This is a genomic window from Ureibacillus sp. FSL K6-3587 (genome assembly GCF_038593165.1).
In the GTDB taxonomy this organism is placed as follows: domain Bacteria; phylum Bacillota; class Bacilli; order Bacillales_A; family Planococcaceae; genus Ureibacillus; species Ureibacillus suwonensis.
On the sequence record NZ_CP151969.1, the window covers coordinates 57,672 to 115,209 of the forward strand.

General features: G+C 41.5%; 62 protein-coding genes (2 of these 62 only partly in view). 3 read left to right on the top strand and 59 right to left on the bottom strand.

All coding sequences use genetic code 11. The features are described 5' to 3' along the window. From flhA to NSS77_RS00455, 36 genes are all read right to left on the bottom strand, one after another. Positions 1-1,940: the 5' portion of a flagellar biosynthesis protein FlhA gene (flhA, locus tag NSS77_RS00280; RefSeq protein ID WP_342469856.1), read on the bottom strand. The gene continues 94 nt to the left of window position 1, outside the view; the window shows 1,940 of its 2,034 coding nt (coding positions 1-1,940); it begins with the start codon at positions 1,938-1,940; the stop codon falls past the left edge of the window. 18 nt (positions 1,941-1,958) lie between these two features. Beyond that, a complete protein-coding gene (gene flhB, locus NSS77_RS00285) occupies positions 1,959-3,047 on the bottom strand; it encodes a flagellar biosynthesis protein FlhB (protein WP_342469858.1) in 1,089 nt (362 codons plus the stop codon). A gap of 1 nt (position 3,048) precedes the next feature. Beyond that, positions 3,049-3,822, bottom strand: a complete 774-nt coding sequence (fliR, locus tag NSS77_RS00290) for a flagellar biosynthetic protein FliR (protein WP_342469859.1) — start codon at positions 3,820-3,822, stop codon at positions 3,049-3,051. A 5-nt stretch (positions 3,823-3,827) separates the two neighbouring features. Further along, positions 3,828-4,097 (bottom strand): flagellar biosynthesis protein FliQ, encoded by a 270-nt coding sequence (gene fliQ / locus NSS77_RS00295; RefSeq protein WP_342469860.1) that lies wholly within the window; start codon positions 4,095-4,097, stop codon positions 3,828-3,830. A gap of 13 nt (positions 4,098-4,110) precedes the next feature. Beyond that, a complete protein-coding gene (gene fliP / locus NSS77_RS00300) occupies positions 4,111-4,776 on the bottom strand; it encodes a flagellar type III secretion system pore protein FliP (RefSeq protein WP_342469861.1) in 666 nt (221 codons plus the stop codon). Continuing rightward, positions 4,776-5,426 carry a flagellar biosynthetic protein FliO gene (locus NSS77_RS00305; RefSeq protein WP_342469862.1) on the bottom strand — a complete coding sequence of 217 codons (651 nt, stop codon included), beginning with the start codon at positions 5,424-5,426 and terminating at the stop codon, positions 4,776-4,778. The genes fliP and NSS77_RS00305 overlap by 1 nt, the downstream gene beginning before the upstream one ends. A gap of 8 nt (positions 5,427-5,434) precedes the next feature. Then, positions 5,435-5,797 carry a response regulator gene (locus NSS77_RS00310; RefSeq protein WP_342469863.1) on the bottom strand — a complete coding sequence of 121 codons (363 nt, stop codon included), beginning with the start codon at positions 5,795-5,797 and terminating at the stop codon, positions 5,435-5,437. Positions 5,798-5,817: 20 nt separating this feature from the next. Continuing rightward, complete coding sequence (gene fliY, locus NSS77_RS00315) at positions 5,818-7,035, bottom strand: flagellar motor switch phosphatase FliY (protein WP_342469864.1); 1,218 nt, start codon at positions 7,033-7,035, stop codon at positions 5,818-5,820. Next, positions 7,028-8,023 carry a flagellar motor switch protein FliM gene (gene fliM, locus NSS77_RS00320; RefSeq protein WP_342469865.1) on the bottom strand — a complete coding sequence of 332 codons (996 nt, stop codon included), beginning with the start codon at positions 8,021-8,023 and terminating at the stop codon, positions 7,028-7,030. Before fliM ends, fliY begins: the two co-directional genes overlap by 8 nt. 28 nt (positions 8,024-8,051) lie before the next feature. After that, the gene (gene fliL, locus NSS77_RS00325) at positions 8,052-8,480 is read right to left on the bottom strand and encodes a flagellar basal body-associated protein FliL (RefSeq protein WP_342469866.1); all 429 of its coding nucleotides are present in this window, start codon (positions 8,478-8,480) and stop codon (positions 8,052-8,054) included. After that, positions 8,470-8,691 (bottom strand): flagellar FlbD family protein, encoded by a 222-nt coding sequence (locus tag NSS77_RS00330; RefSeq protein ID WP_342469867.1) that lies wholly within the window; start codon positions 8,689-8,691, stop codon positions 8,470-8,472. Before NSS77_RS00330 ends, fliL begins: the two co-directional genes overlap by 11 nt. A gap of 79 nt (positions 8,692-8,770) precedes the next feature. Continuing rightward, entirely contained in the window at positions 8,771-9,949 is a 1,179-nt protein-coding gene (locus NSS77_RS00335; protein ID WP_342469868.1) for a flagellar hook-basal body complex protein, read from the bottom strand. A 76-nt stretch (positions 9,950-10,025) separates the two neighbouring features. Then, a complete protein-coding gene (locus NSS77_RS00340) occupies positions 10,026-10,418 on the bottom strand; it encodes a TIGR02530 family flagellar biosynthesis protein (RefSeq protein ID WP_342471320.1) in 393 nt (130 codons plus the stop codon). Then, on the bottom strand, positions 10,411-11,067 hold the full coding sequence (flgD, locus tag NSS77_RS00345; protein ID WP_342469869.1) for a flagellar hook assembly protein FlgD: 657 nt from the start codon (positions 11,065-11,067) through the stop codon (positions 10,411-10,413). The genes NSS77_RS00340 and flgD overlap by 8 nt, the downstream gene beginning before the upstream one ends. A 3-nt stretch (positions 11,068-11,070) precedes the next feature. Next, positions 11,071-12,291, bottom strand: coding sequence for a flagellar hook-length control protein FliK (locus tag NSS77_RS00350; protein WP_342469870.1), 1,221 nt, complete (start codon positions 12,289-12,291; stop codon positions 11,071-11,073). A 28-nt stretch (positions 12,292-12,319) separates the two neighbouring features. Then, entirely contained in the window at positions 12,320-12,907 is a 588-nt protein-coding gene (locus NSS77_RS00355) for a MotE family protein (protein WP_342469871.1), read from the bottom strand. 29 nt (positions 12,908-12,936) lie between these two features. Next, on the bottom strand, positions 12,937-13,383 hold the full coding sequence (gene fliJ, locus NSS77_RS00360) for a flagellar export protein FliJ (RefSeq protein ID WP_342469872.1): 447 nt from the start codon (positions 13,381-13,383) through the stop codon (positions 12,937-12,939). Then, positions 13,383-14,705 carry a flagellar protein export ATPase FliI gene (gene fliI, locus NSS77_RS00365; RefSeq protein WP_342469873.1) on the bottom strand — a complete coding sequence of 441 codons (1,323 nt, stop codon included), beginning with the start codon at positions 14,703-14,705 and terminating at the stop codon, positions 13,383-13,385. Before fliI ends, fliJ begins: the two co-directional genes overlap by 1 nt. Before the next feature lie 4 nt (positions 14,706-14,709). Beyond that, positions 14,710-15,507, bottom strand: a complete 798-nt coding sequence (fliH, locus tag NSS77_RS00370; RefSeq protein WP_342469874.1) for a flagellar assembly protein FliH — start codon at positions 15,505-15,507, stop codon at positions 14,710-14,712. Further along, entirely contained in the window at positions 15,491-16,504 is a 1,014-nt protein-coding gene (fliG, locus tag NSS77_RS00375; RefSeq protein WP_342469875.1) for a flagellar motor switch protein FliG, read from the bottom strand. Before fliG ends, fliH begins: the two co-directional genes overlap by 17 nt. Positions 16,505-16,523: 19 nt before the next feature. Then, complete coding sequence (fliF, locus tag NSS77_RS00380) at positions 16,524-18,116, bottom strand: flagellar basal-body MS-ring/collar protein FliF (protein ID WP_342469876.1); 1,593 nt, start codon at positions 18,114-18,116, stop codon at positions 16,524-16,526. A gap of 60 nt (positions 18,117-18,176) precedes the next feature. Continuing rightward, positions 18,177-18,488 carry a flagellar hook-basal body complex protein FliE gene (gene fliE, locus NSS77_RS00385; protein WP_342469877.1) on the bottom strand — a complete coding sequence of 104 codons (312 nt, stop codon included), beginning with the start codon at positions 18,486-18,488 and terminating at the stop codon, positions 18,177-18,179. Positions 18,489-18,510: 22 nt separating this feature from the next. Next, positions 18,511-18,966 (bottom strand): flagellar basal body rod protein FlgC, encoded by a 456-nt coding sequence (flgC, locus tag NSS77_RS00390; protein WP_342469878.1) that lies wholly within the window; start codon positions 18,964-18,966, stop codon positions 18,511-18,513. Between the two features lie 2 nt (positions 18,967-18,968). Beyond that, positions 18,969-19,361: a flagellar basal body rod protein FlgB gene (flgB, locus tag NSS77_RS00395; RefSeq protein WP_342469879.1), complete on the bottom strand. Its 393-nt coding sequence runs from the start codon at positions 19,359-19,361 to the stop codon at positions 18,969-18,971. Positions 19,362-19,727: 366 nt separating this feature from the next. Beyond that, positions 19,728-20,507 carry a GTP-sensing pleiotropic transcriptional regulator CodY gene (codY, locus tag NSS77_RS00400; protein ID WP_342469880.1) on the bottom strand — a complete coding sequence of 260 codons (780 nt, stop codon included), beginning with the start codon at positions 20,505-20,507 and terminating at the stop codon, positions 19,728-19,730. Between the two features lie 66 nt (positions 20,508-20,573). Then, positions 20,574-21,962 carry an ATP-dependent protease ATPase subunit HslU gene (hslU, locus tag NSS77_RS00405; RefSeq protein ID WP_342469881.1) on the bottom strand — a complete coding sequence of 463 codons (1,389 nt, stop codon included), beginning with the start codon at positions 21,960-21,962 and terminating at the stop codon, positions 20,574-20,576. After that, positions 21,962-22,498, bottom strand: coding sequence for an ATP-dependent protease subunit HslV (gene hslV / locus NSS77_RS00410; protein WP_342471321.1), 537 nt, complete (start codon positions 22,496-22,498; stop codon positions 21,962-21,964). The genes hslU and hslV overlap by 1 nt, the downstream gene beginning before the upstream one ends. 25 nt (positions 22,499-22,523) lie before the next feature. Then, positions 22,524-23,408, bottom strand: coding sequence for a tyrosine recombinase XerC (gene xerC, locus NSS77_RS00415; RefSeq protein ID WP_342471322.1), 885 nt, complete (start codon positions 23,406-23,408; stop codon positions 22,524-22,526). A 264-nt stretch (positions 23,409-23,672) separates the two neighbouring features. After that, positions 23,673-24,986 carry an FADH(2)-oxidizing methylenetetrahydrofolate--tRNA-(uracil(54)-C(5))-methyltransferase TrmFO gene (trmFO, locus tag NSS77_RS00420; protein WP_342469882.1) on the bottom strand — a complete coding sequence of 438 codons (1,314 nt, stop codon included), beginning with the start codon at positions 24,984-24,986 and terminating at the stop codon, positions 23,673-23,675. A 21-nt stretch (positions 24,987-25,007) separates the two neighbouring features. Further along, positions 25,008-27,083 (bottom strand): type I DNA topoisomerase, encoded by a 2,076-nt coding sequence (gene topA, locus NSS77_RS00425; protein WP_342469883.1) that lies wholly within the window; start codon positions 27,081-27,083, stop codon positions 25,008-25,010. A 106-nt stretch (positions 27,084-27,189) separates the two neighbouring features. Beyond that, a complete protein-coding gene (gene dprA, locus NSS77_RS00430) occupies positions 27,190-28,071 on the bottom strand; it encodes a DNA-processing protein DprA (protein WP_342469884.1) in 882 nt (293 codons plus the stop codon). Positions 28,072-28,172: 101 nt separating this feature from the next. Continuing rightward, positions 28,173-29,075 carry a succinate--CoA ligase subunit alpha gene (gene sucD, locus NSS77_RS00435; protein WP_342469885.1) on the bottom strand — a complete coding sequence of 301 codons (903 nt, stop codon included), beginning with the start codon at positions 29,073-29,075 and terminating at the stop codon, positions 28,173-28,175. 16 nt (positions 29,076-29,091) lie between these two features. Continuing rightward, entirely contained in the window at positions 29,092-30,252 is a 1,161-nt protein-coding gene (sucC, locus tag NSS77_RS00440; protein WP_342469886.1) for an ADP-forming succinate--CoA ligase subunit beta, read from the bottom strand. A 175-nt stretch (positions 30,253-30,427) separates the two neighbouring features. Next, entirely contained in the window at positions 30,428-30,700 is a 273-nt protein-coding gene (locus NSS77_RS00445; RefSeq protein WP_342469887.1) for an EscU/YscU/HrcU family type III secretion system export apparatus switch protein, read from the bottom strand. Next, positions 30,697-32,544: a hypothetical protein gene (locus NSS77_RS00450; RefSeq protein WP_342469888.1), complete on the bottom strand. Its 1,848-nt coding sequence runs from the start codon at positions 32,542-32,544 to the stop codon at positions 30,697-30,699. The genes NSS77_RS00445 and NSS77_RS00450 overlap by 4 nt, the downstream gene beginning before the upstream one ends. Beyond that, complete coding sequence (locus tag NSS77_RS00455; RefSeq protein WP_342469889.1) at positions 32,541-33,320, bottom strand: ribonuclease HII; 780 nt, start codon at positions 33,318-33,320, stop codon at positions 32,541-32,543. Before NSS77_RS00455 ends, NSS77_RS00450 begins: the two co-directional genes overlap by 4 nt. A gap of 143 nt (positions 33,321-33,463) precedes the next feature. Between NSS77_RS00455 and NSS77_RS00460 the strand changes: the two genes are divergently transcribed. Continuing rightward, entirely contained in the window at positions 33,464-33,985 is a 522-nt protein-coding gene (locus tag NSS77_RS00460) for a PCYCGC motif-containing (lipo)protein (protein ID WP_342469890.1), read from the top strand. A 51-nt stretch (positions 33,986-34,036) separates the two neighbouring features. On the opposite strand, the gene ylqF is transcribed toward NSS77_RS00460, so the two are convergent. The 9 genes from ylqF to NSS77_RS00505 all read right to left on the bottom strand — a co-directional run bounded on the left by ylqF (position 34,037) and on the right by NSS77_RS00505 (position 40,026). Next, the gene (gene ylqF / locus NSS77_RS00465) at positions 34,037-34,912 is read right to left on the bottom strand and encodes a ribosome biogenesis GTPase YlqF (protein ID WP_342469891.1); all 876 of its coding nucleotides are present in this window, start codon (positions 34,910-34,912) and stop codon (positions 34,037-34,039) included. A 58-nt stretch (positions 34,913-34,970) separates the two neighbouring features. After that, positions 34,971-35,534, bottom strand: coding sequence for a signal peptidase I (lepB, locus tag NSS77_RS00470; protein WP_342469892.1), 564 nt, complete (start codon positions 35,532-35,534; stop codon positions 34,971-34,973). Between the two features lie 108 nt (positions 35,535-35,642). Continuing rightward, positions 35,643-35,987, bottom strand: coding sequence for a 50S ribosomal protein L19 (gene rplS / locus NSS77_RS00475; RefSeq protein ID WP_342469893.1), 345 nt, complete (start codon positions 35,985-35,987; stop codon positions 35,643-35,645). A gap of 190 nt (positions 35,988-36,177) precedes the next feature. Beyond that, a complete protein-coding gene (trmD, locus tag NSS77_RS00480; RefSeq protein ID WP_342469894.1) occupies positions 36,178-36,915 on the bottom strand; it encodes a tRNA (guanosine(37)-N1)-methyltransferase TrmD in 738 nt (245 codons plus the stop codon). Continuing rightward, the gene (gene rimM, locus NSS77_RS00485) at positions 36,912-37,433 is read right to left on the bottom strand and encodes a ribosome maturation factor RimM (protein ID WP_342469895.1); all 522 of its coding nucleotides are present in this window, start codon (positions 37,431-37,433) and stop codon (positions 36,912-36,914) included. The genes trmD and rimM overlap by 4 nt, the downstream gene beginning before the upstream one ends. 251 nt (positions 37,434-37,684) lie before the next feature. Continuing rightward, positions 37,685-37,915 (bottom strand): KH domain-containing protein, encoded by a 231-nt coding sequence (locus NSS77_RS00490; protein WP_342469896.1) that lies wholly within the window; start codon positions 37,913-37,915, stop codon positions 37,685-37,687. A gap of 23 nt (positions 37,916-37,938) precedes the next feature. Next, a complete protein-coding gene (gene rpsP, locus NSS77_RS00495; protein WP_342469897.1) occupies positions 37,939-38,217 on the bottom strand; it encodes a 30S ribosomal protein S16 in 279 nt (92 codons plus the stop codon). A 102-nt stretch (positions 38,218-38,319) separates the two neighbouring features. Next, positions 38,320-39,681, bottom strand: a complete 1,362-nt coding sequence (gene ffh / locus NSS77_RS00500) for a signal recognition particle protein (protein WP_342469898.1) — start codon at positions 39,679-39,681, stop codon at positions 38,320-38,322. 12 nt (positions 39,682-39,693) lie between these two features. Then, the gene (locus tag NSS77_RS00505; protein ID WP_342469899.1) at positions 39,694-40,026 is read right to left on the bottom strand and encodes a putative DNA-binding protein; all 333 of its coding nucleotides are present in this window, start codon (positions 40,024-40,026) and stop codon (positions 39,694-39,696) included. Between the two features lie 301 nt (positions 40,027-40,327). On the opposite strand from NSS77_RS00505, the gene NSS77_RS00510 reads away from it, so the two are divergent. Beyond that, positions 40,328-41,980, top strand: a complete 1,653-nt coding sequence (locus NSS77_RS00510; RefSeq protein ID WP_342468739.1) for an IS1182 family transposase — start codon at positions 40,328-40,330, stop codon at positions 41,978-41,980. A 27-nt stretch (positions 41,981-42,007) separates the two neighbouring features. Here NSS77_RS00510 and ftsY read toward each other — a convergent pair whose 3' ends face one another. The 11 genes from ftsY to NSS77_RS00565 all read right to left on the bottom strand — a co-directional run bounded on the left by ftsY (position 42,008) and on the right by NSS77_RS00565 (position 55,818). Then, the gene (gene ftsY / locus NSS77_RS00515; RefSeq protein ID WP_342469900.1) at positions 42,008-43,207 is read right to left on the bottom strand and encodes a signal recognition particle-docking protein FtsY; all 1,200 of its coding nucleotides are present in this window, start codon (positions 43,205-43,207) and stop codon (positions 42,008-42,010) included. Between the two features lie 2 nt (positions 43,208-43,209). After that, on the bottom strand, positions 43,210-46,782 hold the full coding sequence (gene smc, locus NSS77_RS00520) for a chromosome segregation protein SMC (RefSeq protein ID WP_342469901.1): 3,573 nt from the start codon (positions 46,780-46,782) through the stop codon (positions 43,210-43,212). 1 nt (position 46,783) lies between these two features. Then, positions 46,784-47,545 (bottom strand): ribonuclease III, encoded by a 762-nt coding sequence (gene rnc, locus NSS77_RS00525; protein ID WP_342469902.1) that lies wholly within the window; start codon positions 47,543-47,545, stop codon positions 46,784-46,786. Positions 47,546-47,796: 251 nt separating this feature from the next. Beyond that, entirely contained in the window at positions 47,797-48,033 is a 237-nt protein-coding gene (locus NSS77_RS00530; protein ID WP_342469903.1) for an acyl carrier protein, read from the bottom strand. Positions 48,034-48,148: 115 nt separating this feature from the next. Continuing rightward, positions 48,149-48,895 (bottom strand): 3-oxoacyl-[acyl-carrier-protein] reductase, encoded by a 747-nt coding sequence (fabG, locus tag NSS77_RS00535; protein WP_342469904.1) that lies wholly within the window; start codon positions 48,893-48,895, stop codon positions 48,149-48,151. Positions 48,896-48,899: 4 nt separating this feature from the next. Continuing rightward, positions 48,900-49,838 carry an ACP S-malonyltransferase gene (fabD, locus tag NSS77_RS00540; RefSeq protein ID WP_342469905.1) on the bottom strand — a complete coding sequence of 313 codons (939 nt, stop codon included), beginning with the start codon at positions 49,836-49,838 and terminating at the stop codon, positions 48,900-48,902. A 12-nt stretch (positions 49,839-49,850) separates the two neighbouring features. Next, complete coding sequence (plsX, locus tag NSS77_RS00545; protein ID WP_342469906.1) at positions 49,851-50,849, bottom strand: phosphate acyltransferase PlsX; 999 nt, start codon at positions 50,847-50,849, stop codon at positions 49,851-49,853. After that, positions 50,846-51,424 carry a transcription factor FapR gene (fapR, locus tag NSS77_RS00550; RefSeq protein WP_342469907.1) on the bottom strand — a complete coding sequence of 193 codons (579 nt, stop codon included), beginning with the start codon at positions 51,422-51,424 and terminating at the stop codon, positions 50,846-50,848. Before fapR ends, plsX begins: the two co-directional genes overlap by 4 nt. A 170-nt stretch (positions 51,425-51,594) precedes the next feature. After that, positions 51,595-53,649 carry an ATP-dependent DNA helicase RecG gene (recG, locus tag NSS77_RS00555; protein ID WP_342469908.1) on the bottom strand — a complete coding sequence of 685 codons (2,055 nt, stop codon included), beginning with the start codon at positions 53,647-53,649 and terminating at the stop codon, positions 51,595-51,597. A 141-nt stretch (positions 53,650-53,790) separates the two neighbouring features. Beyond that, complete coding sequence (locus NSS77_RS00560; protein ID WP_342469909.1) at positions 53,791-55,434, bottom strand: DAK2 domain-containing protein; 1,644 nt, start codon at positions 55,432-55,434, stop codon at positions 53,791-53,793. Between the two features lie 18 nt (positions 55,435-55,452). Next, on the bottom strand, positions 55,453-55,818 hold the full coding sequence (locus NSS77_RS00565; RefSeq protein ID WP_342469910.1) for an Asp23/Gls24 family envelope stress response protein: 366 nt from the start codon (positions 55,816-55,818) through the stop codon (positions 55,453-55,455). Between the two features lie 310 nt (positions 55,819-56,128). Here NSS77_RS00565 and rpmB point away from each other — a divergent pair, with 310 nt between their 5' ends. After that, entirely contained in the window at positions 56,129-56,317 is a 189-nt protein-coding gene (gene rpmB / locus NSS77_RS00570; protein WP_096550629.1) for a 50S ribosomal protein L28, read from the top strand. A 146-nt stretch (positions 56,318-56,463) separates the two neighbouring features. Here rpmB and spoVM read toward each other — a convergent pair whose 3' ends face one another. The 3 genes in view from spoVM to rpe are tightly spaced (at most 12 nt apart) and all read right to left on the bottom strand, a layout consistent with a single transcriptional unit that may run on beyond the window. Then, complete coding sequence (gene spoVM, locus NSS77_RS00575) at positions 56,464-56,568, bottom strand: stage V sporulation protein SpoVM (RefSeq protein WP_342469911.1); 105 nt, start codon at positions 56,566-56,568, stop codon at positions 56,464-56,466. 12 nt (positions 56,569-56,580) lie between these two features. Beyond that, a complete protein-coding gene (locus NSS77_RS00580; RefSeq protein WP_342469912.1) occupies positions 56,581-57,237 on the bottom strand; it encodes a thiamine diphosphokinase in 657 nt (218 codons plus the stop codon). A gap of 2 nt (positions 57,238-57,239) precedes the next feature. Beyond that, a protein-coding gene (rpe, locus tag NSS77_RS00585; RefSeq protein WP_342469914.1) for a ribulose-phosphate 3-epimerase crosses the window boundary here: on the bottom strand, positions 57,240-57,538 show its final stretch. 364 nt of this gene lie beyond the right edge of the window; the window shows 299 of its 663 coding nt (coding positions 365-663); the start codon falls outside the window, past its right edge; it ends in the stop codon at positions 57,240-57,242.

Here is a 57,538-nt window from a genome sequence, read left to right on the forward strand (position 1 = left end):
GTCAATTGTCTTAAATACATTCTAATTCCCGGTGAACATAAGATGATTGGCGTTTGTTCCATATAAGATACTCTTTCCACTTCTTTTGCGATGGATTCAAGTACTGTTTGCGAATTGTGCGGATCCATCGCCAAGTAATTTCCATGTTCCGTTTGCTGAATACTGTCAGCAATCATTTTTTCCACTTTCGCAGGAACGGTGATTACTTTCAATTGTGAACCGTCCTGTACATATTGCCTTGTAATCTGTCGGGCAAGGGCTTGTCTAACATATTCTGTCAGCACATCGCTATCGCTCGTCAACTTTGCATAATCCGCCAATGTTTCAAAAATGACCGGCAAGTTGCGTATCGATACGTTTTCCTTTAATAACTTCGCTAATACCTTTTGAATTTCACCAATCGATAATGGGGTTGGCGTCAATTCATCCACCAAAATGGCATGCGTTTCCCGCAAATGGTCGATCAACTGTTTTGTTTCCTGGCGACCTAAAAGTTCATGCGCATTTGCTCGAATGACTTCCGTCAAGTGAGTGGACACGACACTTGGAGGATCGACAACTGTATATCCCAACATTTCGGCTTCTTCCTTCACTTCTTCTGTGATCCATTTGGCAGGAAGGCCGAAGGATGGTTCGATTGTATCTATACCTTCAATTGAATCGTCCCCACCAGGACTCATAGCCAGATAATGATCCAACAGCAGCTCTCCTCTTGCCATTTCATTACCCTTTATTTTTATGCGATATTCGTTTGGTTGTAATTGGATATTGTCCCGGATACGCACTACCGGAATCACAAGTCCCAATTCCAATGCAAGCTGGCGACGGATCATCACCACCCGGTCAAGCAAATCCCCTCCCTGTTGCGCATCCACAAGGGGGATCAGACCGTAACCAAATTCAAACTCTATCGGGTCCACATTTAATAAATTGACCACATTTTCTGGACTTTTCATTGTATCGGTCACTTGTTCTTCTTCCATTTCCAACAGTTCTTCCGGATCTTCTTCTTTCTTGCGGCTCATCAAATATGCTCCAATGGCGAGCATCCCGGCAATCGGAATTGTGATCCAATCAGGGATTGTCGTGAAAAGACCGAGCAGGAAAATGGATCCAGCCGCCACATAAAGCAACTTCGATTGGGAAAATAATTGTTTTATAATATCTTCTCCCAGGTTTCCATCGCTGGCTGCACGCGTCACAACAAGACCTGTCGACGTTGATACAAGAAGGGCAGGAATTTGGGCAACGAGGCCGTCACCGACAGTCAATTTGGAGAAGTGGTTTGCCGCATCAGAGAATGAATATCCTAATTGAAGCATTCCTATAATCAAACCAAAGATTAAGTTGATAAAAACCAAAATGATGGAGGCAATGGCATCACCTTTAACGAATTTCGTCGCACCGTCCATCGCTCCGTAAAAATCCGCTTCCTTGGCAACTTTATCCCGTCGTTCCCGTGCTTCTTTTTCCGATATGAGCCCTGCATTCAAATCCGCATCAATACTCATCTGCTTCCCGGGCATCGCATCTAACGTGAATCGCGCCGCAACTTCCGCCACCCGCTCCGAACCTTTCGTAATGACGATAAAGTTCACGATGACAAGCAGCATGAAAATAACTAAACCGACTAAAATATTACCGCCTGTCACGAATTCCCCGAATGTTTCAATAACGTCACCCGCATCCCCTTGGGAGAGAATGGCACGGGTTGTTGAAATACTGATTCCTAACCGGAACAGTGTCAAGATCAAAATAATGGAGGGGAAAATCGCAAATTCCAAGGCTTCTTTCATATTCATTGCCGTAAGCAATACAATCAATGAAAGCGTAATATTAATAATGATTAAAAAACTCAGCAACCATGTTGGTAGAGGGATTACGAGCATCGCTACTATCACTATGATAAAAGCTAATACTCCCAAGTCGCGAAATTTCATCCTTTTCCCTCCTGCAAACTAAATTTTGCGTTTAATTCGATAAACATAAGCTAAAATTTCAGCCACCGCTTTGAAAAATTCTTCCGGCACTTCTTCGCCTATTTCCACTTGATCGTAAAGAGCCCTTGCCAATGGTCTGTTTTCGACCATTACAATATCATTTTCTTTTGCAATCATTTTTATTTTTTGAGCAACAAAGTCCGCACCTTTTGCTACGACTTTAGGAGCATCCATTGACCCATCATCATATCTCAAGGCAACCGCATAATGGGTTGGGTTGGTAATGACGACATCCGCTTTCGGAACTTCCTGCATCATCCGCCGCATTGCCATTTCCCTCTGCCGTTGCTTTATTTTTGATTTGATGAGCGGGTCCCCTTCCATATTTTTATACTCGTCTTTAATGTCCTGTTTCGACATCCTCAATTGTTTTTCATACTCGAATTTTTCATATATGTAATCCAAAATTGCTATGATAAGCAATGCAATGGCACTTGCAATTCCCATCATCGCGGCAAGCTTTGCGACCGTTGTCAGCGTATCCCAAGGGCTATGAAATGACAGGGACAACACATCATCCAAATTCATCCAAATAATCATCCCGGTTACAGAACCGATAAACGCAACTTTTAATAACGACTTGATCAGATTCACGATGGCCCTTAATGAGATGATTTTTTTTATTCCTTTTATCGGATCTATCTTTTTCAAATCCAATTTCATCGTTTCTGTTGTAAATAAAAAACCGAACTGCAAAAAGTTTGAGAACATGGCCACAATCATTGCTACCGCCATCACCGGCAACAAAATAACAGCCAATTCCGACAAAGAATCAACATATATGTTCATCACCGTATCGGCAGTGATATTATCAAACAATATGTATTTCTCGATAGATTCATTGAAAAAGGAAACAAACCCCTTGAACATGATTGGTGCCATAAAGACGAGAAAAAGAAAAAGGACCAAAAAAAGAATCGCCGATGAAAGATCCTGGCTTTTTACAACTTGCCCTTTTTTTCTGGCATCCCTGCGTTTCTTCGGTGTTGCTTTTTCCGTTTTTTCGCCGGCAAAATATTGTATGTCCAATGGAAGAAGTAGCTTCAAATTAAGCACCACCTAAAAGTTGCATGAATTCACGCATTACCGTAATCATTAATTGAACCACCTTCTGCATCACTTCTATCATGATCCCCATCGAGATAAATAAAATAAGAAAGCCCACAATAATTTTTAAGGGGAAACCGATCACAAAAATATTCAATTGCGGAACGGTTTTTCCGGTAATCCCAAGGGCAAGGGTCACCAAAAATAATGATGCAACCAAAGGGGCGGACATTTGAAATGCCACTGAAAAAACCACAGCGATGAGCTTCATTGAAAATTCCGCCATACCGGCATCTCCAAAATTGGGATAACCTTCAATCGGAATAAACTGATAACTATAATAAATACCGTCCAAAATCAGGTGGTGACCGTTGGTAGCAATCAATATGTATAAAATCAAAAAGTAAAAAAATTGCCCCATCATCGGACTTTGCACACCGGTAAGCGGATCGACGATATTCGCCATGGCAAACCCCATTTCAAAATCTATAAAACCGCCGGCAATTTGAACGATAGAAATAATGATGGCAGCAGCTAAACCAATAATAAGACCAATCATCGCTTCTTTCATAATCAACAAAAAATAATTTCCGTCGATTGGTATGGCCTCTGCAGGAACTGTGTAGTACATCATCCAAGCAAGCATCAAAGCCAAAATAATCTTCACTTGTACGGGTATTGTACGATATGAAAAAAAGGGGACTGTAACAAAAAATGCAGATACTCTGACAAACATTAGTAGTAACACGGAAAATTGCGGTATGATCTCCAGCATTCATGTCACCCTATGTATCGTGTCAAGTTGCTCAAAATATCAACAAAGTAGTTTGACATTCTGGACACCATCCAAGGTCCAAAAAATACGATGGCCACCAATACCGCTATAATTTTCGGAGCGAAAGCCAATGTTTGTTCTTGAATGGATGTCGTCGCCTGAAAAATGCTGATAATGAGCCCTGTAATTAAAGCAACCAACATGAGAGGACCCGCAACTAAAAGGACAACCCACACAGCTTGCTCGGCTATTTGAATGACTGTTAATTGTGACATTGAGTATCATCTCCTAGAAACTTTGGAGTAAAGATTTAACTACCAAATACCATCCGTCTACCAGTACAAATAATAGTATTTTAAATGGCAATGAAATCATTACCGGCGGCAACATCATCATCCCCATGGACATAAGGACGCTTGCCACGACCATATCTATCACAATGAAAGGTATGAATATCATGAATCCCATCTGGAAGGCCGTTTTCAATTCGCTCAAGGCATATGCGGGCACCAATATGGTCAAAGGTATTTCCTCGACGGTTTGGGGCCTTTCCGCTTGACTGTATTGCAAAAATAATTCCAAGTCCTGTTGTCTGGTATGTTTCGCCATAAAATCTTTGAAAGGAACGCTTGCCCGCTCGTAAGCTTCTTCCAGGCCTATTTCTTCATTGAAAAGCGGTTGCAACGCTTCTTCATTCACTTGTTGGAAGGTCGGAGCCATAATAAAGAATGTTAAAAATAATGCCAACCCAATAATCACTTGGTTGGGCGGCGTTTGGTTCGTCGCCAGGGCGGTACGCGTGAAAGACAGTACAATGACGATACGCGTAAACGAAGTCATTAAAATCAAAATACTTGGTGCAAGCGACAGCACCGTCAATAACAGCAACAATTTCACAGAAGTGGAGACATTCGTTGGATCTGAATCAGAAAAGAATGAGATAAATTGTTCCATTATTTATCGTGCTCCTTTTCCTTCCATTTTTCGAGTTCATCGCGACGCACCTTTTTAATCTCCGATAAGCGCTGATTCAACAGGTTTCCAAAGTTATGGTCAGATTCATCGCCGCTTTTTTTCGAATGTCCCTTCAACTTTTGCACCAATTCCGTAATGTAAGGTGTACCCGCTGTGATAGTTTGTTTTTCGTTGTAATAACTTAATAATTTTTCAATTTCATCCGAATCGTTGATTTCTTTAAGAAGCTCCACATTTTCCCCCACACCGACAACATATAACGTGTCACCGATTTGCAAAATTTGAACGGATTTTTGAGAACCGAGGGAAATCCCCCCTAAACTCCGTACGATATTATTCTGCTGAAAATGTGCGCTTTTCTTATTAATGAATTTTAAAACCCAAACCAACAAAACCAGCACAAAAATAAGGGCTAGAAGCATTTTTATATAATCCCAGGCTGTCAGTCCTACAGCTGCCGGTTCTTTGACAGCTGTAGAATTGTCTGTTTGAAGTTCGGGGTTTTGCAAATAATTATTGTCGACCATTTCATTTTTTTGATCGGCAAAAGTGATATGTGCAGGAACAGTTAAAAAGAAAATAGAAAACATTATGATTGCAATATAAACTTTTTTACAAAATCTTTTCATCTTTCCAATCAACCTATTGCTTTTTTTATGGCTTCGATTACCCGATCTGCTTGGAAAGGCTTAACGATAAAGTCTTTTGCGCCCGCTTGAATGGCATCAATTACCATTGCTTGCTGTCCCATTGCGGAACACATGATGACAACCGCATTGGGATCAATTTCTTTAATCTTTTTCAATGCCGTAATTCCATCCATTTCCGGCATTGTAATATCCATCGTTACCAAATCAGGATGCAATTCAAGGTATTTTTCCACCGCCTGTATCCCATCTGAAGCCTCGCCGACAATTTCATAGCCGTTTTTCAATAAAATATCTTTAATCATCATGCGCATAAATGCTGCATCGTCAACAATTAAAATTTTTTTTGACATAGTTAAGACTCCTCCATTTTTCATCTTAAATTATTGATGCGCTCAGTTTGACTGATGATATCTGTAATTCTCACACCAAAATTTTCATCGATCACTACAACTTCCCCTTTTGCAATAAGCCGGTTATTTACCAATATATCGACTGGCTCACCAGCAAGGCGATTCAATTCAATAATTGAACCTGAAGTCAATTGCAGTATCTCTCTGACAGAATGTTTAGTGCGTCCCAATTCAACTGTAACCTGTAATGGAATATCAAGCAACATGTTTAAATTGCGTGCTTCCGATTCCGTCATTTTTGGTGGTTCAAAAGTTGTAAATTCGGCTTGTTGTACATTCACATTAACGGGCTGTTTTGGTTGGGAAAAATTAGTGAAACTTGGCATTTCCTGAACGGTTGCAGCATGCTGCTCATAGGCAGGTTGCTGTACATGCCGGGTTGGTTGGGCCGGTTGTTCCAATTGCACTGCACCAGTTTGCGGCATTTGCGCTGCAACTTGTTGCATCGGTTCTGACTGCACATTCGCTTCGGAAGCTTTTTGTGCTTCGTTTTGAGCGAGCAACGAGTTCACAAGTTTTTTGCCAAATTCCAACGGCAATAATTCCATGATGGTGGAATCCACCAAATCACCGATAAGCAGCCTGAATGAAACTTTCACTAAAATTTCATCATCAGGAATATTCTCTTCCCCTTCATTTTCTTTAATATTCAATAACGCAAGGGAAGGTGGCGAAATATCAACTTTTTGATTAAATACCGTCGACATCGATGTGGCGGCTGAACCCATCATTTGGTTCATCGCTTCCTGTACGGCGCTCAATTGAATTTCTCCCAGATCCGGGCTCGGATTGCGTCCGTCGCCCCCAAGCATCAAATCCGCGATAATCGCCGCATCGGATTGCTTGATCACCAATAAATTCGCACCGCTTAATCCGGCTGTATATTCCACTTGGACAGCTACGTAAGGGTGTGGGAATTCCTGCTCCAAATTACTGCGATTGATGACTGACACGACAGGGGTTGTTATCTCCACTTTTTGTCCCAACAATGCAGACAATGCAGTCGCCGAACTGCCGAATGAAATATTTCCAAGTTCCCCTAAAGCATCCCGTTCTAAATCCGTTAAATAATCTTCAACATTCAAGCTATCATTGGAAGCGGAATTCGAATTAACTTCCAATGTTTCCCCCCGCAATAGGGCATCGATTTCTTCTTGGGAGAGCATATCGTCATTCATCTTCTTCTCCTCCATTCAACGACTCAATAATTTGAACTGCCATCTTTTTCTTCAATTTTCCTGGCTGTACTGTAAATTTTGGAATATCACCGATCTTAAGAATCAATGGCTCGTTAATTTTTTTATCAAGTTGGATGACATCCCCGATACCCATCGTCAAAAATTCTTCGATTGTAATCGAAGATGTGCCGAGTTCAACAATGAGCTCCAAGTCGGATTGTTTCACTTTCGTTTCAAGCGCCTTCTTTTGCGCTTCCGTCGGCTCTTTTGCATTTGATTGCATCCAATATTGCACCGATAAATTATGTACAATTGGTTCCAATACAACATGCGGAATGCAAATATTGATCATCCCGGATGTGTCGCCAATGATGGAGTTCATCGTAATGACGATCACCGTCTCATTCGGCGAAATCATTTGTAAAAATTGTGGATTCACTTCAAGTTCAACAAGCATTGGATCGATTTCCACAATATTTTCCCAAGCTTCCCTTAAATTTTCAAAGGCCCGCTCAAAAAGGTTGGTCATAATTCTTTGTTCAATCTCTGTCAAATTATCCACATTCGAATAACTTGACCCGCTGCCACCCATGAGTCGATCCAACATGGAATAAGCAATGTTCGGATTGATCTCCATCAAGATATTGCCATCCAAAGGAGGCACTTCGAACACATTGATTAACGTCATATTCGGGATGGATCGAACAAATTCTTCAAAAGGTATTTGATCAACCGAAGCTACAGATATTTGTACATATGTTCTGAGCTGAGCAGAGAAGAACGTTGTTAATAATCGCGCAAAGTTTTCATGAATCCGTGTCAAACTCCGGATTTGATCCTTTGAAAAACGAAGGGCGCGCTTGAAATCATATACTTTGACTTTTTTCTTCTCTTCCTCTTTTTTCATTTCATCCGCTGACATTTCCCCTGCAGAAAGCGCCGAAAGCAGCGCATCTATTTCTGATTGGGATAATATATCACCTGACATTGGTCCACCTCCATTTCAACAAGTTTCTTTACTGAATGATGTAGGAGGTAATATATACTTGTTGCACTTCACCCTCTTGCATCAATTCATTTAATCGGGCTTTGATTGTGGATTCCAAAAGGATTTTCCCTTCTTTTCCTTTTAAGTTTTCCTCTGTCAATTCAGACAGCTCTTCAATAATGATATTGTTGGTTTGGAAGTTCCGTTTCTCAAGTTCTTTTGCAGCATTTTTGCTGTCCGTCTGGATTTTCAATTCAATGCGAATGAATTTTCCATCCGCCAAATTGGTAGTGATTTCAGGCACATCCACACTGCATTCCAATATATCATCAATGCTAGGTTCCAGGGTTGCCGATTGTTTATTTAATTGTGTCAAAACGACAAACAGCACAACCCCGATTAACGTTATCGATACTAAAATGATCAGCATTACCGTCAATAATTTATTATTCTTCATCTTCGTCACCTCGTAGATGGGGGTTAGAAAGCACTTGAATCGTGCGGTAAAACTCCGTCACTCTTTTCCTCACTTCTTCTTCAGTTTCTTTTACAATGTATTTACGCCCATTCGTCAGTGTGATTGTCGTATCCGGAAAAGATTCGACTGTTTCTATGTATAAAGCGTTTAAGGAAAAAGTTTTTCCATTCAATCTGGTTAATTGAATCATTGAAAATAGGGCCGGGTAGGAAAGAGCCGGCCCGACCCTCCTTTTCTTTAAAATGATGAACCAATTACAAGAATATTCATTATCGTTTTAAGTTAATTAGTTCTTCCAGAATTTGTTCAGAAGTTGTAATGATACGGGCGTTCGCCTGGAAACCGCGTTGGGCGACAATCATTTCCGTAAATTCTTCGGAAAGGTCCACATTGGACATTTCCAGGAATCCGGATTCAATAGAGCCAATTCCGTCTTCTGTTGCAAAACCACGCAAAGGAGCACCGGAGTTTGAGGTTTCCTGATAATAGTTGCTTCCAACTTTTTCAAGGCCGCCTGTGTTCGAGAATTTCGCCAATTGAATTTTACCCGCAACCATTAATGCACCATTTTTATCCACAAAGTTGATTATACCGTCTTGGCCGATTGACATCCTTTGCGCTGTTGTCGGAATTCTGATTGGTTTATAGCCGGTCAATTCCGCTGTATATCCTTGGAAATTATTGATGAGATTACCTAAAGAAATTGTTCCTGTACCGGCTAATCCTGTTACCGTGTTAATCGTGAGAATATTATTACTTTCATCCTTTACTTGAGTTCCGTTCACAAGGGTATATTGCTTGCCATTGGCATCGACAAAATAAAGCTCATTTGTAGATAAATTTATTTGAAGTTCTCCGCTAGGAGGATTCGCACCACTCAATGTGATCACTACCGGAGTTGTGCCATTATAAATTTTTCCTTCATTTACAGTCAATCGGTTGGTTGGGTTAGCTTTTGCCACTCCATCTGCATCAAGAAATTGATCACTTGCCCCCGTTAAATATGTAGTTGCTTCATATCCGACTAGATATTTCCCATCCATATTCACGAGATATCCGTTTTTATCCAAATAGAAGTTTCCTGCTCTTGTATATTTGATGTCTGTAAATCCGTTTAACCCTGGAACACTATCCGCCACTTGGAAATATCCATCCCCATTGATGGCCAAGTCAAGAGTGCGGGCTGTGGATTGAAGGGAACCTGTAGAGTGAATTGTATCAATGGCTGCGATTGTTGCTCCCAACCCCACTTGCTTTGGATTGGTACCCCCGCGTGATTCTGTTACACCGGAAGCATTGCTTATATTTTGGGATATCAAATCTTTAAAAATGGTTCTGCTTTTCTTGAATCCATGGGTGTTGACATTGGAAATATTGTTCCCGATCACATCTAATTTTGTTTGATGGTTTCTTAATCCGGAAATTGCTGAATACATTGAACGTAACATATTGATCGTTCTCCTTTCGAATTTAGATGTTTGCTTCTGTCAGTCCGCAAACGAAGGCATCCGATACGGTCCTGCCTTAAAGTACAATCGTGCCGTCAATATTTGTAAACAACTGCTCTTTTGCTTCATCCCGTTCCATTACTGTGATAACTGTTCCATTTTTCGCACTGACGATCAACGCCGCTTGTTCCATCAATACCAACGGTTGGTTTACACCTTTGGAACGCGCTTCCCTCACTTTGTCAGTGACCTTTTTCCATTCCTGTTCAGAGATATGTATATTTCGTTCACGAAGACGTTCATTGGCATGTTTACTTATTTTCAATTCATTTTTTGCTATTTCAAATTGCTCATTGAAGCTGGCCGCCTTTTTTTCTGTCGTTGGCTTAACATTCTGTTGTAAATGAAAGGATTGCAAAGATACATGCTGAAATTGGATACGGTGCATGGAATCACCAGCCTTATTCATCCACAATTTCAAATTGCTCTTTCTTTAACCTGATTTGGTTATTCAAAATATATTCGATAATCTGGTTATTTGTGGAAACCGCTTCGATAACCCCTTGATGATAATCTCCATTCTCATCTTGATACTTTACTGTTTTACCAATAAGCATGCTGGCTTCCACCAGCGGATTTTCGGAAACGGTTTTTCCTCCATCCTTTTGAACAACGGAAGAAATGTTGCCTGCTTCAAGTTCTTTTCCATCTTCAGTTACAAATATAGGCGAGCCGTTTTTAAATTTAATTTCGGTAATTACACTTTGACCTTCATTGATTATCGGCAATCCTTTTTCATCCAGCTCATCAGTTATTTCATGCCACTTTACTTCTTTTCCTACAAAATTTATGTATGCCATCAATTGTGTTTCCTGTTGGGATTCAAGCAAACTTTCCATCACTTTTGTCAAGTTTTGCATTTGTTCCAAAGATGAAAATTGGGCCATTTGGGCAATAAAATCTTTATCGTCCACCGGGTTTGTCGGATCTTGGTGTTGCAACTGAGTGATCAATATTTTCAGAAAGTCATCTTTGCCAAGGACAGAGCTACCTGTTCTCTTTTCCGCTTTTTTCGCATTTGATAAATAATAATCCCCAGAGATTATAGTATCCGCCAATTGCTACACCTCCTCATTGATTAGAAAATCTTTGAATGAAACCGATTCTTCATCCTGTTCGTCTTTTGAACCTTTTTCATCTTCATCAGACTGTTGTTTGCCGTTAAACATATTGTTAAAGAAGTGGTCTTTCAAATCTGTTTCCTGCAAACTTTGGTAAATTTCAATCCGTTCCAATTGAATATTTTGCTGTACAAAAGCCTGTTTCAATTGATGGATCTGACTGTCCAGCAATTCTTTCCCGATGGATGTTGAAGTGAGCAGTCTGGCTGACATGACACCGTCTCTTTGGATCAATTCAATACGGATGGAACCCAAATTTTCAGGATAAAGTTTTAATAATAGTTTCGTTGTCCCTTGTACAGTGGAAAGTTGACTGCGTTGAATCAACGCCTCAATCTGTTTTACCAGCGATTCGGCTTGGGAAGCTTGATTCGTATTCGGCAAAGTGATTGTGATTGTACGTGTTTCCGCAGTATGATTTGAAGCCCCATTTGGGAAAGGGGAAGAAGTTTCCACTTTGGTTTCCACCTGTTTCACCACTTGTTGAAAACCTTCCAAAGACGTTTTTCCCGAAGTCGATGTCACTTCTTTTGATATCGTATTTTCGACTGCTTGCAAAAGGGATTTTAGATTGCTGATTCTCTCCGGCTGTTCAAGTATTAAATCCGACTTTTCCCCAATTACTTGCAATAATTTTAATAGTTTAATAAATTGAACTGCACCGTTTGGAGTTCCTTTTCCGTCCCCATTTACATTGGCGATTATATTCTCAGCCATATTCGGGTCTTCGTTGACATATTGAATAAAATCCCAAACATTTTGGACGGAAACCTCAGAACCTGTTAGTGTTTGCAGCATTTCATTCAACTGTTGGAGATTAAGATTCAGTAATGATAAAATGTCATCGAAGTTTGACAATAATTCATCGATGGAAAGCATTTTATCTTCTTCATCCCGGGAGATCATCAATAATCCTTCGTCATGTGGGATTCCAAGCAATTCAAAAACTTCCTCGATGGAATCGGCATTTAATAATGATTGGACCTCTTGACCGATCGTTTCGGAATTTTCCATTTTTGCTGTTTGATTATTGGCGATTTTGCTGAAAACTTCTCCAAACTTGCTGAAGTTTCCCTTATTTCCAGAAACGGCCATTTGATGATTGATGGAATTGCCCGAAACTGCTTGAACTGCAACAAAGGGGATTCCTACACCCAACATACCCTTTTCACCTCCTTTCAAATTTTATTTAAGTACCGCTTGATTTTCTCTTCGATAACATTTCTGTATATCTTGCAGCTTCTTTCGGATCCATTTTTGCCAGAACAGCGGATAACGTTTCCGGCTTCATATTTGCCAAAATTTCCAAAGCCTGTTCATCATTCATTTCCACAATGATTGGCGCGACATCTTTGGCAGACATTTTTTCATATGTATTTACGATTTCTTTCAAATCTTTTCTTGCTTCTTCTTGCCCTGCTTCCAATTCTTCAATTCTTCTTTTTAATTGTTCCTGTATGGCTTTCTGATTTTCATTATCAGCCAAAGCTTCATCCAGCTCTCTCTGGAGTTTCTCGATTTGGGCTTCTTTTTCTTGGACTTCCGCATTCAATTCCACTATTTTCTTCTCGACCTCTTTTGTGTCGGCTGATTTTTCCTCATCTTTCGGCAACACTTCAGAAGCCTTTTCAAAAATATTTGTATCCGTAAATTGTGCAATGACCAGCAATATGGCTATCACAAATAAAAGTGGAATAATCACCCAAGCGAATAATTTTTGAAAAAACCCCGGTGATTTTTCTTCTACTAAATCATCTTTTGTTTTTTCAACTTTCATTTTTTTACTTTCTTTCGCCATAAAATCACCTAAATTGTTTTCTTGTTGTACATAAGGGAGGAAATCTCATCCAAATATTGGGCCTCTTTGCGGTTTTGTTCCTCTTGAAACGCGCTGAACTCCTTCTCGCGCATTTTTTCATACTTACGTACTTCCAAGTTTTTTTCTACTAATTTTTGTTCATACCATTGCATTTTTGCCCGGGCTTGATTGACCTTTTTCTGCATGTCTTCGATGGCATGTTCCAGACTATCGATAAATTTTCCATAGTGATGGATTTCATCAATCGTTAAACCTTCTTGTAAACGTTCATTTTGGTAGTTGATCAATTCTTCTTTTTTCTTTAATAATTCATATAATTGGGTGGCCACTTTTTCAAAATCCCGAACCGCTTCATTATATACAGCTTCCGCCTGTTTTTTTTCCTGTTCCCGTACCGTTAACACTTTTTCGAACCGATATGTAAATTGAACCATTATTTTCCACCCCCGTTCGCCAATGCAATGAGTTCATTCACACTTTCATCCAGTGTCACCTTTTCTTTGAATCCTTGCTTTAAAAATTGGGTGATGAGTGGTTCATAGTGGATGGCTTCGTCAATTTCCCTCGACGTGCCTCTTTTATAAGCTCCTATGTTGATTAAGTCTTCCGATTTTGCGTATGTATAGTATAATTCCCTGATTTTTTCGGCCGCCTTTACGTGCTCTTCTGAAGAGATATGATTCATCAGACGGCTGACGCTTTTCAGTATGTTAATGGCCGGGTATTGACCTTTGTTTGCTAGGGCGCGGTCCAAAACAATGTGTCCATCCAATATGCCCCGCACCGCATCGGCAATCGGTTCGTTCATATCATCTCCATCAACAAGCACCGTGTAAAATGCCGTAATACTGCCTTTCATGCTTGTTCCTGTTCTTTCAAGAAGCTTCGGTAAAATGGAGAATACGGAAGGGGTATACCCTTTCTGCGCAGGCGGTTCCCCCGTCGCCAACCCAATTTCCCGTTGCGCCATCGCAACCCGGGTAACCGAGTCCATCATCAACATGACATTCAGGCCCCGATCCCGGAAATATTCAGCAATGGCCGTTGCGGTAAATGCTCCTTTAATGCGCATCAATGCGGGCTGATCACCGGTTGCTGCAACTACAATCGAACGTTTTAAACCTTCTTCCCCGAGGTCCCGTTCGATAAATTCCCGGACTTCCCTTCCACGTTCGCCAATAAGTGCGATCACATTTAAATCCGCTCTTGTGTTTCGTGCGATCATTCCAAGAAGGGTACTTTTCCCGACTCCAGATCCTGCAAAAATCCCTACCCTTTGCCCGTTTCCTACCGTCAACATGGCATCAATCGCTTTTACTCCCACCTCAAGCTGTTGGCTAATGGGCGGGCGGTTCAACGGATTGGGAGGTTCATTTTCCGTAGGCACAGAGACGAGTCCTCTGGGCAATTGACTTCCATCAAAGGGATTGCCCAGCGAGTCAAGCACTTTTCCAATTAATTCGGGACCCACTTTCACTTCCAAAGGACTTCCTGTTCCTTCCACTAAACAGCCAATGGAGATTTCCCTTACAGAAGTGAATGGCATCAGCATGACATACTCATCTTTGAAACCGACCACTTCCGCCAAAATCACTTCATTCCCGTTTTTCGTACGCACATGTATTTTGCAAACGTCGTTGATGGAACACTCCGGACCTTGCGACTCGATCAACAATCCAACGACTCTCGTCACTTTCCCATATTTTTTAAAAGTATCAATGGCAGGTATACGGTCGATTAAGTCAGCAGCTTTCATATAATCAGTCCCTACCTTCCAAGATTTCGCTCAGCTTCAATCGCAATTCTTTTAATTGTTCATCAATCGATAAAACGATGCGCCCATGGTTTGTTTCAATATAACCATCCGTATCATCCATTTCTTCATTGACAAAGATTAAAAACGGAATATCCGGTGGGAACATCACCGCCAACTCATCCCGATTATCCGTGATTAATTGGTAGTATTTAGGCGAAATATAGAGTTTGATCTCTTTACTTTCACGGGCTTCTTTCAATCCGCGACGGACAATTGAAAGAAATAGATCTTCATCCTGTTCAAGGGATGCGCCGATAATTTTTTCCGCTGATTTCAGTGCTAAATCTAAAATGACATGTTCCTGCTCTTTGAGATATTTTTCTGCATTGATGCGTGCATTAGCAACGGTTTCATTTGCAAGTTTCAGGGAATCTTCCATATCTGCCATCGCTTTTTTCATACCTTCTTCATAACCCTGTTGGAATCCCTCATCATATGCTTCCTTTTGGAGAAGAAGCTTTTCTTCCTGCCATTGCTGTTTTAATTTTTCGATTTCCTCCAGTTTTGTCTGGCGATATTGTTCAAATTCTTCCCTTTTTGCATTTAACTCCTGATTCACTTCCGCAAGAATCCGCTCACGCTCTTGATACACTTCCTCCAGTGAGATGGATTGTTCCTTTTCACCTGCATCCGGCTCGGTGTCAAACTGTCTTGAAAACAAATCACGAATTTCAATTTGAACCGCTCCGTTTATCTTTTTTATCGCTTCGCTCGAACGGATGATTTTAGACAATGACGTCATCTCCTCCACCACGGGCAATAATGATTTCTCCCGCTTCTTCTAAACGGCGGATAATGGAAACAATTCTCGTTTGTGCTTCCTCTACGTCCCGCAGGCGGACAGGCCCCATAATCTCCAACTCTTCTTTGAATGTTTCCGCCATGCGTTGAGACATATTGCGGAATAGAATTTCTTTCACTTCATCACTGCTTACCTTCATTGCAAGCAGCAAGTCCTCGTTATCGCATTCGCGAATGACCCGTTGAATGGAACGATTGTCAAGCGTCACAATATCTTCAAATACAAACATGCGTTTTTTGATTTCTTCGGCCAATTCCGGATCCTGGATTTCCAAAGCGTCCAGTATCGTTTTTTCCGTTTGCCGGTCCACACCGTTCAACACTTCAACCACAGCATCGATACCGCCAGTTTCCGAGTAATCTTGAGTGAAAGTTGATGACAATTTTCTTTCCAATACTGATTCAATTTCACTGATGACCTCCGGCGATGTTGACTCCATTGTGGCAATCCTTCTTGCGATATCCGCTTGCAGCTCTTGCGGCAAAGATGAAAGAATGACACCTGCTTGCTGCGGCTCCAAATAGGATAAAATGAGTGCAATGGTTTGCGGATGCTCATTTTGTATAAAGTTTAAGATTTGAGATGGATCGGCTTTTCGTGCAAAGTCGAAAGGTCTTACTTGCAATGATGATGTCAATCGGTTGATGATGTTTTGCGCCTGTTCTTGACCTAACGCCTTTTCCAAAATAGTTTTTGCATAACCGATACCGCCTTGGGATATGTAGTCCTGAGCAAGAGCGATATTATGAAACTCCTCAATGATCTGTTCTTTCACTTCAGGTTCAACTTTTTTCACCGCTGAGATTTCTAACGTCAGCCGTTCAATTTCTTCTTCCGACAAATGTTTGTAAACATTTGCGGATACTTCCGGCCCCAATGAAATTAACAGCAGTGCAGCTTTTTGTTTCCCAGTTAACCTTCTCTCTTTCTTAGACAATAGTCGAACCCCCTATCCGTTAATCTTCAGCAATCCAGGTCCGCAACAATTTTGCAAAGTCTTCCGGTTTTTCTTTTGCCATTTTTTCCAGTTGCTTCCGTCGAACTGTAAATTCTGTTTCTTTTTCTTGCGTGATATCATCCACAAGAATATCTTCCTGCTGCTCAAATAGTTCCTCTTCTTCATCTTCAATGCTTCTTCTCGAACGAATTATGTATACAACCAGGAGAATAATCGCTGCAACCATAATTCCGCCAACAACCCAAATCCACCAAGGAATCACTGGCGTCTCGTCGATGTTTGTTTCATCATTGCCATAGAACTGCTGAATTGAAACTGCAATTTTGTTTTCAATATCTTCATCAGTCAATTCACCAGCAGCTTCTTTATCGATTGAAGTGCGGACAATCGTTGCCAAAATTTGTTCTATATCATCAACTACAGTATCTGACAGTGAGGTTGGATCTTCTGGAACAGGTGGTTCAACCATGACTTGGATACCGATATCCCGAATTTTATATGGACTTTCTTGGATAACTCGGTTAATGCGATTGACTTCATTATTGATCGTTTCTTCAATGCGTTCGTAGTCGCCATTACCATTTGTCACTTCTTGATAACCTGTCGCATTATCGGTTGGATCTTCCATTTCCGGTGTTCCGGTTGCTCCATCCATACCGGAATAGGTTTCTGTAATACGTTGAGCACTGATTTCGATACCAGCCATATTCTCTTCGTCCACCGGCTCAACCAATTTTTCTTCACGATTTTCTTTCTTGAAATCGATATCGGTTGTGACAGATACAACCACTTTATCTTGCCCCATCATGGTTCCGAGCATTTTATGTACTTGACGTTCCAAATCCCGTTCAATCGTCTTCTTCACGTTCATTTGACCTTCAACGGAATCGATGGAACCTCCTGATGATTCGGATGCTAGATCGTAATATTCGGAATACTGGTTGGAAATAGTGATATTGTCGGTGCTTAAATTTGGAACACTTTTTGCTACGAGATTATATAATGTTTTTATTTGTTCGTCGGTAAACTTATGACCCGGTTCAGTATGTATAACTACGGCTGCAGAAGCGCTTTGATCCCCGGAATTGGAAGTGATGAATACCCCTTTTTCCGGCATGGAAATCATTACATTTGCATCTTTGATGCCGTCAATTTTTTTTATGAGGTTTTCAAGCTCGGTTTCAAGGGCGGCCTGTTTGATGACATTAAATTCGTTATCCGTCATGCCAAAACCGGCATTTTCGGTGAAGAATGTCGTACTGATATCACCAGATTCAGGGTAGCCTTGTGATGCCAAAGATACTTTTATGTCATCCACTTGATCTTCTGGCACCAATATGTTTGTTCCTCCGGGGGCAATTTCATATGTAACACCTTGTGAACTTAAAATTTCCGCAATTTCTCCCGTTTCTTGTGCTGACAGCTCGGTAAATAGCGGAACCATGTTTGTTCGAGTCGAGAAGTATGTAATAATTGCTGCTATTGCAATAACCCCGATTAATGTTCCAATCAATGCACCTTTTTGTCGTTTGGTCCGACTTTTCCAAAAGTTAACGGTGTCGGTTTTTATTTTATTAAGTCGATCATTCATTATAAATCCTCCGGTACTAGTGAATACACTAACAATTTATATTCCATCGGTAACCGTAGATTAGACAGTCATTCGCATAATTTCTTGATATGCTTCAATCACTTTATTGCGAATTTCAACTGTGGCATTCAACGTGATATTGGCCTTTTGAGCCGCTATCATCACGTCATGCAATTCAACATTTTCGCCTTGAATTAACTTATTTGTTAGTGTATCTGATTGAACTTGATAATCGTTTACTTTGTCGATTGCTTCTTTTAATGTATTGGCGAAGCTTTTCTGTGCTTCCATTGGCGTTTGATTATTGGAAATTTCTTTTCTGTTTGATAAAGATTGGACTGCTGTTGTAAATGTTGCAGCGTTTATGGCCACGTCAATTCATCCCCTTTTCATCTTATTTTCCTATTTCCAGTGCTTTCGTTAACATTGATTTGTTGGCATTCAAAACTGTTACATTCGCTTCATATGAACGGGAAGCGGAGATCAAATCCACCATCTCTTTCAACAAATCCACGTTAGGCATTTCCACATATCCGTCTTCATTGGCATCTGGATGGCTTGGATCATAGACAAGTTTGAACGGTGTTTCATTATCTTCACCAATTTTTGTGACCTTTACCCCATTGCCAACTTCGCTGGTTTTTCCCATCGCTTTATTCAAAAAGGATGAAAATCTGCCTTCGTTTGCTGAGAGAGTAACAGTTTTGCGACGGTATGGCTCCCACTCTCCATTCACTTGTTTGGCTCGAGTTGTATCAATATTGGCAATATTCGAAGAAATGACGTCCATACGCAAACGTTGAGCCGTTAAAGCGGAAGTTGTCGTATTCATGCTAGAAAAAATCGACATCTCTATTTCCCTCCTTTAATGACCGTATTAAGTGTGTTGAATTTACCGTTAATTCGATCGATCAACGCATTGTAATAAATAGTATTCTTCGCTAACTCCGACATTTCTTTATCTATATCCACTCCGTTGCCGTTGTGGCGATATTGGAAGTTTTCATAACTGTAAACTCCGGGAGCAGTTTGTTTGATGACAAAATCAAAGTGTCTATCATCTGTTTTGTAAGCACTAATTTGCTTTTGATTCTCTTCGGACAAAAGTTTTTTGAAGCTTACATCTTTTGCCTTGTAATTGGGAGTATCGACATTGGCAATATTATGTGCAATAGTCTTATTTTTTAAGGATGCGTATTGAAGAACATACTCTAAATTACTTATTGCTCCATCAAACAATTTCATACCGTTCCCCCCTTTTCTAATGTAACAAGGTTACAAAATACTTACTCAATACTAGTATCAATTGTAAAGAAGATAATTCCCAGTGTCCATCGTCTTTTGGTACTTTTTCATAGTCATTACGAATCAATTTTTTTTAAAGAGAATTGTAAAAAATACACCTTTCAACACCCAAACTGTTAATTCGACAACATCCGTCCCTATTTTCTATTCCAAAATACTTTTTTCTTCAAAAATAATAATCAAAAAGTTCTATTCTTAGTGCAAATCATCCTCCCACAAGTATTTTTGATATAAGAAAAAAGGTTCCATCAATCATCCGTGATGAAACCTTTTAAACTGAAGAACCTACAAGTTTCAACAAATATTTTATTTCATTTTGATTTCAGCCAAGGCTGTTAAGAATTTATCGTTTAATACTTTAATATATGTTCCTTTCATCCCAAGGGATCTTGATTCGATCACACCGGCAGATTCCAATTTGCGCAATGCATTGACAATCACTGAACGTGTAATTCCTACACGGTCGGCAATTTTTGAAGCAACGAGCAACCCTTCATTTCCATCAAGCTCTTCAAAAATATGTTCGATTGCTTCCAATTCACTATAAGAAAGGGAGTTGATCGCCATTTGAACAACCGCTTTGCTGCGCGCTTCTTCTTCAATCTCTTCCGCTTTTTCACGCAAAATTTCCATTCCGACAACGGTCGCACCATATTCTGCTAAAATCAGATCATCATCTCCGAACCGTTCTTCCAAACGTCCCAAAATTAAAGTACCCAGACGTTCACCGCCGCCGATGATCGGTACGATCGTTGTTAATCCATTTTTGAAAATATCGCGGTTTTCCACAGGGAAAATTGTGTACTCGCTGTTGATATCAATATTTGGAGAAGTTTCAGTGATTTCTTGAAGACTTTTTGTATAATCTTCCGGGAATTGACGTTCTTCCAACATCTTTTTCAATCGTTCATTTTCAATTTTTTGATGAATCGATATGCCCAACAATTTTCCTTTGCGACTTACAATAAAAACATTGCTATCAATGATATCGCCTAATGTATCCGCCATCTCTTTGAAGTTAACAGGTTTTCCTGCTGTTTTTTGCAATAATGCATTGATTTTTCTAGTTTTTGTTAATAAATCCATAATAATATCCTCCTAGAGTTAGATAATTCAATTGGTATTCTAGAAATTGGTTCAGTAAATATCATGTTATAGAATAAATTGAGACAAATCTTTGTTTTTAGAAATTTCTCCAAGTTTTTGATCGACATACGAACGGGTGATTTGTACATGAGTCGGTGCGATTTCCGGAGCTTCATAAGATAAATCTTCAAGTAAGCGCTCCATGATTGTATGCAATCTTCTTGCACCAATATTATCTGTTTGTTGATTCACTTCCGTGGCAATCTCTGCTATGCGCTCCATTGCATCATCGGTAAAGTCGATGGAAACACCTTCCGTTTCAAGCAAAGCTTTATATTGCAATATGAGAGATTGATCCGGCTCTTTTAAAATTCGGACAAAATCCTCTTTCGTCAACTTATCCAATTCCACACGGATCGGGAAACGTCCTTGCAATTCTGGGATTAAATCGCTAGGTTTTGACATATGAAAAGCTCCCGCAGCGATAAAGAGCATATAGTCCGTTTTTACAGGTCCATATTTCGTTGGCACCGTAGAACCTTCAACAATCGGTAAAATATCCCTTTGAACGCCTTCCCGGGAAACATCCGCGGAAGAATGTTGGCCTCTGCTTGCGATTTTATCGATTTCATCAATGAAAATGATCCCCGATTGTTCCGCACGTTTAATCGCTTCTTGGGCCAATTCTTCTGAATCGATCAACTTGTTCGCTTCTTCTACCGTCAATATGCGTCGGGCATCTTTCACTTTCATGCGGCGTTTTTTCGTCTTCTTTGGAACAAGGCTCGATAGCATATCTTGCATTCCACTCGAACCAAGTTCCGGCATTCCCGGAATCATCATGTCAAGAAAAGCGGTGTTTTGTTCGGTCACTTCCACCGTCACCCATTCATCTTCCAGTTTGCCGGCCAGTAAATCCTCTTTTACTTTCGAACGTTTCATCCGGATTTCTGATTCATCCTGGGAATCTGAAGCACTTTCTGTTTTTTGGCCTCCAAAAAATATTTCGAAAGGGTTTTGCGCCATTTTCGATTTCGCTTTCGAAGGAACGAGCAATTTCACCAATGCTTCATTTGCCTGTTGTTCCGCTTGATCCTTCACTTTTTCCATCATTTCTTCTTTCACGAGTCTTCTGGAAGCTTCCACGAGATCCCGAACCATCGATTCCACATCTCTTCCAACATAGCCTACTTCCGTAAACTTTGTCGCTTCCACTTTGACAAAAGGAGCGTTGGTCAACTTCGCGATTCTTCGGGCGATTTCCGTTTTTCCCACACCTGTAGGACCGATCATCAAAATGTTTTTTGGAATGACTTCGCTTTTTAATTCATCGCTAAGGAGAGATCTTCTGTATCTGTTTCTTAATGCAATCGCTACTGCTTTTTTCGCAGCATCTTGGCCCACAATATATCGGTTTAATTGTTCAACTATTTGTCTTGGCGTAAGTGTTGTCATCAGTCCAGCGCCTCCACAATGATATGATGATTTGTATATACGCAAATATCGGCTGCAATTGTTAAGGCAGCTTTTGCAATTTCTTCGGCTGTCATCTGTTCTCCCGCATGTTGCTTTAATGCTCTTCCTGCAGCAAGAGCATAATTTCCTCCAGAACCGATCGCGAGAATTCCATCGTCCGGTTCAATCACTTCGCCGGTTCCGGAAATGAGCAACAGCGTATTTTTGTCCATGACAAGCAACAAGGCTTCCAATTGACGGAGTATTTTATCCCCTCGCCATTGTTTTGCCACTTCCACCGCTGCCCGTTGCAGATTTCCGCTATATTCGTTCAATTTTGACTCAAACATTTCAAACAACGTAAATGCATCGGCAACGGAACCGGCAAACCCGGCCAACACTTGCCCGTTAAACAATCTTCTCACTTTTTTCGCTGTATGTTTCATTATAACAGAATTTCCCAATGTTACTTGCCCATCTCCAGCCATTGCACATCTGCCTTTATGGTGAATGGCAAAAATCGTAGTAGCATGCATTTCCAATTTTTATCCCTCCTTACCATTATGCTCTCGGATGTGCCTTCATATAAGTACTTCGCAAGTGTTCCTTCGTCACATGGGTATAAATTTGGGTGGTGGACAAATTCTCATGTCCAAGCAATTCTTGCACTGTCCGCAAATCAGCTCCATTATTCAATAAATGCGTCGCAAACGTATGGCGCAACATATGCGGATAGATTTTTGTGTGCATGCTCGCATGACGAATCATTTCATTTAATATATAACGGACGCCCCGGTCAGTCAGTTCGTCGCCGCGCATATTGACGAACAATCGATTATGTTTTTTATTTTTCATCAAAAGGGGTCTTGCTTCATTGATATATCTTAACAATGCTTCATGGGCATATTGCCCGAATGGGACAATCCTTTCCTTTCGGCCCTTTCCCATCACACGGAGTATGGAATAATGGAAATCAACATCATCCAATTCAATGGAAATACATTCACTCACACGGATTCCTGTTGCATAAAGCAATTCCAATAAAGCCATGTTGCGAATGGATTTCAAATCATCGCCCTTATTTGCATCAAAAAGCTGTTCAAGTTCATCTTCATAAAAAAAATGGGGCAATATTTTTTCTTTTTTTGGATGATATAAAGATAGAAAAGCTGAAACATCAATTCCGTAATCCCGATTAAGAAAACGGAAGAAGGTTCGGATGGAAGAAATTTTTCTGGAAATTGTTGCACGGGAATGTTTCTCTTCGTAAAGCTTCGTCACAAACAGCCGAGCATGAAAATACTCCACTTCGTCAAATTTGTCAATTCCCTCCGAGTGCAAAAAGTTGATGAACTGGGTAATGTCCCGTTCATATTCCTTTACAGTGTGGACAGAAAAATTTTTTTCCACTTGAATTACTCGGAGAAATTCGTCGAGAGCTTGCATTGGTTGAATATTCAACCAGATCACCTCTATTCGAAGTACCGTAGAAAGCGGCACATTTCTCGTCATTCCAACGCTGATTGCACATACAGTGAAAACATCCATTCACGACTGTATACCGAACTACGAATTATATCAAGTAAAAAATGAGTAAATATTGTTAAAAATCAGTTTATCTTCACAATTTGTTAATAATTCATCATTTTTTTCATTCGGACATAATAATAGCCTCTAAAAATTATAGCAACATTTAGAGGCCAAAATCAATTATATCGTTTGAGAATTCACAAAATTTCGAATTGTGCCAATTGCGCGTTCGGCGTGCTTCAGAGCTCTTTCTTGCTTCGATTTGATCCGTTCGCCAAGTTCTGGGAAAATGCCGAAGTTGACATTCATTGGCTGGAAGTTGGATGGATCGGCTTCCGTAATATAGCGGGCCATACTTCCCAAAGCCGTTTCCTTAGGCAATTCTACCGGTTCTTTGCCCAATGCCAGACGGGCCGCATTGATTCCGGCAACAAGTCCGCTTCCGGCAGATTCCACATATCCTTCCACCCCTGTCATTTGCCCCGCAAAAAATAAATTCGGGCGGGTTTTTAATTGGTACGTTTTTTTCAATACTTTTGGCGAATTGATGAAAGTGTTGCGATGCATGACCCCGTAACGGACAATTTCCACATTTTCCAAACCAGGGATTAGTCGGAATACATCTTTTTGAGCCCCCCATTTTAAATGGGTTTGAAAACCTACAATATTATATAATGTTCCTGCCGCATTGTCTTGTCGGAGTTGGACAACCGCATATGGACGTTCACCTGTTCTTGGGTCTTCCAATCCCACCGGTTTCAACGGGCCAAATAATAATGTTTTTGGACCACGTTTTGCCATTACTTCGATCGGCATGCACCCTTCAAAATAAATTTCTTTTTCAAACTCTTTCAATTCAACGACTTCCGCGTTCACCAACGCATCATAAAACCGTTCAAATTCTTCTTTTGTCATCGGACAGTTTAAATAAGCGGCTTCTCCCTTATCATACCGGGACTTTAAATACACTTTATCCATATTGATGCTGTCCTTCTCCACGATTGGCGCAGCGGCATCGTAAAAGTACAGATATTCTTCCCCTGTCAATTCCTTGATTTTTTTCGCCAATGCTTCGGATGTCAATGGACCTGTCGCAATAACGGTAATACCTTCTGGAATTTCCGTCACCTCTTCATTGACGATTTCCACGAGCGGATGGTTCTTTAATTGCTCAGTTACAAATCCTGAAAACTCATGCCGGTCCACAGCCAGTGCACCCCCGGCTGGAAGGCTTGCGGAATCCGCAGCCTTGATGATCAAAGAATTCAAGATTCTCATTTCTTCTTTCAAAACACCAACCGCATTTGTCAATGTGTTCGCACGCAAGGAGTTGGAACAAACCAATTCCGCAAATTTATCGGTATGGTGGGCTGGTGTTTGTTTCACCGGCCTCATTTCAAATAATCTGACTTTGACGCCGCGGCTGGCGATCTGCCAAGCCGCTTCGCTTCCTGCAAGTCCTGCTCCGATTACGTTTACTACCTGTTCTGTCATCGTATTATCATCTTCCTAACTTCATTGTGTTGTTTCTTCATAGTCGCAATTGATGCATTGTACTTGTACGCCTTTTTTCACTTTCTTCTCTACCAATAATGAATTACATTTCGGACAAGGTCTGCTGATCGGCTTATCCCAAGACATGAAATCACATTCCGGATACTTTTCGCAACCGTAAAAAACGCGCTTGGTTTTGCTCTTTCTTTCCACAATTTCCCCGGTTTTACATTTTGGACATTTCACGCCGATCGGTTTGGTGATCGTTTTGGTATTCCGGCATTCCGGAAAATTGGAGCAAGCCATGAATTTTCCGTATTTGCCCAACTTGTATACCATTGGCGCGCCGCATTTTTCACAATTCTCACCGGCAGGTTCATCTTTGATTTCAATTTTTTCTATCGCTTCATCGGCATGTTTCACATGTTTTTCAAATTCTTTATAAAAATGATCGATGATTTGGATCCAATCGGTTTTTCCTTCCTCGATTTTATCCAGGTCCGCTTCCATTTTTGCAGTGAATTCAATGTCGATGATCTCAGGGAAAAACTCGACCATCAATGAATGGACGATTTCCCCCAGCTCCGTCGGGATAAAACGCTTATTATCCAGTTGCACATAGCCGCGCCTTTGAATGACGTCCAACGTAGGAGCATAAGTGGAAGGTCTTCCGATGCCAAGTTCCTCCAGCTCTTTTACAAGTCTTGCTTCCGTATAGCGTGGAGGCGGCTGAGTAAAATGCTGTTTTGGATTGATTTCAACCGATTTAATTTTGTCTCCCACTTTTAAATCCGGAAGCATTTTTGTTGTTTCTTCCGTCTGGTCGTCCGTTCCTTCAATATATACTTTCATAAATCCGGAAAATTTCACTTGCGAGCCGTTTGCCCGGAAAATGCAGCCGGAATTTTTCAATTCCACCGTCACGGTATCCAATACAGCAGGAGCCATTTGACTGGCCACAAACCGATCCCAAATCAGACGATAAAGTCTTAATTGATCCCGGGTCAACACATCTTTCAATTGCTCAGGGGTTCTCATGACGCTCGTTGGACGAATCGCTTCATGGGCGTCTTGGGCAGCCGGTTGTTTTTTGACCTTTTGAATTTCACCAGCCACATATTCTTTACCATATTTATCGTAAATATATTGCATTGCTTCAGCTTTGGCAGCATCAGAAATCCTTGTTGAATCCGTACGCATGTACGTGATCAGACCGACTGTTCCTTCCTGTTTTCCGATGTCGATTCCTTCATAGAGCTGCTGGGCAATCATCATTGTTTTCTTGGCTCTAAAGTTTAATTTTCTCGCAGCTTCTTGTTGAAGGGAGGAAGTTGTAAAGGCTGGAGCCGGATTCCGTTTTCTCTCCTTTTTTGTTACATTCACAACTTCAAACTCGGCACCTTTTATTTTTTTTAATATTTCTTCTACCTGTTCCTGGTTTGTCAGCTTCAGCTTTTCTTTTTCATCTCCGTAATAAAAAGCTTCAAATTGCTTTTTATCCTTTTCAAATAATCCTTCAATCGTCCAGTATTCTTCAGGTACGAAATTTTTTATTTCATTTTCCCGGTCGATGATGAGACGCAATGCGACAGACTGCACCCGCCCCGCTGACAATCCTTTTTTCACTTTTCTCCATAAAATGGGGCTTATATTATAACCGACAAGCCGGTCCAATATCCGGCGGGCTTGTTGCGCATCCACAAGGTGTTTATTGATTGGACGAGGATGTTTAAAAGACTCCAACACCGCATCTTTTGTAATCTCGTTAAATACAACACGGCATTCACTTTCCGTATCGATATTCAAAGCTTTAGCCAAATGATAGGCGATCGCTTCCCCCTCACGGTCAGGGTCGGCTGCCAGAAACACTTTTTTCGCCTTTTTCGCGGCGGTTTTCAATTCTTGTAAGATCGGTCCCTTTCCGCGAATGGTTATATATTTGGGCTGATAATTATTTTCCGTATCAATACCCATTTGGCTTTTCGGAAGATCGATTACATGTCCAATGGATGCTTTCACTTTATATTTTTTTCCTAAATATCGTTCGATTGTCTTTGCTTTTGCTGGTGATTCCACTATCACTAAATAATCTGCCATCTAACTTCCTCCTCACTAGAGGCACCTTGATAAATGATTAAAGAAATTCCTGTTGCAAAATGTATAACAGATTGAATAATATTGCAACTTTTTTTCAATATATTACCTAAAAAAACAAATTTAATTCATCCAAAATTTGTTGCCCGCTCCATACCGGAATGGCCCCTTCCCTCAACAATTGATTCGTCCCTTCCGAAAGTTTCGAATCAATGGGGCCTGGAACGACAAAGACATCTTTTCCATGTTCCAACGCATGATCCGTTGTAATTAATGTTCCGCTTTTTCTTGCGGCTTCTGTCACTACAATGGCTTCGCTAATACCACTTATAATACGATTTCTTAAAGGAAAATGCCACTTTTTGGGGCCCACATAGGGAGGAAATTCGGTGAGCAATAAATGGTTTTTGGCCATTTCCAACGCCAATTTTTCATTTTGTTTCGGATATATGTGAAATAAACCGTTTCCCAAAATGCCGATTGTTTTTCCGCCATATCGAATGGCCGCTTCATGGGCCATTGCATCAGCTCCCTTTGCCAATCCACTGACTATAATGAAACCCTTTTCAACCAATGGCGGAACAATCGCCTCCAGCGCCTTTAGTGTATAGTTTGTCGCCATTCTTGAACCGATGATGGCAATTTTCCGTTTTTTTAATAAAGTAATGTCCCCTTTCCCATACAGAACGGCAGGGGGATCGACCAACGCAAACAAAGATTGGGGATAATTCGGGTCTGTATATGGAATAACATGTATTCCTTCATGATTATATGCAGCGGGCAAATTATTTTTTAATAATCTCTTATAATTCGTGATGATTTTATTGGCATTTTCTGTTGAAATATGGAGAATGGTTTCCAAAGTTGCAGGCGATACATCATGCAGGGTGCCAAGGGAGGAAATTTCATTTAATAATCTGTCTAACTTGTTTAACGTGAGCGGGTAAACATAGTGGAGTGCCAGCAGCTCGTTTAATGAAAATGAGCCCATGATACCACTCCTTTATTATATTATGTCAAGCGTGACCGCACTCTTTTTTCATGGAATGGAAATGAAAAAGTGTAACGCAATCCCGCGCTACACTTTTTAGTTTAATGGGTTTTACATTTTTCGTATAGCCCATTTTCTTTTAAAACTTTAATCAATGTTTCACCGATAACGGAAGGCGTCGGTGCAACTTCAATTCCCGCATCATTCATCGCCTTGATTTTTTCTTTCGCAGTGCCTTTGCCTCCGGATATGATTGCGCCGGCATGTCCCATCCGTTTCCCTGGAGGTGCTGTTTGTCCGGCGATAAATCCGACAACCGGTTTCTTCATATTTTCTTTGATCCAAGCGGCTGCTTCTTCTTCCGCCGTACCGCCGATTTCACCAATCATCACAATGGCATATGTTTCCGGATCTTCGTTAAACTCTTTTAACACATCCAGGAAGTTTGTCCCGTTTACCGGGTCACCACCGATTCCGACAGCTGTTGTCTGCCCGATTCCCGCTTCCGTCAATTGAAGTACCGCTTCATATGTCAATGTACCGGAGCGGGACACAAGTCCTACATGCCCTTTTTTCAAAATATATCCAGGCATAATGCCGATTTTACATTCTTCGGCAGTTACAAGTCCCGGACAGTTTGGCCCAAGAAGGCGGGTTTTCTTCCCTTCCATGTAACGCTTGACTTTGACCATGTCCAAAACCGGAATATGTTCCGTGATACAACATGTAAATTCCAATTCCGCTTCCACCGCTTCCATGATTGCATCAGCGGCAAATGGAGCAGGTACAAAAATAACAGAAGCATTAGCACCTGTCGCAGCTTTTGCTTCAGCCACCGTATTGAAGACAGGAACCCCTTCGATCACCTGACCGCCTTTTCCAGGTGTTACACCAGCAACGATTTTCGTACCATACTCGAGCATTTGTTTCGTATGGAATAAAGCAGTGTCACCAGTAATTCCTTGAACAATGACTTTTGTATCTTTATTTACGTAAATCGCCATTTTCTCCCCAGCCTTTCTACCTTACAAGTTCTATAATTTTTTGTGCGCCTTCAGCCAATGAGTTCGTTCCCACAATATTCAAACCGGATTGATTCAATATCTCTTTGCCCAATGCGGCATTTGTACCTTCCAAACGTACCACAAGCGGCACATTCAATCCTACTTCCTTCGCTGCGGCAACAACCCCTTCGGCAATAACATCACATTTCATAATGCCACCGAAAATATTCACGAAAATTCCTTTTACATTCGGATCAGAAAGGATGATTTTGAATGCTTCCGTCACTTTTTCGGTGTTTGCACCGCCACCAACGTCCAAGAAGTTGGCTGGAGAGCCTCCATAATAGCTGATCGTATCCATTGTGGCCATCGCAAGACCTGCACCATTTACGAGGCAGCCGATATTTCCATCAAGAGAAACATAGTTCAAATCATATTTGGATGCCTGGATTTCTTTTGGATCTTCTTCATCAAAATCACGAAGTTCGACTATTTCAGGATGGCGATAAAGTGCATTGGCATCAAAATTGAATTTCGCATCCAGCGCCATAATTTTATCATCTTCCGTCAACACAAGCGGATTGATTTCAAGGATGGAAGCATCCTTTTCGACAAAAGCTGTATATAAACCAATCATAAGTTTGGCAGCTTGGTTTATTAATTTTGTAGGGATTTCCATATTAATTGCCAATCTTCTCGCCTGGAACGGCAATAAACCTGTCAGCGGATCAATCACTTCTCTGAAGATTTTTTCAGGTGTTTTTTCCGCCACCTCTTCAATGTCCATTCCGCCTTCAGCTGAACCCATCACAGTGATTCGGGAAGTGGAACGGTCCAATATGAAACTCAAATAATATTCTTTCTTGATTTCGGAGCCTTCTTCAATATAAAGGCGCTTTACTTCCTTACCTTCAGGGCCTGTTTGTTTTGTGACCAATTTTTTCCCTAACAATTCTTTTGCATAAGCGCGCACCTCATCCAGATTTTTGGCCACTTTTACTCCACCGGCTTTCCCTCTTCCACCGGCATGGATTTGCGCTTTCACAACGACAATATTTGAATCGAGTTCTTTGGCCACTTTCACTGCCTCTTCCGGAGAAAAAGCAACTCTGCCATTTGGAACTGCAACTCCATAGTTTCTAAGTATTTCCTTCCCCTGATACTCATGGATATTCATTTGCCATCCTCCAATTCAACAATATCGGAAAATTTTCTGACTATTATTATTTTAATCAAATGCCAGCGCAATGTCTATGTTCTTATTTTTTGTCGTTTTTTGCTAGAATTCGACTTATTTTTTCTACTTTGAGCATATAACACCCTTTTACTTTTACAATATTGCTATAATCTTGTCAACCATTTGAATGAAATTTTCTATCCAACTGATAAATAAAAGCGAATACTTCCGCTACGGCTTCATATAAATCCGGAGGGATGGATTCGTTTAATTCCAGCTGTCCCAATAATTCCACCAGATTTGGATCTTCATAGACAGGAACGTTATGTTCCTCCGCTTTTTGAAGAATATTTTCCGCAATTTTCCCTTTTCCTTTAGCAACAACTTTTGGACTATTTTCTTCAGGATTATATAAAAGAGCGACGGCTTCTTTTCTTTTTTCCTTCATATGCGAATATCCACTCCTTTATGAGAAGCGCCGTTGTCACCTGTTTTCTCCACCTTTTTCGTTACATTTTCCCTCTTGGAGAAAGGTTTGATCATCACACCGGACAAATGATAGTTCTTTTCTTCCAACCCGGCTTTTAACGATTTCTTCAACGGCTCGGCAAGCGGTTCCAATCCTTCATGTTCGTTGTAAACATAAACTGTTACGATACGGTTCTGCACTTGCATGTCAATGACCGTTTCTTTCAACGCTTCCATATTTAGATAAAATAAAATCCGCGCATAATTGGAGTCGATTTTCCCATCTTTCTTCATTCTTCCGTTCCATTGAACCGTCGCATCCACCTGTTTTCCTAAAAATTGCAATGGGATTTGCATAATGATTTGATGCTGATGGCCTGCTTCACCGGATAAAAGTTGCATGCCGTTCAACCGGGCAAGAAGCATTTCTGCCGCATTTTTTAATTCCGCCGGTACGCTTTCATCCCGGATGAAAGATAACACTTGCGGTTTTAAAGATTGTACAATGGATTCGACGTCGCCAGTTTTGTTCAAAGCGGATTCGTAACTCAATCCAAGGTTTTTCAATATCGATTGGATCGCTTGTTGCATTCCTTTACCATTCAATTTTGAAAGCAGCAACTCTTCCGATTCGGCAAACAAGGCATTGGTTGCCGGTTCATTTGAAATTCGAAAAGTTCTTGCCAAATTTTTTAATTCCGCTTCCGGATTCGAAGCAAACTCATGTTTCAAAAGGGACAATAATTGCTCTTTCGGGGAAATTCCATCGCCTTTTGCAAATAGGCCATTCACTGTTTGTTCCGAATAAGCTTCCAACAGCTGTGCATGAAGTTGTTTTCCCAATTGTTCCCCGTTTGTTCCATCGAAAGATTTCAATGTTTGGAGGATGGCATTTTTTTGTTGGGCCGTCAGGTTATGTTCATTTTCAACCCAGCCGGCTATTTGTTGAATCCTTTGGGCAACTGTCTCTTCAGTGCCGGATTGTAATCGCCCTATCATGCTTCCTGCTGTGTCATTTTTGGAAGAAACGGTCAACTGGTTCAACCAATTGCTGAGATTGGCCTCCTTTGGCAAAATATTGGCCTCTTTTAATATGTTTAAGGCATTTTGCTTTATGGTTGACTGTGCCGCGCCATCAAGAAGCGTCCGGACGGAGCGGGCAATCACAAGTCCTGCCGTTTCCGTTTCCAAAGGTTTTGCGATGGACCGGATGGCATTCAATAAATTCTCCTTTGCCTGTGGATTCACATTGCTACTACGATCAAGCAATTGGGCAAATTGTTCAAGGTTATTGGTTATGCCGCTTGTTTTTGAACCGAACAATAAAGCTTTAAACGTTTCTTCAGTAAAAGGCAATTTCAATTCCACCAATTTTTGCAGGGCCGATAATGCTTCCTGTTTCGATGCGCCATCCGGCAAACTTTTCAGCCAGCTTTCCGCTTGCATCAACTGTTCCCTTGAAATCGGCAGCTGATTTTTTATGAAATGGGTCAACAATTGCTGCATTTCTTGGCTCTTTGGCAAATTCAATGATTCCATCAACTGTTGTACATTCGCAGATTCCTTCACCATCGGCCCTGAAACCACTTTCAGCTCCGCCTGTGGGTTTATGCCCGTCACTTGAAAAAAATGCGAATCTCCCACCTTCAAAGGCGTTTCCAGCTTGGCTACGAGACGGTGCTCCCCGATTTGGATTTCCGCCGTTTGATTTGGATATAATTGTTTCACGCTGCCATAAAAAACCTGGCCCTGTTTTAACACCAAAGGACCTTTCTGAATGGCCATCTGTTGATTTTGAATCGGTTGAAAGGAAGGAATGGTCATAGCTTCACCTTCTTCTCCAGCATGGATTTTATAGGTTCAAAGGTTTTACGATGATGGATGGTCGGTCCAAATCGTTCAATCGCTTCCAAATGCTGTTTTGTACCGTAACCGGCATTTTGGTCAAATCCATATTGAGGAAATTGTTTATGTAGTTCTTCCATATATAAATCCCGTTCGTGTTTGGCTAAAATGGATGCCGCACCAATCGCAAGACTTTTAGCATCGCCTTTTATAATTCCTTTTTGCGGGATATCGATCGGAATGGAGACCGCATCGACAATGCAATAATCCGGCCGGATTTTCAAATTCTCAATGCATGTTTTCATCGATTGTTTTGTCGCTTCCAATATATTGATTTCATCAATGACTTCCGCACTTTGAAAATGAATCGAATAATCGATGGCATGCTTTTTGATGATTTCGGCAAATTCCGCCCGTTTCTTTTTGGAAAGTTGTTTCGAATCATTTACCCCAACCAGTTCCGGACAATCATAGGGCAAAATGACAGCGCAAGTCACGACCGGTCCGGCAAGAGGGCCTCTCCCCGCTTCATCCACTCCGGCCAAAAAAGCCCCTTCAAAGGGGAGAAAACTTGCATCGAAGGCTTGTTTTTCCTTATATTGTTGGAACAATTTCTCCTGCTTTTCCATTCTCTTTTTAAATTGCGATAACGCCTTTTGAACGCTTGCCCGCCCGTCATTTTCCAATTCCTGCATCCAAGGTTCATAACTTGTCGCGTTTTTTAATGCTTCTATAATTTCTTTGATTGTATCCATTGTTAACCATTCTTTCTCCTATTTTTCTTTTATATCGGTTTCATTCAATAGCTTATAAGGCTTGATAGAGTTATTCTACCCCTGTTGTACTTGCCCATCAATTCATTTTATAATGATGGAGAATATGACATGGGGGAAAAGAAATGAAAAAACTTAACATATTAATTATTTTTCTTTTTCTGTTGGTTGCTTGCAATGAAGAATCCGCCCAAAAAGGAGATTCTGTTCACAAAGAGGGAACCGCCCAACCGGAAAATCATCAACATGCAAGCCACACAGAGCACAATCCGCTGTCCGGAGACTTGCAGCAACGGACTGCTATTGGTGAGTTGCCTTCTTTTTTGGATGGAAAGCATGAAAACGTGGCCGCTGTTTACAAAATCGCTTTAGACTATGCCGATGTGCTGAAGTGGATCCCTTGCTATTGCGGCTGTGGGGAAACTGCAGGCCACAGAAGCAATTTGGATTGCTTTATTGCAGAAATCCGGGATGAAGAAGTTCTGTGGGATGACCACGGAACCCGCTGTCTCGTTTGTATGGAGATTGCCGTAGAATCTGCAAAGTTGGCCAAAGAAGGAAAATCCATTCAAGAAATCCGGAAATCTATTGACGAGAAATATCAGGAAGGCTACTCAGCACCGACACCAACAGATATGCCTGTATAATGAAAAAACCATCTTAAAGTCTCTGAAAGAAACTTTAGGATGGTTTTTTCATTATTGTTCGGCCGCTTCTTTTTCCAATTCTTCCTCAACAAAATCAAAGGTTAATTTTCCTAATTCCAAATTTCGGATATCGCGGACAATCAACTCAGATACCCGGTCATAATCGATCTCGCCGCCGGGGCCCAGCACATTGCGCAATTTCCCGATATGGTCAAAAGTTTTTACGATTTCTTCATCGACTGAATTTATGCCGTAACGTTCCTGCATCCGTTCAGGGTAATGGGCGGATAAAAATTTCAACGCATAGACCGCCAAATCTTCCATGTTGATGATCGTATCTTTGATGGCCCCCGTTAACGCCAATTTTAACCCCACTTCGGGATCTTCAAATTTAGGCCATAATATACCAGGTGTGTCCAACAATTCCAATTCTTTTCCCACTTTCACCCATTGCTGGGCTTTCGTCACCCCCGGCGTATTACCCGTTTTGGCGACGTTTCTTTTGGCTAATCGGTTGATTAAAGTGGATTTTCCCACGTTTGGTATTCCCACGATCATTGCACGAATGGCGCGGGGTTTCATCCCCTTTGCTCTCATGCGGGCCCATTTATCCGCCAAAATCTCCTGGGCCGCTTTTGTTGCCTGATGCAATCCTTTTCCTTGAAAAGAGTTGATGGCAACCGCTTTGAAACCTTTATCCGAAAAATATTCCACCCATTTCTTTGTTTCTGTTTCGTCCGCCATATCGGCTTTATTTAACAAAATTAGTCGAGGTTTTTGATTAATGACTTCATCAATCATCGGATTTCTTGAAGACAGGGGTAGACGGGCGTCAATCAGTTCAAAAACGATGTCGACAAGCTTCAATTTCTCTTGGACTTCCCGTTTCGCCTTCGCCATATGCCCCGGAAACCATTGAATCGTCATTTTGTGATTCCTCCTTTCGTCAAAAAAAGAAAAGGAGTCGAATATCTACTCCTCTTGATTATTTCACAATTTTCATTTCACTTAATGGCCAGAAAACTACGCTTGTTTTACCGATGATTTTGTCTTCGCTGACGACGCCGATATGTCTGCTGTCTTTACTGTAGCGCCGGTTGTCTCCCATCACAAAAACATAACCTTCCGGGATTACATCCATGTTCGGTTCAATATCCTGAAGGGTGAAATCTTGCGTCAATTGTCCTTCAGAAAGCTGGGATTTGTATTCATCCAAATAAGGTTCATCAATCGGTTCGCCATTGATATAAAGCTGATCATCTTTATATTCGATATGCTCCCCAGGCAATCCGATGACTCTTTTGATGTAATCTTTTCCTTCCGGAGCATGGAAAACGACGATATCAAATCTTTTTGGTTCTCCCAACCGGTAACCGATTTTATTGACAATCATCTTGTCCCCATCTTTTAAAGTCGGCATCATGGAATCTCCGTCTACCACGATGGGAGTAAATAAAAAGTAGCGAATAAATGCAGCAATGAGAAGAGCGATGATTAACGCCTTCGTCCATTCCCAAATCTCATTTTTTTCCTTTTTGCCTTTTTCCACGAGAGCGTTCCCTCCAAATCTACTATCTACATTTTATTCCATTTTTATACTGAATGACAAGCAAAAGAAAGGAGGCTTTTCGAAACAAAGCCCCCTTTAGTAGAAAAATTATCGAATTTCTTTGATACGTGCTGCTTTACCACGTAAATTGCGTAGATAGTAAAGTTTTGCACGACGTACTTTACCACGGCGAACAACTTCTAATTTTGCGATTTTTGGTGAGTGTAGAGGGAATGTACGTTCAACACCTACACCATAAGAAACTTTGCGCACAGTGAAAGTTTCGCTGATTCCGCCGCCACGGCGTTTGATTACAACGCCTTCGAATGCTTGGATACGTTCGCGGTTACCTTCTTGGATTTTCACATGAACGCGAACTGTATCACCAGGACGGAATTCAGGAAGATCTGTACGAAGTTGTTCTTTTGTAATTTCTGCAATAATATTTGACATCTTTTTTCTCCCCTTATACCGAATGTTCATATAGTCTTCGTCACTACAGCGGAACATCGTAATTTAACGCTTCCCATAGAAGCACAAAATGAATGATATCATAAATTATTTCAATGCGCAACCAAAATTGAATCATGAATAAATCTACTAAAAGGGATGTTTATTCATATTAAAATTTCTTTTAAGATATTCATGTTTTTGCACTATTTCTTTTCAACATTTCGATAAATTCTTTTTGTTTCGGCGTCAATTCCATTTGTTCCAATAAATCGGGTCTCCGCTCAAAAGTCCGTTTGAGCGACTGCTCCATCCGCCATTCTTCAATTTTTTGATGGTTACCGGAAAGCAGCACATCCGGCACCTTCATTCCTCTAAAGTCTTGGGGTCTTGTGTAATGAGGATGTTCCAATAGCCCTGTGGAAAAGGAATCATGAATATGGGAAGCTTCTTGTCCCAGTACGCCCGGAATTAAACGGACGACCGCATCAATGACCGCCATTGCCGGTATTTCGCCGCCCGTCAGCACAAAATCCCCGATGGATATTTCATCTGTGACAAGATGCTCCCGAATGCGTTCATCATATCCTTCATAATGTCCGCAAATAAAAACGAGTTCCTCCTCATTTGCCAGCTCTTCCGCTTTCTTCTGAGTAAACCGTTCACCTTGTGGGCACATCAGGATCACCCGGGGTTTTCGGCCTTCGGTAATTGTTTCCACCGCACGAAACACCGGCTCCGGCTTTAATACCATTCCCGCTCCGCCGCCATAAGGATAGTCATCTACCTGTTTATGCTTGTTGTCGCTAAAATCTCGGATATTGGATACTTCAATTTCCACCAGACCTTTTTCTTGGGCCTTTTTTAAGATGGATGAACCAAACACGCCCGGAAACATTTCCGGGAATAAAGTAAGCACATGTATTTTCATGACAATAATCCTTCCATCACATGAATGGTAATTTTTTTATTGTTTACATCAATCTCTTTTACGACATCTTCAATGTATGGAATGTAATGTTTTTTTCCTTTTTGATCTTTCATTTCCCAAACATCATTGGCACCCGTTTCTAAAATATCAGTAATTTCGCCTAGATGTTCGCCTTCTTCCGAATAAACTTGGCAGCCGATGATTTCAAAATAATAATATTCATTTTCTTCCAATTCATCTTCATTTAACTGGTCTTTTGATATTTTTAATAGGCTGTTTTTAAAAGGTTCCACTTGATTGATGTTATCATAACCTTCGAAAGTCAATAAAATAAAGTTTTTATGCCTTCTGGCGTTTTCCACCGTCACCCATATCGGTTCGGAACGATCATCTTTGAAAATGGCGAGTTTCGAACCTTTTTTGAATCGAATCTCTTCAAAATCTGTGGATGAGAGCACCCTTACCTCTCCACGGATGCCATGGGTATTGACGATTCGCCCCACATTTAACCATTCCATTCAACGAAACACCTCTTTATTTTGAAGTTTTATAATCACTGATTTTTTCGTTTCCTTTATAATGGTACACAATCTATTTTGATGTTCCCACCGGAATTTCATTTATAAAAATAATGCCAAAATCTTCACCAATCCATCAATCCCTGGAAAATTTCTTGTTAGAAAGAATCAAAGTGCATGTCGGAACAAATTAACAAGGCCATTCACTCGCCAATACGAATAAAAAGGGGCCGAAACAGCCCCTTTTTGCATTAATCCAATATATCTACGTATGTTTTTTTCTTGTGGTGACCGCTTGCTGAATAAACAATAGTCCGAATCGCTTTCGCAACACGACCGTGTTTTCCTATCACTTTTCCCCGATCTGAAGGATTGACAAAAAGTTTATAAACGATGCGACTGGCGTTTTCATCTTTTTCAACGCGCACGTCTTCCGGATAGTCAACAAGTGGTTTTACGATTGTTTCAATCAGCTTTTGCATGCGGACACCTCCCAATTTGAAAATTAAGCGTTTTTATTGAATTTTAAATTGTGGAATTTTTCCATAATTCCTTGTTGTGAGAATAAGTTGCGAACAGTGTCGGATGGTTTCGCACCATTTGCCAACCATTTAAGAGCTTTCTCTTCATCGATGTTTACAGTTGCTGGCACAGTTAGTGGATTGTAAGTACCAACTGTTTCAATTGAACGTCCATCACGTGGTGAACGGGAATCAGCAACTACGATACGATAGAAAGGAGATTTTTTAGCTCCCATACGTTTTAAACGAATTTTTACTGCCATGTTAATTTTGCACCCCCGAATTAGTTTTACACAAGATAGAATAATAACAGTGTTTCATTTGTTTGTAAAGTGTTTTTTCTTAACAGTTCATTATTTCTTTTATTAAAACTTAAAAAATGAATCGAGGCCAGGAATTTTCATTTTTTTCTTGCCTTTTCCCTGCGCCATGCCCGTCATTTGTTTCATCATTTTCTTCATATCTTCAAATTGTTTCAGCAACCGGTTGACGTCTTGAATGGATGTACCGGAACCTTTGGCGATCCGTTTTTTCCGGCTCGCATTGATGATTTCCGGATGCTCTCTTTCCTGCGGTGTCATGGAATACACAATCGCCTCAAGACGGTCGATTTGCTTTTCATCGATTTGAATATTGTTTAAACCTTTAATTTTATTGAATCCCGGAAGCATTTTGAACAAATCTTCCAATGGTCCCATCTTCCGGACAGCTTTGAGTTGTTCCACAAAATCATCAAAGGTGAAGGTTTGGGTTTTGAATTTTTCCTCCAGCTCTTTCGCTTTCTCCATATCCACATTGGCCTGGGCTTTTTCAATCAATGACAGGACGTCACCCATTCCCAAAATTCTGGATGCCATCCGTTCCGGGTGGAATGGTTCCAAAGCGTCCATTTTTTCGCCCATACCGACGAATTTGATCGGCTTCTCAGTCACGGCACGGATGGAAAGCGCCGCACCACCGCGGGTATCGCCGTCCAATTTTGTCAAAATGACGCCCGTGATTCCGATTGTTTCATTGAAGCTTTGCGCAACATTCACCGCATCTTGACCGGTCATCGCATCAACAACCAAAAATACTTCATCCGGTTCTTTGATTGCGCGGATATTTTTCAATTCTTCCATCAATTCTTCATCGATATGTAATCGACCCGCTGTATCGATAATGACCACGTCAAAATGTTCTTTTTTCGCGTGTTCGATGGCTTCTTCCGCAATCTTTACAGGTGAAACATCCGCCCCAAGGGAAAACACCGGAATGGAAAGCTGTTTCCCTAAGGTTTCCAATTGTTGGATGGCGGCTGGACGATAAACGTCAGCAGCAACAAGAAGCGGTTTCCGATTATATTTTTTTCTTAAAAGATTCGCCAATTTCCCAGTCGTCGTCGTTTTACCTGCACCTTGCAAGCCGACCATCATAATGACCGTTGGAGGCTTTGGATTAAATTTGATTTGACTATGTTCCCCACCCATCAATTCCGTCAATTCATCTTTTACAATCTTGATGACTTGTTGGCCGGGTGTTAAACTTTTCATCACTTCTGAGCCGACTGCCCGCTCGCTAACCCGTTTGACGAAGTCTTTCACCACTTTTAAGTTGACGTCGGCTTCGATCAAAGCGAGACGCACTTCCCGCATCATCTGTTTTACGTCCGCTTCGGTCACTTTTCCTTTGCCTTTGATTTTCTGGATTGTGCTTTGGAGTCGCTCTGATAATCCTTCAAATGCCAAACTTTTCGCCTCCTAATCCGTTTCTTTTAATTGATCGATTAATTGTAATTGTTCTTCCACAGGCGCTTTCTCTTGTATTGCGGCAACCAGCTTTTCAATCGTTTCCTGACGCTTTTGAAACTTTTCGAATAATTTCAGTTTATCTTCATATTCTTCAAGCATTGCCTCCGTGCGGCGGATGTTATCGTATACAGCTTGTCGTGAGACTTTGTAACTTTCTGCAATTTCCCCCAAGGAAAGATCATCCAAATAATAAAGCTCCATGTATGCGCGCTGTTTATCCGTTAACAAGGCTTGATAAAAGTCGAAGAGAAAATTCATCCGCGTCGTTTTTTCAAGTAACATCGAATGTCTCTCCAATCATAGTTTTTCTATTGTATCATATCGATTTTGAATATACGTGTCAAGTAAAATTCCTTTAACAAGACAACATTTTCAAGAATTTGTCAATCATAGGGCAGTCCGCCCAAGCCAAATACCAATGAAGCAAAAGAGGCTGGGACAAAACCCCCTCTAAAATGGAAACAGCCCATGAAATTTTGGAATGAAATTTCATGGGCTGTTTTTCATTTTTTCAATAAAAAATAAGGACCTCTTCTGTTAAAATTAAGTTAGCAGACAAAACCTAACAGAAAGAAGGGTCCTTATGTTCAAATATTATAACATGAATCAATTAGTTTTGCCTCTAGATTTAGAAATAAAATTACAAGAAAATGATATTGCCTTCCACATTCACCATTTAGTTGAAAGTATTCCAGATGAAGCCTTCCAGCCGTTTCTTCGAAATACAGGTTGTCCTGCTTATCATCCACGCATGATGCTAAAAATTATTTTGTGTGCCTATTCGCAGTCTGTCTTTTCAGGTCGAAAAATTGAAGCGCTATTAAAGGACAGTATACGAATGATGTGGTTGGCACAAGGATATGAACCAAGTTATCGGACGATCAATCGTTTTCGTGTGCATCCGGAAGTAAAAGAATTAATTCGTCAATGTTTTGTCCAATTCCGTTGCCAACTGGTGGAAGAAAAGTTAATCGATCAAGAAGCCATTTTTATCGATGGTACGAAGATTGAAGCGAATGCCAATAAATTTACTTTCGTATGGAAGAAATCCATTGAAAAATACAACCAAAACTTAATTGAAAAGTCCAATCAGTTATACAACGAACTATTAGAAAAAGAAATCATCCCTGAAATGGAGCGGGAAAATGAGGGAGAACTGTCCGTTGAAGAACTCGCTCAAATGGTGCAACAAGTCGATGAAGTCATTAAGGAATATGACCAAAAGATAGAAACATCGCCCGATGCCACAGAACGAAAAGCATTAAGAAGCGAACGAAAATATCCAAAACAAGCGTACAAACAATTAATAGACTTCATTCTACGAAAACAAAAATACCAAAAAGACTTGGACATCTTGGGGGAACGGAACAGTTATTCCAAAACAGATCAAGATGCAACGTTCATGCGAATGAAAGACGACTATATGAAAAACGGTCAATTGAAAGCTGGATACAATGTACAAATCGCAACAGAAGGTCAATACGCACTAGCTTATAGCATCTTTCCAAATCCTACTGATACACGTACATTGATTCCGTTCTTGAATGAGATTGAGAAGCATTATTTTCCATTGCCAAAATATATTGTCGCAGATGCTGGTTATGGTAGTGAACAGAACTATGAGGACATCCTTTCGAATCGAAAATGTGAGGCACTTATTCCATATACCATGTATGAGAAAGAACAAAAGAAGAAATATAAACAAAATCCATTTCATCCAGACAATTGGATGTACGACGAAGAAAGTGATACCTACATTTGTCCAAATCAGCAGCGAGTAACCTTCCGTTATCGTTCTGTACGTACAGATAAGACTGGTTTCAAACGAGAATTGAAAATCTATGAATGTGAAAACTGTTCAGGATGTCCATTTCGTTCATCATGCACAAAAGCAAAGGAAGGCAATCACCGAAAGGTCATGGTGAATGAAAAATGGGAACAACAAAAAGAATATGTAAGAGCGAAGCTTTCAGAAGAAAAAGCTGGTTCTATTTTCCGTCAACGTAAAATAGACGTAGAACCAGTTTTTGGATTCTTGAAGGCTAATTTGCGTTTCACTCGATTTTCCGTTCGAGGAAAATCGAAAGTGGAAAATGAAATGGGCATTGCCTTAATGGCCGTGAATTTACGAAAATACACGGCCAACAAAGATCAACTAACCAAAAATAATGGGGATAAATGGAAAAAGGAGAATTTGAGTTGGCTCAAATTCTCCTTTTTCCTATCTAGAAGCTAGTTTTGTCCCAGCCTCTTCATCTTTCCATTATTCCGCTTTATTCAATTCTTTATCCAATGAATCGGCAAACAGTCCATATACATAGCGTTCCGCATCAAATGGCTGCAAGTCGTCGATTTTTTCGCCCAAACCAACAAATTTCACCGGAATATTGAGTTTGTTTCGGATGGCCAACACGATACCGCCTTTTGCTGTACCGTCCAGTTTTGTCAATACAATTCCCGTCACATTTGTTGCTTCTTTGAAAGTTTGGGCCTGGATCAAGGCATTTTGGCCGGTCGTCGCATCAAGGGCAAGAAGCACTTCATGCGGGGCATTGGGAATTTCACGGGAAATGACGCGATGGATTTTTTCCAGTTCCTTCATCAAATTCACTTTATTTTGCAAACGTCCCGCCGTATCGCAAATCAAAACATCTACACCGCGTTTTTTCGCCGCATTGATGGCATCATAGATGACCGCAGCAGGGTCGGACCCTTCAGATTGTTTGATCACTTCACATCCTACCCGGTCTCCCCAAATTTGAAGCTGCTCAATGGCGCCGGCACGGAACGTATCGCCTGCCGCCAGCATGACGGTTTTCCCTTGTTTTTTCAAACGGTGGGCAAGCTTCCCGATTGTTGTCGTTTTCCCAACACCATTTACCCCTACAAATAAGATGACCGTCAGCTCGCCATCCGGCTGCAAGTTCAGTTCAGAAATGCCTTCCTCGCCTTGTTCATAGATTTCCACCAATTTTTCGCAAATAATTTCATAAATGCCATCCGTATCTTTTATATTTTTGCGCTGCACTTCAAAGCGAAGTTCATCCATCAACTCCATGACTGTTTCAAATCCGACATCCGCTTGCAGCAATATTTCTTCCAGCTCTTCAAAAAACTCTTCATCCACTTTCCGATAGCGGGCGATTAAATCGTTCACTTTGGAAGTGAACGTGTCACGGGTTTTTGCAAGACCCATTTTGAATTTTTGCGTAATGGACCAAGCGGATGGTTTCTTTTCTTCTTCCGCCTCCACCGTTTCTTCTTTTTCTTCCCCGGCTATTTCTTCATCCTGTTGAGTTTCCTCAAGGGCAGTTTCTTTTTCTGTGCCGGCCGGCTCTTCTTCTATAACTTGCCCTGCATCTTCAACCTCATTTTGTTCAGTTGATTCCTCAACCGTTTCTTGCTGTATTTGTTCTTCCGTTTTACCGCTTAGTTTTTCCTTTAATCGTTTAAAAAAGCTCATGTTTATTCGCTCCTTTGTCCAACAAGTACTGCTTCATCTTCCAATTTCACCGAAACCAGTTTTGACACGCCGGATTCCTGCATCGTAATCCCATACAACACATCGGCTCCTTCCATCGTTCCTTTTCGATGGGTGATGACGATAAATTGCGTGTCCCGGCTCAATTTTCTTAAATATCGGCTATATCGCTCAACGTTTGCTTCGTCCAGCGCCGCTTCCACCTCGTCCAAGATGACAAATGGAACCGGCCGGGAATTCAAAATGGCAAATAGCAGGGCGATTGCCGTCAAAGCCCGTTCCCCACCGGAAAGCAAGCTCAGGCTCTGCAGTTTTTTTCCTGGCGGTTGGGCGACAATTTCTATTCCTGTTTCCAATAAGTTGTCAGGGTCCAATAAAATCAAATCGGAATGGCCTCCGCCAAACAATTCCCGGAACACTTCCCGGAATTGTTGCTGAATCTTATCAAAGGACTCTTTAAAGCGGGTCGCCATTTCTTCATCCATTTCCCGGATCGTTTCATTGAGAGTGTTTTGCGCCTCAATTAAATCATTCCGTTGTTCCGTTAAAAAGGTATGCCGTTCCAATACCCGCTCATATTCTTCGATTGCGGTTAAATTGACCGGACCCAATTCTTCAATGGAGAGTTTCAACAGTTTCACTTTTTTTCGGATGTGTTCCACATCTTCCATTTCAACCGCTTCATTTTTTGCTTCTTCAAAATCAATCTCATACTGTTCTTCCAGAAGATTGTTCAGCCGGTTGATTTCAAATTCAATGCGGCTTTTCTTCACATCCATCGAACGCAATTGTTCCAAATAGCCTTTGTGAACTCTTTGCAATTCTTTTAATTGTTCATCCAATTGAGCAAGTTGCTGCTGACAGTCAATGCGAGTCCGCCTTTTTTCCTGAATCGTTGAGGAACACTGTTCCCGTTTTTCGATCCATTCTTGAATCGCCTTTGTTATTTCTTCTTCCGTCAGTTCGTTTTCCTGCTCATTTTGAATCCATTCAATTTCTCGGGAAATAGTGTCGATTTGTTGTAGAAGTTTTGAGCGTTTCAACTCAATGTCCGCCGTTTGAATCTGGAGTTGATTCAATTGTTCCTGCAATACCGCAAGCTCTGAACGTTTTTTCGCCGACTCTTCGCGGAGCAGATCCTTTTCCGTTTCGCTTTTTGCTTTCGCCTTTGATAGTTGCTCCACTTTCCCGTTTACTTGCTGCAATTCCCGTCTTAATTGGAGAAGGCGTTCTTCAACTTGGCTCTTTTGCTTCAATAACGCTTCCCTTCTGGATGAAGCGGTATTTTTTTCGGAAGAAGCTAAACTAACAGTAGTTTTTAAGTTTTTCTCTTCCAATTCCAGTTCAACATATTTGGAATGCAACTCCATCTCTTCTTGGCGGTATTGTTCGGATTGCATTTTTAACATTTCCGCTTGTCCTTGCAAGTTTGTCAACGATTCTTTTTCTCTTGCAAGTGTTTTCTCCGCCTGGGAAATGGATTGTTCCATTTGGGCTAAATTGGCCTTCAGCTGCTCCAATTCCGCTTTTCTAGTAAACAATGAATTTTGTTGCTTCATGGAACCGCCTGTCAGCGAACCGCCGGCATTGACGATATCTCCGTCCAACGTCACCACCCGGTATTTATAACCGCATAATTTGGCAATCTGACTTGCCCCTTCAAGGTTTTCCGCAACGAGGACGTTGCCGAGCAAGTATTCCGCAATATTGCGGTTTTGCTCATCAAATCCAACTAATTCATGGGCGAGTCTAATGAATGCCGGGTGATTCAACGCTTGCCCGATTTGGGAAGGGGACAGCTTCCGGGATTTCATGACGTTTTTTGGGAGGAAAGTGGCACGGCCGGCTTTTTTCGCTTTTAACCAACCAATGGCTTTTTGGGCATCCTGTTCCGTTTTTGTGACGATATGTTGGGTGGCTGCCCCCAAAGCCGTTTCGATCGCTTTGGAATATTTTCCTTCCACTTTCAACAGTTCTGCAACGGCGCCTTCAATTCCCGATAATTCTCCACGCTCTCTTGCAAGCAATATCTCCTTCACACCATGAGCGAAGCCGGAATAGTCCGATTCCAATTCTTCGATCGCTTCTTTTCTGGACTTCAATTGTTGTTGATGCTGATACGCTTTATACAGCATTTGTTGTTTTTCGTCATAAGAAGAAGTGGCGGCTTTGAGTTGACGTTGCAATTGTTCGTATTGCTCCAATACTTCGCCCAGTTTATTTTTAAGTTTTTCCAGCTTCTCCGCAATCCCGTTTTTTTCGCTGGACACTTGCGCCAACTTTTTCAACATTTCTTCCGAGCGGTCATTTATCCGTTCTTCCGTTTCTTCATATTGCGCCAGTTGTTGTTCTATATGTTTCAGTTCATTCTTCGCCGTCGCTTCTTCGTTTAACAAATCGATATAGAGATTTTTTTGCTCTTCTATTTGTTGTTCCAATTGGGAAACCGAACTGTTGAGAGACATATCGATTTGTTTGATTACGGCTTTCAATTGCTGGATTTCATTTTTCTTCATTGCAAACAATTTCTTGTTTTCTTCCTCATTGTTTGCCAGTTCCTTCTCTTCCGCTTCCGCTTCTTTCAGCGATTGCTGCAACTGTTGGAACTGCTTTTCCGCATTGGAACGCTTTTCCTGCACAAGGGCTTTTCGGCCTTCCCAGCGTTCCACTTCCGCACTGGCTTCAACCAAATGTTCTTGCATTTCGTCAATGGATGAATCAATGTGTTGAATGGTTGCACGGAGATTATCCACTTTTATTTGCAGGTCGGCAATTTCAGATGCCTTCTTCCGCTCCTCGCGTTCCAGCTGATCATGGTCTTCCATAACAGCGGACAACTCGTCATGATATTGTTTCAAATCATGGACAATGAGAGAAATGTCCAATTCCCTCAATTCTTCCGTCATGCGAAGATAATCTTTTGCAGTGGAACTTTGAATTTTTAATGGTTCCAAGCGGCTATCCAGTTCATGTAATATGTCCAGTACCCGATTTAAATTATCATCGGTCTCCAACAATTTTTGTTCTGCCTTTTTCTTTCGCAGTTTATATTTTAAAATACCCGCCGCTTCTTCAAAAATGATTCGACGGTCGTCCGGTTTGCTGTTTAAAATTTCATCCACACGGCCTTGGGAAATAATTGAAAACGCTTCTTTCCCCAATCCGGAATCCATGAATAAATCCGTAATGTCTTTCAAGCGGCAGTGCTGGTTGTTCAGCAAATATTCGCTTTCTCCTGAGCGGTACACCCGTCTAGTTACACTGATTTCTGAAAATGGAATACCGACTTTTTCATCTTCATTGTTTAAAATTAATGTAACCTCCGCAAAGTTCAAAGGTTTTCTGGAAGCGCTACCGGCAAAAATCACATCTTCCATCTTCGAGCCGCGCAAACTTTTTGCCGATTGTTCCCCCAAAACCCACCGGATCGCATCGGTCACATTGCTCTTTCCGCTTCCATTCGGACCGACAACGGCCGTCACGCCCGGGACAAAATCGATGCCGATTCGATCCGCGAAAGATTTGAAACCTACTACTTCAAGCCGTTTAAGGAACATGTTATTCCTCCTTGTGCAAGGACTGATTTAATGCAACCATTGCATTTTGAGCAGCCTGTTGTTCAGCCTCTTTTTTCGATTTTCCGCGACCGATGCCAAGTTCCTGATCGTTTAATAGCACCCGGGATACAAATGTCCGATTATGGGCCGGTCCTCTTTCATCGATAATTTCATAATGCAGAACGCCGGTATTGGATTGTTGCACCATTTCCTGGAGTTGACTTTTAAAATCCATCACATGCGAAAAAGCACCGACTTCCACTTTCGGGAACACGACTCTTTCCAAAAATTGAAAGACTTTATCAAGCCCCTGATCCAAATAAAGGGCGCCGATAAAGGATTCAAACACATCGGCAAGGAGTGCGGGGCGTTCTCTTCCACCTGTCAATTCTTCTCCTTTTCCTAAAAGAACGTACTTTCCAAAATTCAATTCATTGGCGAAGATGACCAGGGAAGGCTCGCAAACGATGGATGCCCGAAGTTTCGTCAATTCCCCTTCGCTCATATGCGGATAACGTTCGAATAAATATTTTGATATGGAAAGTTCAAGGACCGCATCTCCTAAAAATTCCAAACGTTCATTATCGGCAAAATGTTTTTTGCGATGCTCATTCACATAGGATGAATGGGTAAATGCCTGATATAACAAATTTTTATTGTGAAAAGAGATATTTAATTGTTCTTGCAACTCTTCGAATTGTTGTTTCACTTGTTCAGGATATACACCATTTTTTTGTTGATTTCCTTTTCTTTTGATTGTCATGAATAATCTGCCTTCCTATCCGTTTATGTCGTAAATGTTACTTATTCGAAGTAGTAAAGATATGAGGACAAAAGGTTTATCCCCATATCTTCACATCGAATAAATATAAAAAGTGGTTTTTGTGCATTTCAAATGCATTATTTTTATTATAACCCAAAATGACTACACATTTAGTATTTTCTTCATAAGATTTTAAGCAATGAAAAGAGGCACCCATCAACCACGTACGCGCGGGATGTGCCTCTTTGAGATTAGTTTAATTTACTTTCAATATACTTAACTGCATCTCCAACAGTTACGATTTTTTCTGCATCTTCATCAGAGATTTCCATATCGAATTCATCTTCCAATTCCATTACTAATTCAACAACGTCTAATGAATCAGCACCTAAATCTTCGCGGAAAGATGCTTCTTCCGTTACTTCGCTTTCGTCAACGCCAAGACGGTCAACGATTACTTTTGTTACACGTTCTAATACTGTGCTCACTTCGGTCACCTCCCTTCAATAGTATACAAGAAAGTGTTTCCTGTTCATAGAGAAATTCGTTCTACGAAGGTGAAAACCTCTAATTTATGTTAAAGGAAAGCAGTTCACTTTTGGATTACATTGCGATGCCGCCATCGACATGGAGAACCTGGCCGGTAATATATTCGGCATCTTCGGAAGCCAAAAATACGACGGCTTTTGCCACATGTTCAGGCTGACCGAATTTTCCGAGTGGAATTTGAGTAAGCATGGTGTTTTTCACATCTTCCGGAAGAGCGTCGGTCATTTCCGTTGTGATGAATCCCGGCGCTACGGCATTGACTAAAATATTTCTGGATGCCAATTCTCTTGCCGTCGTTTTTGTCAATCCGATCACACCGGCTTTGGCAGCCGTATAATTGGCTTGTCCGGCATTACCGGTTACACCTACAACAGAGGCGATGTTGATGATGCGGCCGGAACGCTGTTTCATCATTTGACGTGTAACCGCTTTTGTGCAAAGGAATACGCCCTTCAAATTCGTCTCAATGACGTCATCCCATTCATCTTCTTTCATGCGCATCAACAAATTATCCCGGGTAATTCCGGCATTGTTGACGAGGATATCGATGGATCCAAATTCATCCAATGCCGTTTTCATCAAGTTTTGTACGGATTCATTATCCGCAACATTTGCCTGGACGGCAATGGCTTTTTGACCCATTTTTAAAATTTCTTCCACCACTTCTTCCGCTTTTTCTTTGCTTCCGCTGTAGTTAACGACCACATTGGCCCCTTCTTTTGCCAGCTCCAAAGCGATCGCTCGTCCGATTCCTCTGGAAGCTCCTGTCACCACTGCTGTTTTTCCTTCTAATTTTCCCATATTTTCACCCCTTTAATTCCTTCACAACTTCCTCAAAAGTTGCTTCATCATAGACACAATAGGTTTTCGCTGAGCGGTCGATTTTACGAACAAGGCCGGAGAGCACTTTTCCCGGGCCGCATTCGATAAATGTCGTTACACCCAATTCCAACATTTTGCGGACATCCCGTTCCCATTGCACCGGGCTATATACTTGTTCCACCATTTCTTTTTTAATGGATTCCACATCTTCCAGAATTTCAGCATGTACATTGTTGATGATTGGAATTTTCGGCTGGGAAATGGCCACTTGTTCAATTTCTTTTTCCAGTTGAACAGCGGCAGGTTTCATCAATTCGCAATGGAAAGGACCGCTCACATCGAGTGGAATCGCTCTTTTCGCTCCACGTTCTTTCGCTAATTGGGAAGCCTTTTCCACCCCTTCTTTTGTACCGGAAATTACGATTTGACCTGGGCAATTCAAGTTGGCAAGCTGAACCAAATCCCCGCCTTCGGTGATTTCAGCGCAAACTCCTTTTAACGGCTCTTCTTCCATCCCTAATATGGCCGCCATGGCACCAAGCCCCGCCGGCACCGCTTCATTCATATAAAGGCCGCGCTTATGAACGATTTTGACCGCATCTTCAAAGGAAAGGGATTCAGCGATGACGAAAGAACCATATTCCCCTAAAGAATGTCCGGCCGTATAGTCAGGAGTGATTCCCGCTTCGATCAACTTGGATGCAATCATGACGCCGGTTGTCAAAAGGGCCGGTTGCGCATGATACGTTAAAGTCAATTCTTCTTGCGGACCTTCCAGCATATATTTGGACAGTTTAAAATTCAAAGCTTGATCCGCACGATCATAAAAAGCTTTGCACGCTTCATCATTCGCTACAAGTTCCGCCCCCATTCCCACCTTTTGGGAGCCTTGTCCTGGAAAAATAAATGCTATTTTTGACATTTGCCGTCTCCTTTACTCTTGTTCTTTTTGACTTTCCAATATCGCTTTCTTCATGACGTTGACAATGTCATGTTCGACCATCGTCGCCGCTTGACGGATTGTATTGTAAATCGCTCTCGAGTCAGAGGAACCATGGGCTTTTACAACTGGGGCCTGCAGACCGAACAGCAATGCGCCGCCATGTTCGGAATAATCCAGTTTATTTTTTAACCCTTTCAATTCATTTTTCACGAGCAATGCAGCCAGTTTCCCTTTGGCAGAAGCCATGAACACATCTTTTATCATCTTCATTAACGCTCCTGCCGTGCCTTCGATGGACTTTAACACCATATTGCCGGTAAAACCATCCGTTACAACGACATCCGCAACTCCATCAAGCAAATCGCGGGCTTCCACGTTGCCGACGAAATGCAAATCCGCTTGTTGCAATTTCTCATATACCGATTTGGTCAATTCATTTCCTTTGTGTTCTTCCGTTCCGATATTCAACAACCCGACACGGGGTTTCTCGATGCCTCTCACCTTTTTGGCATAGATATTTCCCATGATGGCAAATTGGACAAGATTTTCAGGTTTCGCTTCCGCATTGGCGCCTAAATCCAGCATTAAAAATCCCTTGCCATCGATTGTCGGCAGCGTTGTTGCAAGGGCCGGTCTTAACACGCCATCAATGCGGCCAACTTTAAACAATCCGCCGGACATATACGCCCCTGTATTTCCTGCAGAAATGCAGGCATCCGCTTTCCCTTCATGTACAGCTTCCAACATCCGTGTCATGGATGAATCTTTTTTCCGGCGGACGGAACGGACCGGCTCATCGTCGCCTGTGATCACCTCTTCACAGTGAATGATTTCCACCCGCTCGTTTTGTACAATATATTTCTCCAACTCTTCTTTTTTTCCAAATAGTTGTATTTCAATATTGGGGAAATCTTTTAATGCCTCATTGACGCCTTCTACTATGGCTTTCGGTGCATGGTCCCCACCCATACCGTCAATTGCGATTTTCATTTTTGTTCACCTTCACCTTTCGTGCGATACATTTCGAATTCGCCTTTAAACACAGGTTCATTATTTACCGTTGAGATGACATCGATATACGTTCGGTTTTTTTCTTTATTGGTTTCTCGAACAATGGCTTTCGTAACAACACGATCTCCTGCACGAACAGGTTTTAAGAATACCACATTTGCCCGGACCGTCAATGCGAGTTCATCATCGATCACTGCAACGCAAAGGGAGTTTGCCTGGGCAAACAAATGATGCCCCCGTGCGATGCCATTTCTTTGAAAGACATGTTCTTTTTTTACATCAAAAATGGATATCGCCCTTTTATCCAGTTCGATATCGATGATTTCACCTATCACTTCATCAATAGGCAACGATTTTACTTCGTTTTCAAGATTTCTTTCTGCGACATCTTTAATCCGTTCTCTCAGTTCCGGAATCGAAAGTTCCATCCGATCAAGGCGAATCGTCTGAACGCTCACGCCAAATTTCGCAGCCAATTGTTCATCCGTGACGAATGGATTTTCCTCAATCGTTTCTAACAGTAACTGTTGCCGCTCTTTCTTCGATTTTTTCATCAACATTCGCCACCTACTTCCTATCCCATATTAGCACTTGGTACTAACACCAGTATACATTTCCATAAAAAAGAACGCAACAACGAATTGTTACGTTCTCCCATTGAATTTAATTCCATCCGCCAACGCAGTTCCGCTTAATTTAGGCAATTGAATGGAGAGGTTTGCACTTAATCGATTCTTTCTCCGCTTAATGCCCCGGATGCTTCCAACATTTTTCGTAAATGCTCATATTCATCTTCCAGCCAGAAGCGCTCGTCATAGACGAGTTTTGCCGCATCATTGCGGGCCACTTCCAACACGCGGTAATCATGCACCAAATCTGCCAGCTTAAACTCTGGCAAGCCGCTTTGCCGTTTACCGAAGAAATCCCCAGGGCCACGCAATTCCAAATCCTTTTCGGCCAATCGGAAACCGTCCGTGATTTTGGTCATGCTTTTCATCCGTTCGATTCCTTCTTCGGATTTGGGATTTGCAAGCAACACGCAATAGGATTGATAATTTCCGCGCCCAACCCGGCCGCGCAACTGGTGAAGCTGGGCAAGCCCAAACCGGTCCGCATCATAAATCAACATGAAGCTCGCATTCGGCACGTTCACCCCCACCTCAACGACCGTTGTGGAAACAAGCACATGGATTTTTCCATCTTTAAACGCCCGCATCACATGATCTTTTTCATCTGAAGGAAGCCGGCCATGCATAAGGCCCACTTCGTAGCGTCCGCCAAAAATCGTTCTTAATTGTTCATAAACTTCCACCGCATTTTGCACATCAATCTTTTCGGACTCTTCGATCAGCGGGCAAATCACATAGGCTTGGCGGCCTTTTTTCAGCTCCATTTCCATCTTCGTCAAGCACGCATTCAGCTGCTCTTTTTTCATCCAATGGGTTTCAATCTGCTTGCGTCCCGAAGGCATTTCATCGATGACGGAAACATCCATTTCCCCAAAGGCTGTAATCGCAAGCGTCCTCGGAATTGGCGTGGCCGTCATAAAGAGCACATCCGGATGCATCCCTTTATCGCGCAATATTCTCCGCTGTTCCACCCCAAAGCGGTGCTGCTCATCGGTAATGACAAATCCTAATTGATGGAAGGTCACATCCGGCTGAATGAGGGCATGGGTTCCAATAATCACTTGAATTTCGCCCTTTTCCAACTGCTCCAAAATCCGCTTCCGTTCCTTCGTCTTTGTGGAGCCTGTAAGCAGCGCAATGTTCACTCCCATCGGTTGATATAAACTTTGAAGGGATGCAAAATGCTGCTCAGCCAAAATTTCCGTAGGAGCCATCAAAGCCCCTTGGTAACCGGCAGTCACACAAGCATAAAGGGCGATTGCGGCAACGATTGTTTTACCGGAACCGACATCCCCTTGCAAAAGGCGGTTCATACGATAAGGGGACTTTAGATCCCGGCAAATTTCATTGACGACCCGTTTTTGGGCATTCGTCAATTCGAAAGGGATCTGGCTTATAAATTCCTTCAATTTCTGCAAGTCATATTGGATGGCAATCCCTTTTTCCTGTTCTTTCCTTGTTTTCCGCAATGCCTGAATACGCAGTTGGAACATCAGGAGTTCTTCGTATACAAATCGTCTGCGGGCTTGTTTCAAATGATCTGCACTTCTCGGAAAATGAATCCCTTCCAGCGCCTCATCAATGGCCAAAAGTTTATATTGTTCTCTCAAACCTTTTGGCAGATTTTCAACCAATTGATCTTTTGACAGATCAAGCGCCTGCCTCATAAACTTGCGGAACCGGTTTTGATGCAAATTGCCTCTCAACCGGTAGACGGGTTCAAAATCTTGGCCGTTCTCTTTCGGTCCGAATCTCACGCTGGATGCGGTAATCGTTTGCCGACCCCGATCCCATTTTCCGGATACGGTAATGATCGTTCCGGGTGTCAGCCGGTCCTTCAAATAATGTTGGTTAAAGAAAACCACTTTAACAATATGCCGTCCAGCCAATACGCTCACTTGCAGTCTTGACTTGTTGCGTCCCATAAAAAAGACGAGAGGCTGACTTTCCACTCTTGCTTCGATCGTCACTTGTTCGTTATGGGGGGTTTCAACCAAATCTTTTATTCGAAAATCTTCATAACGGAATGGAAAATACATGAGCAGATCCCGCAAATGGTGAATCCCCATTTCTTTCAATATTTCAGCGGTTTCCGATCCCACACCTTTTATATTTGTAACGGGTTCCAATTCAATTTGTCCCAAAACCACTTCACGCTCCAAATGTTCGCAGCTTTTCTTTGTTTGAATTCAGTGTAACATGAACGGTCAATTTCTATCAAAATAATAAATTCCTTATCCGGTTTGAAGGTTTACGTCAAAATAAAAAAACGTCCCTGCTAGAGACGCTTTTTATTCTACAGAGAAGATAAACGGATATAACGCTTGTTTTCCATCAATGATTTCCAATTCCACATCCGGATATTGTTCCTCAACGAATCCAACAATGGCGTTGACGTCCTCCTCCGATACTCCTTCACCGTAAATCATCGTTACGATTTCCGTATCATCTTCAACGAGCTGGGACAATAAATTCCGGGCGGCATCCAGCATATTGGATGTAGAGTCGATGATTTTTCCATCGGCAAGCGCCATATAATCATCTTTATGAATTTCTACACCATCAATGGTTGTATCCCGTACGGCACAAGTGATCTGACCTGTTTTCACACTCGCCATCGCTTCTGTCATCGCTTCTTTATTTTCTTCAACGGATGCTTCTGGATTGAATGCGAGAATTGCCGCCATCCCTTGTGGAATCGTTTTTGACGGCACCACAGCGGCTTCAATGTCCAATAATTCCACCGCTTGTTCAGCAGCCATGATAATATTTTTATTGTTAGGCAAAATTAATACCTTTTCCGCACCGATTTCTTTTACCGCTTTTACAATGTCTTCTGTGGAAGGGTTCATCGTTTGGCCGCCTTCAATCACATAAGACGCTCCGATGCTCTTCAGCATGTCGCTGATTCCCTCACCCATCGACACCGTCACAACGGCGTACGGATGTTTTTCCTTTGGCCGGCTTTCAGTCTTCTCCTTATTAACAATCGCTGAATGCTGTTCTCTCATATTGTCCACTTTAATCTTGATTAAGCTTCCATATCTTTGCCCTTCATTCAGAACAACTCCAGGTGTTTCAGTATGAATATGTACTTTTACGATTTCATCATCTGAAACAACGAGCAAAGAGTCTCCCAGTTTGCTCAAATCTTCCCGGAACTTTCCTTCATCAAACGGCTCTTTCTCCGGTTCAAACCGTACCATGATTTCAGTGCAATAGCCGAATTTGATGTCTTCCGTGCTCATGAATTCCTGGGCACGATGGTGCTCTGCATTCACCAATTCTTCCAAATTATCAACTTTCGATTTTTGTGGCAGCGCTTCCCCTTTTAGAGATGCCAAGAAACCTTCATAAATGATGACAAGGCCTTGCCCGCCGCTGTCCACAACCCCTACTTCTTTTAACACAGGAAGCAAATTCGGCGTGCGCTGCAAGGAGTTTTTAGCTTCTTCTACAATCGCTTCCATTACTTTCACAATATTGTCTTCATGCTCTGCCGTTTCCACACCTTTGGCAGCCGCTTCGCGGGCAACAGTTAAAATCGTTCCTTCCACAGGCTTCATTACCGCTTTGTAGGCCGCGTCCACTCCAGCTTGAAAGGCTTGTGCGAATTGTTTTGCATTAATTTCGCTTTCTTTTTCCAAATATTTTCCGAAACCGCGGAATAATTGGGATAAAATCACCCCTGAATTTCCACGGGCTCCCATCAATAATCCTTTTGCCAAGCTTTGAGCGGTTTTGCCGATATGATTTTGGGCATTTGCCTGCGTTTCTTTTGCCCCGGAAATCATCGATAAATTCATATTGGTCCCTGTATCGCCATCCGGCACAGGAAATACGTTTAATGAATCTACAAAATCTGCATTCTGAGTCAGATGGTGCGACCCCATTTGGACCATCTCCGCAAATTTTGTTCCGTCTAATAACTTCATGTTGATTAATATCCTCCTCTATTCACCGTTCATTACTCGAACGCCTTGAACAAATATGTTCACGGATTTTACGTTCAAACCTAATGTCTTGTTAATGGTATATTTTACTTTTGATTGGACTTGATAAGCCACTTCGGAGATTTTTGTCCCGTAGCTGACAATAATATACATATCGATGTGCAGGTCTTCCCCATCCTGGCGGACAATGACACCTTTAGCAAAATTTTCTTTTCTCAATATTTCTGTTAAACCGTCACGAATTTGGTGTTTGCTCGCCATTCCTACAACACCGTAACATTCAGTCGCCGCTCCACCCGCAATCTGAGCGATTACATCATTGGAAATATCAATTTGGCCATAATCATTTCTGATTTCGATTGACATGATACTGCCTCCTTGGCTCATTTTAACTAAATTAATTGTACTACACAAAATTTGATTATAAAAGATAACGTTGAGAATCGTCCAGTTCATCACGGTTTTCCAGCCAGTTTTGTCGATGTTTGCGAAATTTTGCCGGCTAATGATTAGATTTTCCTTTTTCCTTATTTTTATTTCACCGCTGTAAAGTAATTTTTCTTGAATCCTTTCCTGAAAAGAGTTGCATAGATTGTTTGTCTATGTTAAATTATTATGGTATGTGAATACTCGCACTGAGGAATTATTCAGATTGATCTGTAAGGAGGGAATATAGATGCCAAAAAAATGTGTTGTAACTGGTCGTAAAACTCGTACAGGTAATAAACGTTCTCACGCAATGAACGCGAACAAACGTACTTGGAAACCAAACCTTCAAAAAGTACGTATCTTAGTTGATGGCAAACCAAAACGTGTTTGGGTTTCTACTCGCGCTTTAAAATCAGGTAAAGTAGAACGTGTATAATAAAACACATATAAAAGTGTAAGTAAAGTCGTCTGATGCGCACTTTACTTACACTTTTTTATTGCAAAAAAATACCACCCAAAACCGGATGGGTGATATTCCGAACCAATGAATGATTATGAAACGAAATGATTTCATAACGCATATTATTCTTTTCTTTTTTTCTTTTTATTGCTGCCTGAAAATAAATTGATGCAGGAACGGGTAAGATTGCTTAAAAACTTTGGCAATTGGAAAGTATAAACTCGCACGATCAAACCTCCTTATAAGTCACTGCTTCTTATCATTAAACATATGCCTGAAGAAAAGGAGATATAACCTTGCTCATCCACTAGCTCATTGCTGGTGAACCGGCTCGACCCCACTTCGATTCTTTCGCTTGTCGTCTCATACTTGACGCCGCGCAATGTCACATTTTCCACCGCTTGCTGAAAAGAGAAGAATGAAAGATAACGGTACTTTTCATCTCTGACGATCGTATGCTTTCCCGGCAACAGGATGCTGATTTCATTATGTCTATTAATAATTTTATGTTCGATGTGCGGATAATGTGATTTCATATGATAAAGGGAGCGTACGGCCGCTGCAAAGTGGTCCAGACGTCCGCCGGTTACCCCCGTAATGAATATTTCATTTGGATTGTAAGAGATGGCTTTGGCAAGCGCCAGATCCGTGTCGGTTTCATCTTTTTCCGCGCGATGTTTTTCGATTTTTTTTACTTCCCTGCAAATCTTCTCCCATTCCTGTTCTGTCAACGAGTCAAAATCCCCGATCACTTCATCGGGAACGATTCCCTCTTCAAGTAGATAGAGAGCGCCGCGATCCGCTCCGATATAATAGATATCATGGTCATTTCTGAATCTGTCAAAGGAGCATAATTCATACTTTGGACCGCCTGCGCAAATCAATACTTTCCTCATGTTCAAATTGCAGCCTCACCACTCGTTTTTATTGCTTGCAAAGCGGCTTTCCGGTCTTTTTGATTATAGATCGCTGAACCGGCCACGAAAATCGTTGCCCCCGCTTTTGCACAAGGCACGATTGTTTCTGCCGTAATGCCCCCATCCACTTCGATTTCCACATTTAACCCTTTTTCTTTTATCATGTTGGAAAGAGCTTCAATTTTTGGCACAACGCTTTCGATAAACTTTTGTCCCCCAAAACCAGGGTTGACCGTCATCAACAAGACGAAATCCACATCGCCCAACACATGTTGGATCA

What these genes read in the sequence shown, in the direction of transcription:
- fliR (WP_342469859.1), bottom strand. Translation starts at nt 3,822, where the DNA reads ATGCTGGAGATCATACCGCAATTTTCCGTGTTACTACTAATGTTTGTC.
- fliQ (WP_342469860.1), bottom strand. Translation starts at nt 4,097, where the DNA reads ATGTCACAATTAACAGTCATTCAAATAGCCGAGCAAGCTGTGTGGGTT.
- fliP (WP_342469861.1), bottom strand. Translation starts at nt 4,776, where the DNA reads ATGGAACAATTTATCTCATTCTTTTCTGATTCAGATCCAACGAATGTC.
- NSS77_RS00305 (WP_342469862.1), bottom strand. Translation starts at nt 5,426, where the DNA reads ATGAAAAGATTTTGTAAAAAAGTTTATATTGCAATCATAATGTTTTCT.
- NSS77_RS00310 (WP_342469863.1), bottom strand. Translation starts at nt 5,797, where the DNA reads ATGTCAAAAAAAATTTTAATTGTTGACGATGCAGCATTTATGCGCATG.
- fliY (WP_342469864.1), bottom strand. Translation starts at nt 7,035, where the DNA reads ATGAATGACGATATGCTCTCCCAAGAAGAAATCGATGCCCTATTGCGG.
- fliM (WP_342469865.1), bottom strand. Translation starts at nt 8,023, where the DNA reads ATGTCAGGTGATATATTATCCCAATCAGAAATAGATGCGCTGCTTTCG.
- fliL (WP_342469866.1), bottom strand. Translation starts at nt 8,480, where the DNA reads ATGAAGAATAATAAATTATTGACGGTAATGCTGATCATTTTAGTATCG.
- NSS77_RS00330 (WP_342469867.1), bottom strand. Translation starts at nt 8,691, where the DNA reads ATGATTCAATTAACCAGATTGAATGGAAAAACTTTTTCCTTAAACGCT.
- NSS77_RS00335 (WP_342469868.1), bottom strand. Translation starts at nt 9,949, where the DNA reads ATGTTACGTTCAATGTATTCAGCAATTTCCGGATTAAGAAACCATCAA.
- NSS77_RS00340 (WP_342471320.1), bottom strand. Translation starts at nt 10,418, where the DNA reads ATGAATAAGGCTGGTGATTCCATGCACCGTATCCAATTTCAGCATGTA.
- NSS77_RS00350 (WP_342469870.1), bottom strand. Translation starts at nt 12,291, where the DNA reads ATGTTGGGTGTAGGAATCCCCTTTGTTGCAGTTCAAGCAGTTTCGGGC.
- NSS77_RS00355 (WP_342469871.1), bottom strand. Translation starts at nt 12,907, where the DNA reads ATGAAAGTTGAAAAAACAAAAGATGATTTAGTAGAAGAAAAATCACCG.
- fliJ (WP_342469872.1), bottom strand. Translation starts at nt 13,383, where the DNA reads ATGGTTCAATTTACATATCGGTTCGAAAAAGTGTTAACGGTACGGGAA.
- fliI (WP_342469873.1), bottom strand. Translation starts at nt 14,705, where the DNA reads ATGAAAGCTGCTGACTTAATCGACCGTATACCTGCCATTGATACTTTT.
- fliH (WP_342469874.1), bottom strand. Translation starts at nt 15,507, where the DNA reads ATGACGTCATTGTCTAAAATCATCCGTTCGAGCGAAGCGATAAAAAAG.
- fliF (WP_342469876.1), bottom strand. Translation starts at nt 18,116, where the DNA reads ATGAATGATCGACTTAATAAAATAAAAACCGACACCGTTAACTTTTGG.
- flgC (WP_342469878.1), bottom strand. Translation starts at nt 18,966, where the DNA reads ATGTCGATTTTTTCTAGCATGAATACGACAACTTCCGCTTTAACGGCT.
- flgB (WP_342469879.1), bottom strand. Translation starts at nt 19,361, where the DNA reads ATGAAATTGTTTGATGGAGCAATAAGTAATTTAGAGTATGTTCTTCAA.
- codY (WP_342469880.1), bottom strand. Translation starts at nt 20,507, where the DNA reads ATGGATTTATTAACAAAAACTAGAAAAATCAATGCATTATTGCAAAAA.
- hslU (WP_342469881.1), bottom strand. Translation starts at nt 21,962, where the DNA reads ATGACAACACTTACGCCAAGACAAATAGTTGAACAATTAAACCGATAT.
- hslV (WP_342471321.1), bottom strand. Translation starts at nt 22,498, where the DNA reads ATGCATGCTACTACGATTTTTGCCATTCACCATAAAGGCAGATGTGCA.
- xerC (WP_342471322.1), bottom strand. Translation starts at nt 23,408, where the DNA reads ATGCAAGCTCTCGACGAATTTCTCCGAGTAATTCAAGTGGAAAAAAAT.
- trmFO (WP_342469882.1), bottom strand. Translation starts at nt 24,986, where the DNA reads ATGACAGAACAGGTAGTAAACGTAATCGGAGCAGGACTTGCAGGAAGC.
- topA (WP_342469883.1), bottom strand. Translation starts at nt 27,083, where the DNA reads ATGGCAGATTATTTAGTGATAGTGGAATCACCAGCAAAAGCAAAGACA.
- dprA (WP_342469884.1), bottom strand. Translation starts at nt 28,071, where the DNA reads ATGGGCTCATTTTCATTAAACGAGCTGCTGGCACTCCACTATGTTTAC.
- sucD (WP_342469885.1), bottom strand. Translation starts at nt 29,075, where the DNA reads ATGGCGATTTACGTAAATAAAGATACAAAAGTCATTGTTCAAGGAATT.
- sucC (WP_342469886.1), bottom strand. Translation starts at nt 30,252, where the DNA reads ATGAATATCCATGAGTATCAGGGGAAGGAAATACTTAGAAACTATGGA.
- NSS77_RS00445 (WP_342469887.1), bottom strand. Translation starts at nt 30,700, where the DNA reads ATGAAGGAAAAAAGAAAAGAAGCCGTCGCTCTTTTATATAATCCTGAA.
- NSS77_RS00450 (WP_342469888.1), bottom strand. Translation starts at nt 32,544, where the DNA reads ATGACCATTCCTTCCTTTCAACCGATTCAAAATCAACAGATGGCCATT.
- NSS77_RS00455 (WP_342469889.1), bottom strand. Translation starts at nt 33,320, where the DNA reads ATGGATACAATCAAAGAAATTATAGAAGCATTAAAAAACGCGACAAGT.
- NSS77_RS00460 (WP_342469890.1), top strand. Translation starts at nt 33,464, where the DNA reads ATGAAAAAACTTAACATATTAATTATTTTTCTTTTTCTGTTGGTTGCT.
- ylqF (WP_342469891.1), bottom strand. Translation starts at nt 34,912, where the DNA reads ATGACGATTCAATGGTTTCCGGGGCATATGGCGAAGGCGAAACGGGAA.
- rplS (WP_342469893.1), bottom strand. Translation starts at nt 35,987, where the DNA reads ATGTCAAATATTATTGCAGAAATTACAAAAGAACAACTTCGTACAGAT.
- trmD (WP_342469894.1), bottom strand. Translation starts at nt 36,915, where the DNA reads ATGAAAATACATGTGCTTACTTTATTCCCGGAAATGTTTCCGGGCGTG.
- rimM (WP_342469895.1), bottom strand. Translation starts at nt 37,433, where the DNA reads ATGGAATGGTTAAATGTGGGGCGAATCGTCAATACCCATGGCATCCGT.
- NSS77_RS00490 (WP_342469896.1), bottom strand. Translation starts at nt 37,915, where the DNA reads ATGCAAAAGCTGATTGAAACAATCGTAAAACCACTTGTTGACTATCCG.
- rpsP (WP_342469897.1), bottom strand. Translation starts at nt 38,217, where the DNA reads ATGGCAGTAAAAATTCGTTTAAAACGTATGGGAGCTAAAAAATCTCCT.
- NSS77_RS00505 (WP_342469899.1), bottom strand. Translation starts at nt 40,026, where the DNA reads ATGTTACTTGAAAAAACGACGCGGATGAATTTTCTCTTCGACTTTTAT.
- NSS77_RS00510 (WP_342468739.1), top strand. Translation starts at nt 40,328, where the DNA reads ATGTTCAAATATTATAACATGAATCAATTAGTTTTGCCTCTAGATTTA.
- ftsY (WP_342469900.1), bottom strand. Translation starts at nt 43,207, where the DNA reads ATGAGCTTTTTTAAACGATTAAAGGAAAAACTAAGCGGTAAAACGGAA.
- smc (WP_342469901.1), bottom strand. Translation starts at nt 46,782, where the DNA reads ATGTTCCTTAAACGGCTTGAAGTAGTAGGTTTCAAATCTTTCGCGGAT.
- rnc (WP_342469902.1), bottom strand. Translation starts at nt 47,545, where the DNA reads ATGACAATCAAAAGAAAAGGAAATCAACAAAAAAATGGTGTATATCCT.
- fabG (WP_342469904.1), bottom strand. Translation starts at nt 48,895, where the DNA reads ATGGGAAAATTAGAAGGAAAAACAGCAGTGGTGACAGGAGCTTCCAGA.
- fabD (WP_342469905.1), bottom strand. Translation starts at nt 49,838, where the DNA reads ATGTCAAAAATAGCATTTATTTTTCCAGGACAAGGCTCCCAAAAGGTG.
- plsX (WP_342469906.1), bottom strand. Translation starts at nt 50,849, where the DNA reads ATGAAAATCGCAATTGACGGTATGGGTGGGGACCATGCACCGAAAGCC.
- fapR (WP_342469907.1), bottom strand. Translation starts at nt 51,424, where the DNA reads ATGAAAAAATCGAAGAAAGAGCGGCAACAGTTACTGTTAGAAACGATT.
- NSS77_RS00560 (WP_342469909.1), bottom strand. Translation starts at nt 55,434, where the DNA reads ATGAAGTTATTAGACGGAACAAAATTTGCGGAGATGGTCCAAATGGGG.
- NSS77_RS00565 (WP_342469910.1), bottom strand. Translation starts at nt 55,818, where the DNA reads ATGTCAATCGAAATCAGAAATGATTATGGCCAAATTGATATTTCCAAT.
- rpmB (WP_096550629.1), top strand. Translation starts at nt 56,129, where the DNA reads ATGCCAAAAAAATGTGTTGTAACTGGTCGTAAAACTCGTACAGGTAAT.
- NSS77_RS00580 (WP_342469912.1), bottom strand. Translation starts at nt 57,237, where the DNA reads ATGAGGAAAGTATTGATTTGCGCAGGCGGTCCAAAGTATGAATTATGC.